Below are 54148 nucleotides of genomic sequence, written 5' to 3'. Positions count from 1 at the left end.
AAGGCTCCATGGTCAAGTGGTTAAGACACCGCCCTTTCACGGCGGTAACAGGGGTTCAAATCCCCTTGGAGTCATTTTTTTATTAATAAAGCATATATTATAATGATAAGGCGCCATAGCCAAGTGGTAAGGCAAAGGTCTGCAACACCTCTATCACCAGTTCGAATCTGGTTGGCGCCTCTTAAAAACCCCTGAAAATTGTAAAAAGTTAATTTGTTTTCTGGAATGAGGTGATAGCCGATGGATATTGTAGTCTCGGAGGAGATTGACCCAGGGTTTATAAAATGCGTGAGGGAGATCCTTCACCATGAGGAATATCAGAAATTAACAGGATATGTACAACATAAAAACTCCACAAGATTTATGCATTGCTTAAATGTTGCATATCTATCCTGGCAAATGGCAAGAAAAATGGGCTGCAATGAAAAAACAGCAGCAAGAGTCGGAATGCTTCATGATTTCTGTCTTTATGATTTCAGCGAAAAAACGGAGGAAGCGCTTGTTTTTCATCACCCAAAGGTAGCGGCAGAAACGAGCCAGGAATATTTTGAAATTTCAGATAAAGAACGACAGGCCATTCTGGCCCATATGTTCCCCCTGGGTCCTCTTCCCACGAGCAGAGAAGCATGGATTGTTTCTTTCGCTGATAAGCTGTGTGCGCTGACAGAACGGTTCCGCATACAAATTGCACTTAACAAAAAGAAACGTGTGTTGGTGGGAATGGCATAGTAAAGACATTTTGGGGCTGATGTACTTTATAGTACATCGCCCCTTTCATTTTATTTTGTAATATCTTAATACGAAAAAACTAAAATGTATAAGCATAAGAAGAGAGAAATAGTGAGAGGAAAATAATGACTGATAAAAAGCGAATAAAATGGACGACAACAAAAATAATTACAGTAGGGTATTTGCTGGTTATTATAACAGGAACACTTTTATTAATGCTGCCTGCAGCCAACAGGGAGCATGCCTGGTTTGCCTGGGATTCTGTAATTAACGCTCTTTTTACAGCTACTTCTGCCACCTGCGTAACCGGTCTGGTTCTACACGATACGTATACGTTCTGGTCAGAATTTGGACAGGGAGTGATTTTAGTTCTGATTCAGATAGGCGGGATCGGTTTTATGACGGTTGCAATTTCCGCCATGGTGTTAGCCGGAAAGAAGATCCACCTCTCTAAGAGACTGCTGATGCAGGAAGCGGTGGCAGCTCCCCAGATAGGCGGAATTGTAAGAATGAGCAAATTTGTAATTCTGGGAACCTTTCTTATTGAAGGGATAGGAGCAGTCTTATTAGCCATTTATTTTGTACCGAGGCTGGGGATTGGGAAAGGGATTTACTTTTCTGTTTTCCATTCTATTTCTGCGTTCTGCAATGCGGGAATTGATTTAATGGGATATTATGAACCCTCCAGTTCTCTGGTAACGGCTTCTTCCAGTGTGATTGTAAGTGTGACCATTATGCTGCTGATTATTATCGGGGGACTCGGCTTTTTCGTATGGGCGGATTTAAAAAAGAATAAATACCATTTCAGGAGCTACCGCCTTCACAGCAAAATTGTTTTAACGATGACGCTGCTTTTAATTGCAGGGGGAGCGGTTCTGATTTTTCTTTTTGAATGGGGCAAACCTTCTATGGAGGGGAAAAGTATTGGGGAACAGATTCTTTGTTCCCTGTTCCAGTCAGTAACCCCCCGGACGGCAGGATTTAATTCCATGGATTTGACCGCCATGACGGACAGCAGCCGAATGCTGATGACGATTTTTATGTTTATCGGCGGGTCCCCCGGGTCTACGGCAGGAGGAGTAAAAACCACCACCATTGCGCTTATGTTTCTGTGCATATGGGCGGAATTCAGAAAAAGAAAAGATATTGAATGTTTTAAGAGAAGGATTGAGGGAGATACCCTGCGTCATGCAAGCTGTGTATTGATGTTATATGCCATATTAATAGGAGCTTCTTCCATGTTTATCTCGGCAATTGAGGAGACAGCAATTTTAGATGTTCTGTTTGAAGTTACTTCTGCCATCGGTACAGTGGGATTGTCCCTGGGGCTTACTCCGCAGCTTGGAACCTTATCCCATATCATACTTATTCTGCTTATGTTTATAGGAAGAGTGGGAGGGATTACCATTTTGATTGCCTTTAGCAACTGGACGGGAACAATTCCATCAAAGCTCCCGATAGAAAAGATTACAATAGGTTAAGGAGAGAAAGAATGAAGTCAGTTTTAATTGTGGGGCTGGGACGCTTCGGCCGCCATATGGGAAAAAAACTTATGGAAGAGGGCAATGAGGTCCTTGCAGTAGATATTAATGAAGAAAGAGTCAATGACGCCATGGATCTGGTTACAGAGGCACAGATTGGAGACGCGACCAACGAACATTTTGTAGCTTCTCTGGGCGTAGGAAATTTTGACCTGTGCGTGGTGGCAATTGGTGATAATTTCCAGAGTTCTCTGGAGACTACGGCCCTTCTGAAAGATTATGGAGCCGGTTTCGTACTGGCAAGGGCCAACCGGGACGTACATGCCAAGTTTCTGCTGAGAAACGGAGCTGACCGGGTGGTTTATCCCGAGAAGGAAATGGCTCAGAGACTTGCGGTTAAATATGGAACAGATAATATTTTTGATTATATTGAGCTGACCCCGGAGTACTCTATCTATGAAATTCCGGTACCGGGGTCCTGGATAGGAAAATCCATTGTGGAAAAAGAAATCCGCAATCGTTATCACATCAGTATTCTGGCAACAAAGGAAGAGGGAGAGATTATTCCCCTGCCTAAGCCCGAGTACGTCTTTAAAGGTACGGAATCTCTGATTATTATGGGACATTACCGGGATGTGCGGAATCTGGCAAAGGTGAAATAAATTTAAAGCTCCTTAAGGGAGGCGATTTCTTCTTCGGTCAGGGCGCGGAAAGCCCCGGGTTTCAGTGAAGGATCCAACTGCAGAGAGCCCATGGAGAGACGCTTCAGATAGAGAACCTCTTTCCCCAGTACGTGCATCATCCGTTTCACCTGATGGAATTTTCCTTCCCGGATGGTTAACTTAATTTCAGAGAACCACTGATTTTCTTCCTGGCTTACAGAGAGAATTTCCAGACGGGCAGGCAAAGTAAGACGTTTCTCGCCGATGTCTACCCCCTGACTGAGAAGCTGAATATCCTCCTGAGTGGCTTTTCCGGAAATGCGGGCGTAATAGGTTTTATCCACATGTTTCCCGGGGGCAAGCAGAAAGTGTGCCAGTGCACCGTCGTTGGTAATCAGCAGAAGGCCTTCCGTATCTTTATCCAGACGGCCGACAGGGAATAAATCGCTGCGGTATCCCCGGAAATAGTCCATGACCGTTTTATGCCGGGAATCGGAAACAGCGGAGACACATCCGGCTGGTTTATGAAAAAGATAATATTCAAATTCCGGCAGAGGAATCAGCGGTGTTCCCCGAAGGAGGACCTGATCCTGAAAAGGGGAAAGTTTGTATTCGGGTGAGGTGATGATTTCCCCGTTTACCTGTACCTGTTTCTGACGGATGTATTTTTTTACCTGGCTTCGGGTGCCGGCTCCGTTTTCTGCTAAAAATTTGTCCAGTCGGATTTGTTTCATGAAGAGAAGCCTCCTTGCAAATCGTTTCTTATGATTATAGCAGGAGGTCTTTTTTATGACAAGTATATCGGCGCCATTCCTAAGGGGTTGAAGAAACAGTAAGGTCATAGTAGAATAGTAGGTAATGCAGAAAAAAGGGAGAGCTTATGGATAATAAATGGATTCTGATGAATTTCAGTCATATATATGAAGAAGAAAATTTCTGGAAAGAGGATACATGGGCAGACAGGTTCTGCGTACTAGACTGTACGGATATAGAAGGAACAAACTGTTATGTCAGTCCCGAAGGGGAGGAGGAAATCCGAAAGAGGATACAGAATCTGCCCGTCAGGGGGATTCATTTTATTGATTCAGGAAACTATCATTACGTTACCCGTCTCTGGCTGGAAAAGATTCAGGAGCCGTTTTGCCTGTTGGTACTGGATCATCATACGGATATGCAGTCCTGCGCCTTTGAAGGACTGACTTCCTGCGGGGACTGGGTGAAACAGGCGTTTCATGACCATCCCTGTCTGGAGGAAGTGGTTCTGCTGGGACCTCCCAAAGAAGCTCTCGAAGCTGTAGAGGAACCATATAGGCAGCGGCTGCGTACAGAAGTTCCCAAAGGAAAGAAGATTTATATCTCTGTGGATAAAGATGTATTTACTGCGAAAGATGCTGTAACAAACTGGGATCAGGGAGACTGGCCTCTGGAAGAGGGAATTTCTCTGCTTCGTACAGCGATGAGAGAGAATACGGTATTGGGAATGGATGTGTGCGGAGAACCTCAGTGGAGAGCTCAGGAGGGAATCTCTCCTGAGGAAAGAAAGATTAACGATCGCTGTAACAGAAGACTTTGTCAGTTGTGGCTGGAAGAAGGAGGAATATCATGAAAGAAGAATTACTGCATATTGGTCCGGTGACGATTTACGGATACGGGCTTATGATTGCCATCGGTGTTGTGGCCTGCTATCTGGTGATGGAATACCGGGCCAGAAAGCTGGGGATGAAAGAGGAGAAAGTTCTGGGACTGGTATTTTCCTGTGTCCTGGGCGGTTTTCTGGGAGCGAAAGTCTTATATTTTATTACGGAATTTTCTGATATAGTGAAAAACCCCAGTCTGCTTTTAAATTTGTCCGATGGCTTTGTTGTCTATGGAGGAATTCTGGGCGGAATTTTCGTGGGGTATCTCTATTGCCGTTTCCAGAAGCTGAAGTTTCTGGAATATTTCGATCTGGCCATGCCGTCTGTGGCTCTGGCTCAGGGGTTTGGAAGAATCGGCTGTTTTCTGGCGGGATGCTGTTATGGAGTGGAGACGGAAGAAGGGTTCGGCATTACGTTTCACAATTCCAGCTTTGCCCCCAACGGAGTTCCTCTCTTTCCTACGCAGCTGGTATCCAGCGCCTTAGACTTTCTTCACTTCGGAATTCTGCTCTGGGTTTCCGGAAAGAAAAAGGCAGACGGACAGGTAGCGGCCTGCTATTTGATTTTCTATAGCCTGGGCCGGTTTATCCTGGAATTTTTCCGGGGAGATTTAATCCGGGGAAGTGTGGGTGCCCTTTCCACTTCTCAGTTTATATCCATTTTTACCTTTCTGGGAGGCTGCCTCCTGGTCTGGATATGTGCCCGGCGTAAAACCAGATAAATACAAAGAAAAGCTCATAAGTTATATCGCCGCCATTTCTGAATATCATAGATTAGAGGGGGAAAAGAATGGGAATCTATATGCAGGAAAATGGCGGGAGGAATCCGGCGCAAAGTGAGGAATATGCAGACTTTATTATTAAATACAATCAGAATGTCTATGGTCCGGTAGAAGAACTGTCAGAACTGGAGTTTCAGATATTAAACGATAATTTTGCAATTGCGCATCTGCCCCTGAGCCTTGTGGGAAACCTGGAGATTAACAGTTATACTTATAATGCCGTGCCGAAATGTTATACGTACATGGATTTGGAGAGTCTCGGCGCTTCGGGAATTACCCGGCTTCAGAACCATCCCTACCTGAACTTAAAGGGGAGGGGAACGGCCATTGCAGTCATTGACTCGGGAATTGACTATACAAATCCTGTTTTTCTGAACGGGAACCGGACAAAGATTATGCGTCTCTGGGATCAGAGTCTGGAAGGAGACGAAGACCAGGCGGTTCCCTTCGGGAGAGAATATACCAACGAGGAGATTGACCTGGCCCTGTCTCAGTCCAGTCCTCTGGAGATTGTTCCGTCTACAGATACCAATGGACATGGCACGTATCTGGCGGCAACGGCAGCAGGATCTCCCAATCTGCCGGAGAATTTTTCGGGAGCCGCCCCTGAGGCGGTTTTAATAATTGTCAAATTAAAGAGGGCTAAGAAATATCTGAGAGATTTCTATCTGCTTCCGGAAGACGCACAGGTATACCAGGAGAATGATATTATGTCCGGGGTGTATTATGCCATGCAGGCAGCTCAGAGGCTGAATATGCCTTTGTCAATCTGCATCGGTCTGGGAAGCAGCCAGGGGGTGCATATGGGGGACGGGCCGCTGAGTCAGTATCTGGACAGCGCTACCAGATTTCCCCATAATACAGTCAATGTGGCAGGGGGCAATGAGGGAAATGCCAGGCACCATCACATGGGAGAAATTGAAGAACAGAAGAAAGAAGAAGTGGAACTGCGTGTGGGAGAGGATGAAACAGGATTCTGTATGGAATTCTGGGGAATTGCTCCCGCATTTTTTTCTCTTTCTCTGCGCTCCCCTACGGGAGAGGAATTGGAAATAAGTACGGCCGGGGGGACAGGGATGCAGGTTCTGTCCTATATTTTTGTGGAGACGAAAATTGAGGTAAGTTACGTGTCCATGGAAAGGCAGTCGGGAAATACTCTGGTTTTCTTCCGGTTTTTAAATCCGGCTTCGGGAATCTGGAAATTTACGGTTGAAACCCGTAATGACCGGCGGGGAGTCTTCCATATGTGGCTGCCGGTGCAGCCGCTGGTTTCCGGTGAAACCTACTTTTTAGAATCTACGCCGTATTACACTATTACCAATCCGGGAGACGCTTCAGATGTAATCACATGGACGGCTTACAATTACCGGGATGAAAGTTTATACCTGCAGGCCAGCAGAGGCTACACTCCTGGGGGAATTGTTAAACCGGATCTGGCCGCGCCGGGGGTGGAGATTCGGATTCCTCTTTTAAACGGGCAGTTTGCCGCGACTTCGGGAACCAGTCTGGCGGCCGCATACGGAGCGGGAGCTACGGCCCTTTTGTTTGAGTGGGCGATTGTAAGAAAAAATGCTCCCTATTTTAACGGAACGGGGGCAAAGGGATTTTTAATCCGGGGTGCGAGGAGGAAAGAGACTCTCACATATCCCAATCCGGAATGGGGATATGGAATTTTAGATTTGTATCACACATTTGAAATCTTAAGCTAAAAAGAAAAAGCCGGGAAACGGAGAACAGCCTGTCCCCATTTTCCGGCTTTGCCATTTAAGAAATTATAAGCATTCAGGAGCTTTTCCTTCACTGCCCAGAACGGTTGTAATCTTATGAGCTACAACGTCTTTTACATACTGACGGCCCACTTTCAGATATTCTCTTGGGTCGAATTTTTCCGGATGATTCCACATAACTTCACGAACACCGGCAGTCAGAGCCAGACGCAGGTCGGAGTCGATGTTGATCTTGCAGACTGCAGAACGTGCGGCCTGACGCAGCATATCTTCCGGAATACCGATAGCATCTGCCAGGTTTCCGCCGTTTGCCTGGATGATCTTCACATATTCCTGAGATACGGAAGATGCTCCGTGCAGAACGATTGGGAAGTTCGGAAGACGTTTGGATACTTCATCCAGAATGTCGAAACGAAGCATTGGTTTCTGGCCTGGTTTGAATTTGAAAGCGCCATGGCTGGTTCCGATAGCGATTGCCAGGGAATCAACGCCTGTACGATCTACGAATTCTTCTACTTCGTCCGGATGTGTATAGCTGGCGTCTTCTGCAGCTACTTTAACGTCGTCTTCCACACCGGCAAGCTGTCCTAATTCGGCTTCTACTACAACGCCTCTTTCATGAGCGTAATCTACAACTTTTCTTGTAATTTCGATGTTTTCATCAAATGCATGATGGGAAGCATCGATCATAACAGAAGTAAATCCTCCGTCGATACAGGATTTGCAAATTTCAAAATCTGCGCCGTGATCCAGATGAAGAGCGATCGGAATGTTGGGGTTTTCCACTAATGCAGCTTCCACTAATTTTGTTAAATAGGTGTGGTTTGCATATTTTCTGGCTCCTGCAGATACCTGCAGAATGATAGGAGAGTTTAATTCTCCGGCTGCTTCGGTGATACCCTGTACGATTTCCATGTTGTTTACATTGAAAGCTCCGATAGCATATCCGCCTTCATAGGCTTTTTTAAACATATTGGTGGTTGTTACTAATGGCATAAGTTATCCCATCCTTTCCTATTAATTGATTTATTATAAGTAGTATCCACTTATCAGAAATTATTTACGGTAAACGAATAAAGGAAGTCCGTCTTCTCCTAAAGGTACATCGACATTTCCCTGTACCAGAGGCCGTGCATAGGTGATGAATTCCTCACCGATGTCTGAACCGTCTTCGGTAATCCAGGAAGCGGGAACTGCTTTCTCTTTGTTGCAGATATCGTTTACATCTTCCAGTCCGCAGGTGAGTTTATAAGGATCGTCACTTTCTCTCACGAAGGAGATCATCTTTCCGGTAACGCCCTTTAATGCAGACTGAACGCCGAATTTACCGGCCATAACAGCTTCCTGCTGGTCAGCAGCAGAAATCATTGTGGAAGAGCAGCGCTGGCAGACGTTTAATTCGATGGAACGTGCCTTAACGCCTAATTTGCTGCGAACCAGGTTCTCCAGATATTTGCCGCATCCGGCCAGCATTTTGTGTCCGAAGCTGTCCGTTCCCACAGAATTGTCGTACTCGCAGATAAACTTGCCTTCTGCATCGTGAATACCTTCGGAAACGCAAACAACAACGTTGCAGTTTTTCTCGAAAGCCTGCTCCACTTTAGCCAGGAATGCGTCCTGATCAAAGGCAGTTTCCGGGAGATAGATTAACAGAGGGTTATCTCCGGTGTATTTGCGGGCTAATACGCTGGATGCCGTCAGCCATCCGGCATGACGTCCCATGATTTCCACAATTGTTACAGATTTTTTCTCATAGACGTTGGCGTCAATAATAATCTCCCGGACAGTTGTAGCCACATATTTGGCTGCGCTTCCGAATCCCGGAGTGTGATCGGTAAGAACCAGATCGTTGTCAATGGTTTTCGGCTCACCCAATACACGAATATCACTGCCTACTTTCTCAGCATAACGGGAAAGTTTGCTTACGGTATCCATGGAATCATTTCCTCCGATGTAGAAGAAATAGCCGATATTCATTTCCTGGAATTTTTCAAACAGTTTCGGATATACCGGATCATCCAGACTTTCCGGCAGTTTATAGCGGCAGGAACCGAGATAGGCTCCTGGTGTAGTCTTTAAATATTCCAGCTTATCACCGGGAAGTGCTTCTGCAAAGTCGAGAGTTGTTCCGTTTAAAAATCCTTCGATACCATTGACCATGCCATAGACATGCTCAATTTCTTCCGGATGTGCCAGACCTTCTGATACCACACCGTAAAGACTGCTGTTAATAACAGCGGTGGGGCCGCCGGACTGGCCTACAATTAAATTCTTTTTCCCCATTTTGTGCCTCCTGCGTTTCTTGTTTTTTATTTTGTCCGTATGGTAAAAATTATACCATACAATTTTATAAAAAGAAATATAAACTTGGGAAAACAAACAAGGCAGAGCCCGGAAAGGAACCTTCCCTTGACAGATTATCCTATTTGTTATATGATGAATATATCAACGCGGGGTGGAGCAGTCTGGAAGCTCGTCGGGCTCATAACCCGAAGGTCACAGGTTCAAATCCTGTTCCCGCTATTTCAGAGAAGCCGGATGGTGAAGCGCACAGACGCGAAGCCATCCGGTTTTCATGTTCAATTAGGAAACTGCGACCAGATGCATGTGGAATTATGACTGCCTGCGGCAGTCTGCATCTGGCGCGCAAAAATCCCGTCGGAGTTGCGGATGCCCGGAGAATGATTTATAATAAGTTTATTAGTAAGGAAGGAGATGAACATGGGAAAGATAAAACAAAAGAAACCGAAGAAAAAGAAAACCGCAGGAGATTATCTCTTACTGGCTGTTCTGGTGATAGCAGTCGGTGTATTTCTGTTTGCAGGAGGAAATCTGCTGCGAATTTATCTGGAATATAAAAAAGGTGTGGATGAGTATAAGGCGATTGAAGAAATGGCTGTGAAGGAGAGAGACCCGGATGAAGAACAGGAGGGAGACGGCGCCGACGGAGAAGTTCAGCCCCCCATTTCTGTGGATTTTCAGGCTTTGAAGAAAGTGAATGAAGACGTCATCGGCTGGATTTATGTGGAGGCTCTTGGTCTTAGCTACCCTGTGGTAAAAGGGGATGACAACAGCTATTATCTGCATCGGACCTACGAAAAAACCTATAATTTTGCAGGGACCATTTTTATCGATTATGAAAACAGTCCGGATTGGAACGACTGCAATACCATTGTCTACGGACACAATATGAAAAACGGAACCATGTTCGGCCAGCTGAAGAAATATGTGCAGGAAGACGCCTATGCCAAAAGCCATTATTTCTGGATTCTGACACCGGAAAAAAATTACCGGTATGAAATTTTTTCTGCCTATACCACGGCAGTAAACAGCAATACCTACACGCTGTTTAAGGGGCCGGGAAAGGAATTCGACGAGTATGTAAAAGATATGAAGAAGAATTCCGAAATCAAGACAGAGGATGTTGAACTGGATATGAGGGATCACATCGTGACCTTATCCACCTGTACAGGGAATGACGCCACCCGGTTTGTAGTTCAGGGGAAACGGCTGGACAGAGAATAAAAAGGTATAAAAGGAGGAAGTCTCATGGAAAAAGAAATCGAAGAACTTCAGAAATTAATTGATAATTATGAGAATCTTGTATTCTTTGGAGGAGCCGGAGTTTCCACAGAAAGCGGGATTCCGGATTTCAGAAGTGTGGACGGTCTGTATCATCAGCAATATGACTATCCTCCGGAAACCATTTTAAGCCATACTTTTTTTATGAAACATCCTGAGGAGTTTTTTCAGTTTTATTCCAAAAAGATGCTGTATGAGGGGGCAGAACCCAACGAAGCCCACAAAAAACTGGCTGCCCTGGAGAGAGCCGGCAAGTTAAAAGCGGTGATTACCCAGAATATAGATAATCTCCATCAAATGGCCGGCAGTAAAAATGTCTATGAGCTGCACGGATCAGTTTACCGGAATTACTGTATGAAATGCGGAAGATTCTATGGGTTTGACACTATGAAGAAAGCACAGGGAGTTCCCCGGTGCCAATGCGGGGGGATCATTAAGCCGGATGTGGTTTTATACGAAGAGGGGCTGGATATGGATACCCTTCAGGGGGCAGTCAGAGCCATTGAGCGGGCGGACGTCCTTATAATAGGAGGAACTTCCCTTTCTGTCTATCCTGCCGCCAGTTTAATTGATTATTACCGGGGAAAGCATCTGGTACTGATAAATAAATCGGCAACTCCCAGGGACAGTTTTGCAGATCTGCTGATTCAGAAGCCCATTGGAGAGGTGTTTGCGAAAATTAAGGTAAAAGGAGAATGAGATATGGGAATTCCCTATGAGGTAGGAGATATAGTGACTCTGAAAAAAGGCCATCCCTGTGGGAGCAGCCAGTGGGAAATTTTAAGAGTAGGAGCTGACTTCCGGCTGAAATGTCTCGGCTGTGGAAGACAGGTGATGATTTCCCGGAAATTAGTGGAGAAAAATACAAGAGGCATAGAAAAAAAATCAGAATAACATTCAGGGCAGGCGCAGCCCGGGAAGAAATCCTTCCCGGGTTGTTTTTTTGACACGATTTTAATAAGAATTTATACAAGATTGATAAAAAGTGGGTCAAAATTGATAATTTCCTTGAACACTTTGACGTGTCATAATAGAATTAACAAATTTTCCACAGGAGGAGGGAGTTTATGCAGGCATTTGTTGATGTAGTAACGAAGATTAACGGATGGGTATGGGCATTACCCCTGGTTATTCTTTGTCTGATAACGGGTGTGTATTTTACCATTCGTTTTAAGGGGGTTCAGTTTCGTTCCATTGGAGATATGTTCCGTCTGCTGCGTAACAACACCAGTGAAGATGGAATATCTCCATTCCAGGCGTTTGCCACAACAGTAGGTTCCCGTGTAGGTATGGGAAATATCTCCGGTGTAGCTACAGCGATTTTCTTCGGCGGCCCGGGAGCTGTTTTCTGGATGTGGATACTGGCTCTGATTGGAGCGGCTTCTGCATATGCGGAAACAGTACTGGCTCAGGCATACAAAGACAGAGAAGGCGGAGAATATATAGGCGGACCTCAGGCCTTTATATCAAAAGGCTTAAAACTGAAACCACTGGCAATCGCCTTTGCTATTGCCGCTGTTTTAGGACCTGGTACGCTGATGCCCGGTCTGCAGGTATATTCTATCTGCAGTACCTTTGAGAATGCCTTTGGTTTAGGACAGCTTTTAGTTGGAAGTATTTGTACCGTTTTAATCTGTGCAGTTGTATGGGGCGGTATCAAACGTATCGGTAAAGTGGCCGAATTACTGGCTCCGGTTATGTGTGTCATTTATCTTATTATGGCAATCATCGTCATGGGAATGCATTTCACCGAACTGCCGGCAGTATTTGCAACCATTATTAAATCTGCATTCGGTGCAGATCAGATGTTTGCAGGTATTCTGGGCGCAACGGTTTCCTGGGGTGTAAAACGTGGCGTTTACTCCAACGAAGCCGGTCAGGGATCCGGAGCGATTGTTGCAGCCGCAGCCGAATGTGATCACCCGGCACAGCAGGGTCTGGTACAGGCGCTTTCCATCTACATTGATACCATTCTTGTGTGCAGCGCATCTGCAATGATTATTCTCCTTACAGGCAACTATAATGTTCAGGGTGCAGACGGTTCTATGATCGTTGAGAATGTAAGTACAGAATATGGTATTTTATGGGCTCAGGACGGAGTTATCCAGGCGTTCGGAAGCTGGGGAGGAAAACTTCTGGCCATCATGATTGTGCTCTTCGTATTCACCAGTCTGATGGGGTACTACTATCAGGCAGAAAGTAATATGAAATTCCTGTTTAAAGGAAAGAAGGCCGGCACCTGGCTGATGAGAATTATTTTCATGGTCGCTGTGTTCTCCGGTGCAGTGGTAAACGGAGAGGTAATCTGGAGCATGGCAGACTTAGGTGTAGGTCTGATGGCATGGTTCAACCTTATCGGCGTTTTATGGCTGTCCAATAAGGCAGTTGCTATCTGCAAAGACTATGACAAGCAGAGAAAAGCAGGTCAGGACCCCCTGTTTGATCCGGCGAAATTCGGAATTGAGGATCCCACAGGCGCATGGAGCAAACAAAAAGCGCTCCTGGAACAAAGAGAAAAAGGAAATAAATAATAGATGCTCTGAAAGTTCTCCCGGTTGTGTGCCGGGAGAACTTTTTATCTCCAAATAAAAAGAATTACTTTACATGGCCGGTGAAGTATGCTAAAATAAGCACTCGTGATATATTTTTAATATCCTTGTTCTCTGCAGAGCAGAGAGCCATAAAGACCATAAGGAGGTAAAACAGAGCATGAACAAGTATGAATTAGCATTAGTTGTGAGTGCCAAAGTAGAGGATGATGTCCGCGAAGCAATCGTTGAGAAAGCGAAAGGATACATTACCCGTTACAATGGTACTGTCACAGAAGTAGAAGAATGGGGTAAGAAAAGATTAGCTTACGAAATTCAGAAAATGCATGAAGGCTTCTACTACTTTATTCAGTTTGAAGCAGATACAACTTGTCCGGCGGAAGTCGAAAGACATGTTCGTATTATGGACAACGTATTAAGATACTTAGTTGTTCGTAAAGAAGCATAAGAATTTCTTATAGTGGATTTAGGGAGCACCATTAATTGACGCCTATTGACAGAAAGTAAGAGGTAGAGATATGAATAAAGTGATTTTAATGGGACGCTTAACGAGAGATCCTGAGGTAAGATATTCCGCAGGAGAAAATTCTCTGGCAATTGCCAGATATACCCTGGCGGTAGACCGGAGATTTAAGAGAGATGGAGAGGCCACTGCAGACTTCATCAGTTGTGTGGTGTTCGGCAGAGGCGCAGAATTTGCAGAAAAATATTTCCATCAGGGAATCCGGATTGTGGTAAGCGGGAGAATTCAGACCGGAAGCTACACAAACCGGGAAGGACAGAAAGTATATACAACAGAAGTTGTTGTGGAAGAGCAGGAGTTTGCAGAAAGTAAGGCGGCAAGCGATCATTATACCGCAAGTATGCCCCAGCAGAATGCAGCCCCGTCTATGCCGTCACCGACTGCGGCGTCTGCAGACGGATTTATGAATATTCCGGACGGAATTGACGAAGAGCTTCCATTTAACTAAAACAGGAAAAAGTTGAATCTGTAAAAACAAGTATAGGAGGTAAAAGCACATGGCATACAATAGAGGCGAAAGGCCGGATTCTCCAATGAAGAGAAGAGGCGGACGCAGAAGAAAAAAAGTTTGCGTATTCTGCGGCAAAGAAAATAACGAAATTGATTACAAAGATGTAGCAAAACTGAAAAGATACGTATCAGAAAGAGGTAAAATTCTTCCAAGAAGAATTACCGGAAACTGTGCGAAACATCAGAGAGCTTTAACAGTGGCTATTAAGAGAGCAAGACATCTTGCAATCATGCCATACGTTCAGGATTAATTTTAAGCAAAAGAAAGGGATTGTCTCGTGAATCTGAGACAATCCCTTTTTTAATGTAATAGGAAATTCCGTCGGATTTCCTATTACATTAAAATCGTTCTGCATGGATTGTTTTATGAAAGGGCGTTCTGCTTTACCTGATTCAGCGCTTTTGAGACAGCGGGGATTGCAAGGATGATGAGGGTAAGCACCGCTTCTGCCAGAAGATAGCTGTAATTATAAACAATAGGGTAGAGACTTTTCAGAGCCTGCGGGAAATTCTCCGGCATGTAGTCCATCCAGTACAGATAACCGCCCAAAGCATGGAAGGCTCCCCGGGCAATCACCGCCGCGATGTACCCCTTAATCAGGCCGTACTTCTGATTGGCGAAAAATCCGGCCACACCCAGAGCGGCAAAAGCCAGGATGTAATCGCAGCATACCTGGAAAAAGGAAAGGACATAAGGTTCCTGAATGAACTGGAGAATGCCGTAGGCAAGCCCTACCAGCATTCCTGTTTTCGGTCCGTACCAGTAAGCGGCCAATACAATAAAGAGCATACTGCACAGAGTAATACTTCCGCCCCAGGGAAGTTCAAAAAGTTTGATGTAAGATGTAATGAAAGCCAAAGCCATGGCCATGGCACAAAATACCAGCTGCTTCACAGACATCTTCTGTCGGGCAGAACTCTTCCCCGCGAACACCAGAGCCAGAACAAATAAAAGAATTCCGGCAGCCACAGAGATTACATATCCCGCGGTGGTAAGTCCTCCCTCGGCATTTACTAAAAACTGAAACATAAAAAAACCTCCTTGTTATTCCGACTGCAAAACAAGGAGAAAAAAGCTGGGCTGCATCCCTGGCTGGCATTACCCAAATCAGGTATCAGGGTCGAAATTATCCAATCTCCTCTCAGCCTGTATACAGGCTCCCCTTGCTTACAATCAATTTTGTACAGGGAAGACTATAGCATTATTGAAATATTCTGTCAAGAAAAGGAAGAGAAACGGGGCGTATAAGCCGGCAGCGTACGGGAAATAATAAGTGCAAAAATGGGAAAAATCTGGTATAATAAAAACGTCGGTGCACACCGGCGAGAAAACGGGAAATACTTGGTGATATTCAGAAGGAAAAGGGAAAGACGAATGGAAGAGAAATTCAAGTTAAGAGGACGTCTGAAACAGTTTATGAGATGGCCTTTCATTTTATCGATACTTTTAATTCTTGTAAATGTGCCGGTATATGCGCTTAATATTCATGCGGGGATTTTACTGAGTTTAATTACTGCCGCCTATATTATTTTATCTCTTGCGCTGTTTACGTATAACCGTCCGGTCATTATGAACGAGCTGCTGGCCTTTGCCAGTCAATACGAACAGATAGAGAAGCAGATGCTGGACAATCTGACCATGCCCTGTGCCCTGATAGACGAAGAGGGAAATATGATCTGGTCCAACAAGAAATTCCTGGAACTGACGAAAGTGGATTCCGGATATAAGAAAAATATCAGTCTTCTGTTTCCGGAAATAAATAAAGAACTGTTGTCCGGGAAAAATGAAAGCCAGGAAAAACAGATCCATTACGGCGACAGGATTTTTAACGCCACTTTCCGGAGAATCTCTCTGGGAAATCTGGCTGAAAGTACCAATATGATCGAGGGACTTGACGATAAGACCTCAGTGGTGGCTGTTTATTTACTTGATAAAACAGAACTGGCGGAGTATATCCAGGAGATTGAAGACAATAAATTAGTAGTTGCCCTGGCCTATCTGGATAATTATGACGAGGCTCTGGAAAGTGTGGAGGAAGTCAGACGTTCTCTGCTGATCGCCCTGATAGACAGGAAGATTACGAAATACTTTTCCAATTATGACGGAATGGTACGAAAACTGGAGAAAGACAAATACTTCCTGATTATGCGTCAGAGTTCTCTGAAGAAATTAAAAGAGCAGAAGTTTCCTATATTAGATGAAGTCAAAACCGTGAATATCGGAAATGAGATGTCGGTAACCCTCAGTATCGGAATCGGAATCAATGCGTCTACCTATATTCAGGACTATGAATACTCCCGGATTGCCATTGAGATGGCTTTGGGACGGGGCGGAGATCAGGTAGTCATCAAAGACGGAGACACGATTACTTATTTCGGCGGGAAATCCCAGCAGATGGAGAAGACGACCCGTGTAAAGGCCCGTGTGAAGGCACAGGCATTAAAAGAGTTTATCAGTACCAGAGACCGGGTTGTGGTTATGGGCCATAAGATTACGGATGTGGACGCCTTCGGCGCGGCCGTGGGTATTTACCGGGCAGCCAAAACCCTGGGAAAGCCGGCTCATATTGTAGTAAACGATCCCACCACTTCCATTCGCCCTCTGATGGCAGGTTTTGTGGAGAGTTCTGATTATGCAGACGATATGTTTCTATCCAGCCAGGAAGCAAAAGAGCTGGTTGATAACCGCTGCGTAGTAGTCGTGGTGGATACCAACAAACCCAGTTATACAGAGTGCGAAGACCTTCTTTATAAGACAAAGACTATTGTGGTACTGGATCACCACCGCAGAGGAAGCGAAGTGATTCAGAATGCAGTTCTGTCTTATGTGGAACCTTATGCCTCTTCCACCTGTGAGATGGTAGCAGAGATTCTGCAGTATTTTTCCGATGGAATACGGATACGGAATATAGAAGCCGATAGTATTTATGCCGGAATTATGATCGATACCAATAACTTTACCACCCGGGCAGGGGTCCGGACCTTTGAAGCGGCGGCATTTCTGCGAAGGTGCGGGGCCGATGTGACCAGAGTCAGGAAGATGCTCAGGGATGATATGGATTCTTACAGGGCCAGAGCTGAGACCATCTGCAATGCCATTGTTTATAAAACCAGCTTTGTAATCGGTGTCTGCCCCAGTGAAGGCCTGAAGAGCCCCACCGTAGTGGGCGCCCAGGCAGCAAATGAACTGCTGAATATTGACGGAGTGAAAGCATCCTTTGTACTGACTAAATATAAGGGAATCATATATATCAGTGCGAGAGCCATTGATGAGGTAAACGTACAGGTAATGATGGAACGTCTGGGCGGAGGCGGCCATATGAATGTGTCCGGCGCCCAGATAAGCGGACGTTCCGTGGAAGATGTGGTACAAATGATTAAAGACATAATTGATGATTTAAACCAGGAGGAAGTTTAGATGAAAATAATTTTACTGGAAGATGTAAAAAGCCTTGGAAAACAGGGCGAGATTGTAAATGTAAGCGACGGATATGCAAGAAATATGATCCTGCCCAAAAAGCTGGGTGTGGAGGCGACATCAAAAAATCTCAATGATTTAAAACTGAAGAAAGCCAATGAAGAAAAAATTGCCCAGGAGATTTATCAGGCAGCCGTAGATTTTGCAAAAGGCCTGGAGGATAAAGAAGTGGTCCTCACCTTAAAAGTGGGAGAAAACGGAAAGACGTTTGGTTCTGTTTCCTCCAAGGAAATTTCAGAAGCTGCAAAAGAACAGCTTGGACTTGATATTGACAAAAAGAAACTGCAGTTGTCCGGAGCCATTCGGGAACTGGGCGTGACCCAGGTACCGGTAAAACTGCATCCCAAAGTGACAGGAACGCTGAAGGTATTTGTAAAAGAAGCTTAGGAGGAATTCATGGAAGAAGCTCTGATTAAACGGATTCTGCCTCACAGCCTGGAGGCGGAACAGTCGGTGATTGGCTCGATGATTCTGGACAGAGACGCCATTTTAGTTGCTTCGGAAATACTGACCAGTGAAGATTTTTATCAGAATCAGTACGGGGTTATTTTCGATGCAATGGTGGAGCTTTGCAATGAAGGAAAACCGGTGGATTTGATTACGTTACAAAACCGCCTGAAAGAAAAGGATTTGCCTCCGGATATCAGCAATCTGGAATATGTCAGGGAACTGGTCAATGCCGTTCCTACTTCGGCAAATGTAAAATACTATGCCAACATTGTCAGCGAGAAGGCTTTGCTGAGAAGGCTGATTAAGGTCAGCGAGGAAATCGCCAATACCTGCTATCTGGATAAGGAGGATGCAGATACGATTCTGGAGGACACGGAAAGGAAAATGTTCCATCTGCTTCAGAAGCGGACAACAGGCGAGTTTGTTCCGATTCAGCAGGTAGTTTTAAATGCCATCAATAAAATCGAGATGGCTTCCAAAACCCAGGGAAATGTCACGGGACTTCCTACGGGATTTATCGATCTGGACTACAAGACTTCGGGACTGCAGCCGTCGGATCTGATTCTGATTGCAGCCCGTCCTTCCATGGGAAAGACGGCGTTTGCGCTGAATATTGCCCAGTACATGGCTTTTAAAAAAGGAATCACAGTGGCCATGTTCAGTCTGGAAATGTCGAAAGAGCAGTTTGTAAACCGACTGTTGGCCATGGAATCCCGGGTGGACTCCCAGGCTCTGCGTACAGGAAATTTAAAGGACGAGGACTGGACAAAGCTGGTAGAGGGAGCGGATATTATCGGAAATTCCAATTTGATTATTGACGATACGCCGGGAATTTCTATTTCCGAACTGCGATCCAAATGCAGAAAGTATAAACTGGAACATGATCTGGGAATTATCTTTATTGACTACCTGCAGCTTATGAGCGGAAGCGGCCGTACCGATTCCCGGCAGCAGGAAATTTCCGAGATTTCAAGAGCGCTAAAGGCTCTGGCAAGGGAACTGAATGTGCCGGTGGTAGCTCTGTCCCAGTTAAGCCGTGCGGTGGAGCAGCGGCCGGATCACCGTCCTATGCTGTCAGATTTGCGTGAGTCGGGCGCCATAGAGCAGGATGCGGACGTGGTGATGTTTCTGTACAGGGATGACTACTATCATAAAGACACGGAGAAACCGGGAATTTCGGAAGTAATTATAGCGAAGCAGAGAAACGGCCCCATTGGTACGGTAGAACTGGTATGGCTGGCTCAGTACACCCAGTTTGTCAATGCGAAAAAAGAGTAAAAAGAAACTGTTATAGAGTCACTTCTATAACAGTTTTTTCTATACTTGGCAAAATGCACAAAATATCCTTCCGCGCGAAGCGCACAAAAACATTCCGATGAGCCTCCGAAACCGGAAATCATGTTCAGCAAAGGCTTCCACGATTCCCTGAGTCTCCTCTCCATTGTGCGCAAAGTCGCGACGTCCGGATGATTTTGTGTATTTTACCGAATCATAATTCCAGAAGGGACTTTTGACACCCTGATTTTAATAGGAAATTACTTGCTTCCGGAAGTTTTCCTGCGGTACTGGCGGGGCGTACAATTCATTTCTTCTTTAAAGATTTTTCCATAGTAACAGGGATTGGAGAATCCCGTCTGCAGAGCAATTTCGGTAATGCTTAATTCCGTATCCTGCAGGAGAGGGAGACTTTGCTCAATGCGGTAGCGGAGGAGATACTGGAAAAGGGAGACTTTCATCTGGGATTTGAAAAACCGGCAGCATTCACTTTTACACAGATGAATCTGTGCAGAGATTTCCTCCAGTGTCAGCTTCTCCTGATAGTGTTCCTGAATATACGATAAAATCTGATGGAGCCGCAGCCGGCTTCGGATCAGAGAGTCTGAATCAGGAGGCGACATATTTACGTGTTCACAGAGCTTTCCCCAGACAGATAAAAGTCGCTGCTGAAGCTGTAGTTCCAGAGTATTAGGGGGATTTCCGGAAAGTTCCCAGATGGATGCCATTTCTTCCAGAATCTGTTTCTGCCAGGGAACCTCCGGAAGAAACAGGATAGAGGACAGATTGGGATTCTCTGTAATGGGAGTGACATATTTACTCTGTATCACGCTGGATTCAAACCCATAGAGAATCCGGGGATGAAAGGTGATGGAAATGTAAATGCAGTTGTCACTGTCTCCTCTTTTTCCGGTGTGAAGCATATTGGAATTACAGAAAATTCCCTGGCCGGCATGTAAATGATAAAGGTGTTCCTGAATCTGGTACTGAATATCTCCTTCCAGAATGAGAGTCAGTTCGATTTCCGGATGCCAGTGCCAGAAAAAGGAAGCATTTTCATAGGCGTTCAGGGTTTCATAGCTTACCATCACCGGAAAAGAATAGGTTCCGTGTTCCTTTACTTCTTTTCTTTGGGAATTGGTTTGTATCTGCATAGAATACCTCAATATCGTTATAGTTTTACCGATGATATTTCTTGTAATTGTTTCCTTTGCTCATTATACTTACAAATAAAAAGAGATGTCAAGAGCGGTAAAAAAAGAAAGGAGTTTGCTATGCTGCAGGAATTAAAACAGAAATTCAAAGAGTACTATGGCGACGGTCAGGTGGAATGTATCTTTTCACCGGGAAGAGTGAATCTGATTGGGGAGCATACCGATTATAACGGCGGTCATGTATTTCCCTGTGCCCTGACTATCGGAACTTACATGCTGGCCAGAAAGAGAGAAGACAGAACTCTTCGTTTTTTCTCTGTGAATTTTGAGAAAGCAGGGGTATTTGTTACCAGTCTGGACGAACTGACCTGGAAAAAGGAAGATCGCTGGACCAATTATCCCAAAGGAGTCATATGGGCGTTTCAGCAGAAAGGATTTGAAATCAATTATGGGATGGATGTTTTAGTATACGGAAATATTCCCAATGGTTCCGGACTGTCCTCTTCTGCTTCCCTGGAAGTGGCAACAGGGCTGATGCTGAAAACCATGTTCGGATTTGACCAGGTAACCATGACGGACATTGCTCTTTGGGGACAGTATGCGGAAAACCGTTACAACGGCGTTAATTGTGGAATTATGGATCAGTTTGCCTGCGCCATGGGAAAAGAAGGCCATGCGATTTTCCTGGATACGGCAGATTTATCCTATCAGTATGTACCGGTGCAGCTTACAGACGCCAAGGTACTGATTGCCTGCAGCAACAAGAAAAGAGGACTGGGAGATTCCAAATATAATGAACGGCGCAGCGAATGTGAAGAGGCGTTAAAAGATATTCAGAAGGTTATGCCCATTAAAAACCTGGGAGAACTGACGGAAGAAACCTTTGAACAGGTAAAAGGAGCTATCAGACGTCCCATCTGCGTGCAAAGAGCAAGACATGCCGTTCTGGAAAATCAGAGAACCCTGCAGGCAGTGGAGGCGCTGAACAAAAATGAAATCGAACTTTTCGGCAGACTGATGAATGAATCCCATGTTTCTCTGCGGGATGACTATGAGGTGACAGGAGTGGAACTGGACACCCTGGTGGAAGAAGCCTGGAAATGTGAAGGCGTTATCGGTTCCCGCATGACCGGAGCCGGATTCGGGGGCTGTACCGTCAGCATTGTGAAAAATGACGCAGTAGATAACTTTATTGCCAGTGTGGGCAAGGCATATGAAGAGAAAATCGGGTACCCGGCAGATTTCTATGTGGTAGACATCGGAGCGGGAGCTTATAGGATTGAGGAGTAAAGGAGGGAGTCAGATGGCAGGAAAAGCAGTCACAAAACTTGTGGAATATGGAATTCGTACAGGTCTGGTAAATGAGGAAGACCGGATCTATGTGACCAACCGGATTCTGGAGGTCCTTCAGGAAGACTCCTATGAAGAGGAAGAAGTTCTGGAGGAGACAGATTCCCTGGAGGAGATTCTGGGAGAGCTTCTGGAACTGGCAGGAGAAAAAGGGCTGATTGATGCCGGAAGTATTACAGCCAGGGATTTATTTGATACCAAATTAATGGGATGTCTGGTGGAGCCGCCCAGTGTGGTAACAGAGAAGTTTTACCGGCTTTACCAGGAAAGCCCGAAAAAAGCCACCGACTATTTTTACAAACTCAGCCAGGATTCCGATTATATCCGCAGATACCGGATTAAAAAAGACGTTCGCTGGCAGGTAGACAGTCCCTATGGGAAAATTGATATTTCCATCAATTTATCCAAACCGGAAAAAGATCCCAAAGACATTGCAGCGGCCAAGAAAATGGCTCAGTCCGGGTATCCCAAATGTCTTTTGTGTAAAGAAAATGTGGGATACGCAGGCAGAATGAACCATCCCGCCCGCCAGAACCACAGAGTCATTCCTCTTACTATCCAGGAAAAGAAATGGGGATTCCAATATTCTCCCTATGTGTATTATAATGAACACTGTATTGTGTTCTGCGGCGAGCATGTACCCATGAAGATTGACAGGAATACCTTTGTTAAACTTCTGGATTTCCTGAAGTTTCTGCCCCATTATTTTATCGGTTCCAATGCGGATCTGCCCATTGTGGGAGGCTCCATTTTAACCCATGATCACTACCAGGGGGGAAACTACACCTTTGCCATGGCTATGGCTCCAATAGAAAAGGAATTTCAGATTCCCGGATTTGAGGATGTAAAGGCGGGGATTTTAAACTGGCCTCTCTCTGTCATAAGAATAGAAAGCAAGGAGGAAGACCGGCTGATTGATCTGGCGGATCATATTCTGAAAACCTGGAGATCCTACTCCGATCCGGATGCCTTCCTGTTTGCCCAGACGGACGGGGAGCCGCACAATACCATTACTCCCATTGCCCGGAAGAAAGGGGAGTATTTCCAGTTGGATCTGGCCCTGAGAAATAATATTACCACAGAAAAATACCCTCTGGGCGTATATCATCCCCATGCCCAGTACCATAATATTAAAAAGGAAAATATCGGTCTGATAGAGGTGATGGGACTGGCAGTCCTTCCGGCCAGACTGAAAGGGGAGATGGAGCTGTTAGCCCAGGCCATACTGGATAAGAAGGATATGAATGAAGACGAGCGGATACAGAAACACGCAGCCTGGGTGGAAACCTTCATTCCCAAGTATCCGGACATAAACAGGGAAAATGTGATGGATATATTGAAAGAAGAAATCGGACAGGTTTTCGTCCATGTACTGGAAGATGCGGGTGTTTATAAATGCACTCCTGAGGGAAGAGAGGCATTTATGCGGTTTATAGAGAAACTGTAAAAGAAGAAAAGGAGGAGTCTTACCATGAGAATTTTAGTTACCGGAGGAGCCGGATATATCGGAAGCCACACCTGTGTGGAACTTTTAAATGCGGGATACGAAGTGGTAATTGTGGATAATCTGTATAACGCAAGCCCCAAAGCTGTGGAAAGAGTTCAGCAGATTACAGGAAAAAGCGTAGTATTTTATGAAGCAGATATTCGTGATAAAGAGGCAATGGGAAACATCTTTGACCAGGAAAAGGTGGACGCGGTTATCCATTTCGCCGGACTGAAGGCAGTGGGCGAATCTGTGGCAAAGCCCATGGAATATTATGAGAATAATCTGGCAGGTACCTTAAATCTCTGCCAGGTGATGAAGGAGCATCAGGTGAAGAATATTATCTTCAGTTCTTCCGCTACTGTTTACGGAGATCCGGCCTTTGTACCCATTACAGAGGACTGTCCCAAGGGAACCTGCACCAATCCTTATGGATGGACAAAATGGATGCTGGAACAGATTCTGACAGATATTCAGAAATCCGATCTCCAGTGGAATGTGATTCTTCTTCGTTACTTTAATCCTATCGGAGCACACAAAAGCGGTCTTCTGGGAGAAGATCCCAAAGGAATTCCCAACAATCTGCTTCCGTACGTGGCACAGGTAGCTATCGGAAAACTGGAATGCGTAGGGGTCTTCGGCGATGATTATGACACTCCCGACGGCACAGGAGTCAGAGACTATATCCATGTGGTTGACCTGGCAAAAGGTCATGTAAAAGCCATTGAAAAACTGAAAGATAAAGAGGGCGTCAGCATTTATAATCTGGGAACCGGTAACGGATACAGTGTACTTCAGGTGATCCATGCCTTCGAAAAGGCCTGCGGCCATCCTCTGAAGTATCAGATTAAGCCAAGAAGAGCCGGAGATATTGCTTCCTGCTACTGCGATCCCACAAAGGCAAAAGAAGAGCTTGGCTGGGAAGCAGAGTATGGAATTGAAGAAATGTGCCAGGATTCCTGGAGATGGCAGAGCAAAAATCCCAATGGATACGGAGAAGCCTGAGGAAATACCGGAAAATATGAGAAAATACTTGAAATAGGTACGGATTTCATTATAAAATAAAAAACATATTTATGAAAATCGTTGTAAAAAAAGAGAAACGAGGAGATAAAGATGAGAAAAGTAGTGAAATTCGGAGGCAGCTCTCTGGCCAGCGCGGAACAGTTTAAGAAAGTGGGAAACATTATCCGCAGCGATGAGAGCAGATGTTATGTGGTACCTTCCGCGCCGGGAAAGAGAAATTCCAGAGATACGAAAGTAACCGATCTCTTATACGGATGCTATGGAAAGGCAGCGGAGGGAAAGGATTTCTCCGGGAACCTGAAAGAGATTAAAGAGCGGTATTACGAGATCATTCAGGGACTGGGACTGAATCTGTCACTGGAAGAAGAATTTCAGGTGATTGAAGAGAAGTTCAAAGAACAGGCAGGCAGGGATTACGCCGCATCCCGGGGAGAATACCTGAACGGAATTATCATGGCGGAATATCTGGGTTATACCTTTATTGATGCAGCAACGGTTATTCGCTTTGACAAAAACGGTGTATTTGATCCGGAGAAGACGGATCGCCTTCTGGGAAAGGCTCTTTCCAAAAATGAAAAAGCAGTCGTTCCCGGATTTTACGGAGCCAAAGAAGACGGAACCATCTGCACATTCTCAAGAGGCGGTTCTGACGTTACCGGCTCCTTAGTGGCAAAAGCCATAAAGGCGGACGTATATGAAAACTGGACAGACGTATCCGGATTCTTAGTGACCGATCCCCACATTGTAGATGATCCGGCTGTTATTGAGACAATTACTTACCGGGAACTTCGGGAATTATCTTATATGGGAGCTACGGTACTTCATGAAGAAGCTATCTTCCCTGTAAGAAAAGAAGGGATCCCCATTAATATCCGCAATACCAACGATCCGGATGCGCCGGGAACCTTTATTGTTGAGAGCACCTGCAAAAAACCAAAATATACAATCACAGGAATTGCAGGAAAGAAAGGTTTCTGCTCAATTAATATTGAAAAATCCATGATGAACAGTGAGATTGGATTCGGCAGAAAGGTTCTTCAGGTATTCGAGGATCAGGGAATCAGCTTCGAACACGTTCCCTCCGGAATTGATACCATGACTGTATACGTTCACCAGGATGAATTTGAAGCCAAGGAGCAGCAGGTAGTGGCAGGAATCCACCGGGCTGTGGCACCGGACTTTATTGAAATGGAATCGGATCTGGCGTTAATTGCCGTAGTAGGACGGGGAATGAAATCCACACGGGGAACTGCAGGCCGTATTTTCTCTGCTCTGGCTCATGCCAACGTAAATGTAAAAATGATTGATCAGGGCTCCAGTGAACTGAACATCATCATCGGTGTGGAAAACAGAGAATTTGAAGCTGCTGTAAAGGCAATTTATGATATTTTCGTATTGACCAGAATTTAATAAATGGGAAAGCAAGGGCGCTTCGGAGCATAAAGCTCCGGGCGTCTTTTGTTATGAAAAAATTGTCAATCAGGCGGATTCATGTTAAGATAATTGGGAAAGAATAGAATAAGGCGCTGAAAATTTCAGAGAAGAGGAGTTTCTTATGGATATTAGCATTTTTGATGTTTTAGGGCCTGTTATGATTGGACCGTCCAGCTCCCATACGGCCGGGGCGGCGAAACTGGCGAGAATTGCAGCCAAAATTGCAGGCGAGGGGTTTGTAAAAGTTCTCTTTGAACTTCACGGTTCTTTTGAGAAAACAGGAAAAGGGCATGGAACGGATAAGGCGCTGCTGGCGGGAGCCATGGGAATCCGGGAAGACGATGAGAGAATCCGGGAGGCGTTTGCCATTGCTAAAAGAGATCAGTTTTGTTATGAGTTTCAGAAAGCGGATCTTTCCGGTTATCATGAGAATACGGTTCGTCTTACCTTTTTCTATGAAGACGGAAAAAAGAGAGTCATTATCGGCAGCAGTATCGGGGGCGGCCGGATTCTGATTCATAAGATTGACGGAATGCAGGCAGGAATCACCGCGGAACGTCCCACTTTGCTTATCCAGCAGAGGGATGTGAAAGGTGTGATTAATGAAATCTCCGGTGTTCTGGTGAAACAGGGACTAAATATCGGTATCATGCAGCTGACCAGGCAGGAAAAGGGCAAGGTGGCCAGCACAGTGATTGAGATGGATCAGGAGATTCCGCCGGAAGTGGAAGAGCAGCTAAAGCGGCAGGCGAATATACTGGCTGTGACGATAATCAATCCGGAACAATAGAGAAAGGAGGAGTCTATGTATACAGATATAGAGCAGTTGTTAAAAGATGCAGAAGAAAGAAATCTGCCTCTTCATAAAATCATACTGGAAAATGAAATGGAGTTAAACGATCAGACAGAAGAAGAAATCTATGATCGTCTGCGGGCACACTGGAGCGTAATGGAAGACAGTTCCGGCCGCGCCCTGGAACAGCCTTTGCAGATGCAGCCTCCTTTAATCCGGGGTCAGAGCAGCAGGCAGTATACATTCAGCAAAAAGGAAGGTTCCCTTCTGGGAGAGGGATTAAATGAAATGATGGCGGCGGCTCTTTCTGCCAGCGAACAGAACGCATCTATGGGAAAAATCTGCGCGGCCCCTACAGCGGGAGCCTGTGGAATTCTTCCGGCAGTTATCGGTTATGCCGCCAGAAAAAAACAGGCAGAGGAGAAAGAAATTCTGGACGCGCTGCTGGTGACAGCGGGTTTCGGAACGATTATTACCAAAAACGCCACCGTCAGCGGGGCAGAAGGCGGATGTCAGGCAGAATGCGGCGTGGCAGCGGCTATCTCGGCGGCAGGATGCGTTTATTTATATGGAGGAACGAAAGAGCAGTGCGCAAGCGCCCTTGCTATAGCGCTGATAAACTGCATGGGCCTGATCTGTGATCCGGTGGCGGGACTGGTACAGGTTCCCTGCTCCTTCCGAAATGCCAGCCAGAGCATGAACGCTCTTTTAAGTGCAGATCTGGCCCTGGCAGGACAGGACAGTATTATCCCGGCCGATCAGGTGATTGAGGCCATGTACCGGGTAGGAAAACGCCTGCCCAGCGATTTCAGGGAGACGGCTATGGGGGGAATCGCAGCGTCCCCCGAAGGACTTGCCATTGCAGCAGAATTTAACCGGTTATAGAATTTCCGGCAAAAAAAGCTTTACAACCTCTTAAAAACGGAATATGATACAAGATAAATATTACAGAAGAAGTGAAATAAGAAAAGGACAGGATGAGTATGAAAGATAAGTTTTACAGATTTATGCAGGGGAGATACGGGACAGATTCTTTCAATAAGTTTCTGTTGGGAGCAGCAATTGTGGTGATTCTTATTTCCATGTTCTGGCGCAGAGACTGGCTGACACTGTTGGCATTTTTACTGCTGGCGTACAGTTATTTCCGGATGTTCTCCAGAAACATATCCAGGAGAGCCGCGGAAAACCAGATCTTTTTAAATAAAACGGCAGGAGTGCGCCGGTGGTTTCAGAAAGAGAAATATATGGCGGAACAAAGGAAAGTGTATCATATTTATAAATGTCCGTCCTGCGGTCAGAAAATCCGCATTCCAAAAGGGAAGGGAAAGATCGAAATCTGCTGTCCCAAATGCCAGGGAACCTTTATAAAGAGGAGTTAAGATGTTCGGATATGTGGTGATTAATAAACCGGAATTAAAATGTCGGGAATTTGAAGAATATCGTGCTTTTTACTGTGGCCTGTGCCAGATTCTGAAAGAAAAATACGGAATCAGCGGTCAGATGGCCCTCAGTTATGATCTTACCTTCCTGACGATTCTGCTCTCAGGGCTTTATGAGCCGGGAACCAGGAAAGGGAAGTGCCGGTGTATCGTCCATCCTCTGCAGAAGCAGACGCTGTATGTAAATGAATGTACGGAATATGCGGCTGATATGACGTTGATTCTTACTTATTATAAATGTCTGGATGACTGGAAAGACGAGAAGAAACTTCTGCGTTACCTGTATGCCAAACTTCTCCTGGGCAGGGATAAAAAGCTTTCTTATAAATACAGGAAGAAAATAAAGACGATTGTTTCTCTGCTGAGGGAGCTTTCTGCGGCAGAGGAGGCAGGAGAAAAGAATATTGATAAAATGGCCGGGTATTTCGGAAAGATTATGGCGGAGATTTTCGCATACCGGGAGGATGTATGGGAAGAAACTCTGCGGAAAACGGGATTCTACCTGGGAAAATTTATTTATTTAATTGACGCTTATGAGGATCTGGAGGAGGACGCCCGCCGGGGAAACTATAATCCTCTGGCCCAACTGCAGAAGCAAGAGGATTTTGATGAAAGAATACGGGAAATTTTAACGATGATGATGGCTGCCTGTTCCAGGGAGTTTGAAATTCTTCCGGTTCTGAAATATGCGGATATAATCAGGAATATTCTGTATTCCGGCGTGTGGTGCCGGTATGTGGAGGTCAGGAAAAGGAAAGAAGGACAGGAGAAGAACCATGATAGATCCATATAGTGTTTTAGGCGTCTCCAGAGATGCCTCGGAAGAGGAAATCAAGAAAGCCTACCGGAAACTCAGCCGTAAGTATCACCCGGACGCCAACATTAATAATCCCAATAAAGAGCAGGCCGAGGAAAAGTTTAAAGAAGTGCAGCAGGCATATGAGCAGATTATGAAGGAAAGAGAGTACGGAGGCGCCGGTGGATATGACTATGGCGGCTTCGGCGGTTTTGGCGGATTTCAGGGAAATTATCAGCAGAGAACCGCTCAGAATTCTGCCGGTGAAGAGGAACTGCATATGCAGGCGGCGGCCAATTACATTCAGCAGGGATACTATCAGGAAGCTATGAATGTTCTTTCCGGGATTTCTCTTCACAACGGCCAGTGGCATTATTTGTGTTCTATGGCCAGTATGGGACTTGGCAACAACCTGGACGCACTGAGTCATATTCAGGAAGCAGTCCGGCTGGAACCTGATAATATGCAGTATCAGATGCTCCTTCAGCGGATGCAGCAGGGGGGCCGGTGGTATGGAGATATGCAGAGAACTTATGGCGGAATGCAGGTAGACGGAGGCGACTGGTGTATGAGGATGTGCTGTGCAAGTGCAGTCTGCAACATCTGCGGCGGAGGAACCGTCTGCTGTATATAGATGATTCGGGGCAGCCTGAATATAGAAGAAAAAAGAAAAATCAGGAGGTATAAGATGAGTATTAGAATTGGTATTCTGGGTTACGGAAATTTAGGAAGAGGTGTGGAATGTGCTGTCAAGCATAATTCTGATATGGAACTGGCAGCCGTATTTACCAGAAGAGATCCGAAAACAGTTTCTATTTTAACGGATACGGCAAAAGTTTATCCGGTCAGCGAAGTACAAAATATGAAAGATCAGATCGATGTGCTGATTATCTGCGGAGGAAGCGCTACTGATTTACCGAAGCAGACACCGGAAATGGCTCAGTATTTCCATGTGATTGACAGCTTCGATACCCATGCGAAGATTCCGGAGCATTTTGAGGCTGTGGATCAGGCATGTAAGGCATCCGGCCATGTGGGAATTATTTCCGTAGGCTGGGATCCGGGAATGTTTTCCTTAAACCGTCTGTATGCGGAGTCCATTCTTCCGGAAGGATCTACCTACACCTTCTGGGGAAAAGGAGTCAGCCAGGGACATTCCGATGCTATCCGCAGGGTAGAAGGCGTTAAGGACGGCAGACAGTATACCATTCCTGTGGAAGAAGCGCTGGAAGAAGTCAGAAGCGGAAAGAATCCGGAACTGACTACAAGACAGAAACACACCAGAGAATGCTTCGTTGTGGCAGAGGAAGGCGCAGATCTTGCCAGAATTGAAGAAGAAATTAAGACCATGCCAAACTATTTTGACGAGTATGATACTACGGTACATTTTATTACAGAAGAAGAGATGAAACGGGATCACAGCAGGATTCCACACGGCGGTTTCGTTATCCGCAGCGGACAGACAGGCTGGGAGAAAGAAAATACCCACGTGGTGGAATACAGCCTGAAACTGGATTCCAATCCGGAATTTACTTCTTCCGTCCTTGTGGCTTATGCAAGAGCCGCTTACCGTATGGCAAAAGAAGGACAGACAGGCTGTAAGACCGTTTTTGATGTGGCTCCCGGATATTTAAGCGAGAAAGACGGAGCATACCTGAGAAAACATATGTTGTAGAAGATAACAAAAAGGGTAAAGTATTTTTGGATACTTTATCCTTTTTTTATATTGACACGAAAATAGATTTGGAGATATAATAAAAACACAAAATCGTAACAAGATTGTAAAAAATGTAAAGAAAAGGATATAAATTTAAAAACATTTTAAAAAATGGGAAAAGGAAGAGTATTTATGGAAAAAGCGTCGAGAAACTGGAAACTGTTGGGGGCTTTGTTTGTGGGAATTGTCTTTGCAGTTTTATTTACGCTTCATTTTACAGCAGTGCCGGTAAAGGCTGCAGGACAGACCGAAGGGTTTAAGAAGGTAGGAAACCAGACCTATTATGTGGAGAAAGACGGATCCTACCATAAAGGATGGCTGACCCTGAATGTGGACGGCAATTCCTATAAATATTATTTTAATAAGACATCAGGTGTGATGTACACCGGATGGGTTTCTGACGGAACCAATTTGCGCTATTTCAGTAAAAGCAGCGCGAAACCTTATATGTATGGTAGAATGGCTACCGGATGGATTACAGCAAACGGACAGAAGCGTTACTTCTTCCCGGATACGGGAGTGATGGCGAAAGGCTGGAATACTTTCGGAATGGGCAAGCGCTATTTTAATAAGAGCACCGGTTATATGTATACGGAATGGGTCGGCGACGGAAACGGAGGCAAGCGATATTTCCACCCCACCACCGGAGTTCTGTATACCGGCTGGAATACCTTTGGCCTGGGAACCAGATACTTTAATAAAACATCGGGACTGATGTACACCGGATGGATTAAAGGCGGAGACGAGTGGAGATACTTCAACAAATCTACCGGAGTCGTATATACCGGCTGGGTAAAAGCCAGCGACGGCAAACGGTACTTTGATCCGGATAATAAAGGAAGTCTTGTTACCGGATGGTTTAAGGATGCCAGCGGAAACCAGTACTATCTGGATCCGGAAAACATGGGAAGAGCCATGACAGGCACTGTTAAGATAGACGATAAGACCTATTATTTTGATTCCAACGGAGTTCTGGTACAGGATGGAAATGAGGCGAATCTGACAGCCCCAAGTTCAGCCAGAACCATAAAGAACTACTTATTAAATGCCCTGATGCCTGTGGGAAATACCATGTACGTCTGGGGCGGCGGCTGGGCGGAACCCACCGGAAACTATAAGGGGCTGTATCCCAAATGGAAACAGTTCTATGATCAATGCGGCAGCGGTTATGAACATGACTATGACTTGTCCACTTCAGGACGTTCCAGAGGACTGGACTGTTCCGGATTTGTGGGATGGGCTACTTATAATGTTATGCATACCCAGTCAGGACTGAACTATCTGTACGCATCCGATGCAAGCAGCCAGGCAAGTACCTTTGCAAGCCGCGGATGGGGCGTACTGAGAACACAAAGTACATTAAAACAGAATAATTATAAGGGACAGTTCTTTGCCGGGGATGTGGGAAGCAAACCGGGACATGCATTCCTGGTTCTGGGACAGTGTGATGACGGAAGTCTTGTAATTGTTCATTCTACCCCGCCCTGTGTGCAGATTGCAGGAACACCGACACCGAGCGGAAGTTATTCCAGTGAAGCCATTGTGCTGGCTAAGAAATATATGAAGAAACTGGCCCCCGGAGCAGTAAGCAAGTTCGGACTGGGAAGCCAGTCCACCGTACAGTACATTAACGGTTCCAACATTATGCACTGGAGCAGCAACGTACTTTCTGACCCGGACGGCTACACAAGTATGACAGCCGATGAAATTCTGGCAGACTTGTTTAACGAAAATTAAAAGAAAAAAACCTCTGTGAAGATTCTGATGAATTGGAACAGAGGTTTTTCTTATGTGGAAAACTATAGCCGTTGTATGAAAAAACTGCTATAATACTTATATTAAACAGATAGGAGGCGTACTATGAAGGCTAAAAGAGTATTTGTAATTGTACTGGACAGTTATGGAATCGGAGAACTGCCGGATGCAAATCTGTTTCACGATGAAGGAAGCAATACCCTTGGAACGATTGTTCAATCAGAAAAATATGATACTCCTAATATGAAGAAACTGGGACTGTTTAATATTGAAGGAGTAGACTGCGCGCCGAAAGAAGAAGCTCCCATTGGTTCTTTTGCCAGAATGAAGGAAACTTCCATGGGAAAGGATACCACCATTGGGCACTGGGAAATTGCAGGTATGATTTCTCCCCAGCCGCTGCCTACTTATCCGGAGGGATTCCCGGAAGAAGTGCTGGAACCGTTTCGTAAGGCCACAGGCAGAGGCGTTTTATGTAATCTTCCCTATTCAGGAACGGAAGTGATTAAAGAGTATGGGCAGGAACATGTAAAAACAGGAGATTTAATTGTCTATACTTCCGCGGACAGTGTTTTCCAGATTGCCGCCCATGAAGAGGTGGTACCCCTGGAAGAGTTATATCAGTACTGCCGGCAGGCAAGGGAGATACTTACCGGAAAACACGGGGTGGGGCGCGTAATTGCAAGACCATTTATAGGAACTTATCCTGATTATACCAGAACCCGTCATCGTCATGACTTTTCTCTGGTTCCTCCAAAGCCGACTATGATGGATTATCTGACGGCTTATGGCTATGATACCATCGGGGTGGGGAAAATCTATGATATTTTTGCAGGAAAGAATATTCAGAAGACAACGCCCATTGAGAATAACCAGGATGGAATGGAAAAAACCATGAAGATTATGGAAGAAGACTTCACCGGACTTTGTTTCGTTAATCTGGTGGATTTCGATATGGTATACGGGCACAGAAACAATGTGGACGGTTATGCCAACGCCGCCACAGAGTTTGATGTTCAGCTGGGACAGTTTATGGAAAAGATGAGAGAAGACGACGTTCTGATTATTACAGCCGATCACGGCTGCGATCCGGGTACGCCAAGCACGGATCATTCCAGAGAATATACCCCGATGCTGATTTACGGAGATCGGATTTCGGCAGGGGTGGATCTGGGCACCCGCCCCACCTTTGCAGATATTGGAGCAACCGTTCTGGATTTGTTTGATATTCCTGAGAAACTGGAAGGAACCAGCTTTTTGCAGGAAGTGTTAAAAGAAAAATAAGAGATAGGATAAAGGAGGAATTTTTATGGGAGTACCAACACCACATAACAATGCGAAAAAAGGAGACATTGCGAAAAAGGTTTTAATGCCGGGAGATCCGCTGCGGGCGAAATATATTGCAGAAACCTATCTGGAAAATCCAGTGTGCTTTAATACGGTAAGAAATATGCTGGGCTATACGGGAACTTACAAGGGAAAAGAAGTTTCCGTTATGGGCGGCGGTATGGGAATGCCTTCCGTGGGAATTTATACTTATGAACTGTATCATTTTTACGATGTGGACGAAATTATCCGAATCGGCTCCGCCGGAGCTCTGCAGGATGATGTCAATGTGATGGATGTCATAATCGCCATGGGAGCCTGCACAGATTCCAATTATGCCAGCCAGTTTCAGCTTCCGGGAACCTTTGCGCCAACTGCCAGCTATGAACTGCTTTCCAGGGCAGTGGCAGCAGCAGACAGACAGGGCACCCCTGTGAGAGTAGGAAATGTGGTTTCTTCCGACGTTTTCTATAGTGACAATCCCAAAGCCAGCGACGGCTGGAGAAAGATGGGAGTTCTCTGCGCGGAAATGGAAGTTGCCGGTCTGTATATGAATGCAGCCAGAGCAGGTAAGAAAGCTCTCGGAATTTTAACAATTTCGGATCATATTTATAGGGAAGAGGCTATTTCTGCAGAAAAACGCCAGACAGGATTCCAGAAAATGATGGAGATCGCCCTGGAAATCTAAAAGTTTCTTATGTGTTTGTTAATAAATCTATATAAATGTTACAAAGTTTTTAAAAAATGAAGAAAAAGGTCTTGCGTCACCCGTAATAATATGTTAATATGTAGGAGAAATGAAGAAAGTATTTCATAAATGTTACATATAGGAAAGAAAGTTATGAAGGGTGATAAGAGATGAAGAAAAGACTTGTGTGTGTTACATTGGCACTTCTGATAAGCGCTTCGCAGGTTTTAACTGTCAGTGCATCAAGGGAAGACGAATTGAGAGAAGAACAGGCTTATACAAATGACGCGCTGAACGAGACATATGCCACATTAGATTCTCTCCAGTCTCAGAAAGACGCCTTAGAGGCAGAAATCAGTACCCTGGATCAGAATTTAGTAAATGTATGCGTTAATATTGAAGCGTTAAAACAGGATATTGCCAATAAAACAAGCGATATTGAACAGACACAGAAAGATTTAACAAAAGCAGAAAACGCAAGGGATCAGCAGTATGATTCCATGAAACTCAGAATTCAGTATTTATATGAAAAGGGCGGAGATGATGCCTGGCTTCAGATGATGCTGAACGGAGAAAGTTTATCCCAGCTTCTGGAAAGAGCGGAATATACACAGAAGATGTATGATTACGACCGTCAGAATCTGGATAAATACGTAGAAACTGTGGAGAATGTAACAAATCTGAAAACACAGTATGAAAATGAAAAATCTGAAATGGTGGAGATGGAAGGAGAATACGAACAGCAGCAGGCAAATCTCCAGGCTCAGATTGAAGAAAAACAGGCAGTATCAGCCAATTACAGCGAAGAAATCGCTTATGCACAGCAGCAGGCAGAAGAGTATGTGGCTCTGATTCAGCAGCAGCAGGCAGAAATCGAACAGTTAGAAGCAGAGAGAATTGCCGCTGAAGAAGAAGCAAGACGTCAGGCAGAAGCTGAGGCCGCTGCAGCAGCAGCCGCCGCAGAAGCGGAAGCAGCCGCTCAGGAAGAAGCAGAAGAATCTGAATCTTCAGAGGAAACTACGGATGAGACAACGGAGGAAGAAACATCCGATAATCCGTATGATCATGAATATATACAGTACGATGAAAACGGAAACATCATTACCAACGAAAACGGCGAAGCCATTGACGCAGACGGTGATGTTATCTATGATGAAAACGGACAGCCGATTATTCCGGGAGGAAGCAGCAGTTCTCAGGATGATACAGAAGATTCCTATGAGGACTCCGAAGAATCAGAAGATACTTCCGAAGACAGCAGCGAAGACGTACAGTATGATGAGTATGGAAATGTAATTGATTCAGAGAATACCGTTACAGATACAGAGGACAGCAGCTCAGACAGCACTCCTTCTTATTCAGGAACCGGATCTTCTGTTGCAGACTATGCAACACAGTTCGTAGGTAATCCCTATGTATACGGTGGAACCAGCCTGACAAACGGAGCAGACTGCTCTGGTTTCGTACAGAGTGTTTACGCAAACTTTGGTGTGAGTCTGCCGAGAACTTCTGAAGAGCAGATGTACGCAGGAACCGAAGTATCTTATGCAGACGCCCAGCCAGGAGACTTAATCTGCTACGGAAGCCACATTGCTATCTATCTTGGAAACGGACAGATTGTACATGCTTCCAACAGCGCTCCATATCCGCAGGGTGGAATTAAGATAAGTGATAATGCCGCTTATCGTACCATTCTTTCTGTAAGAAGAGTTATCTAAGGATAGGTATAAGGAAATGCAAAGCCTCATCCCAATCGCTGAGACAGCGAAGGGATGGGGCTTTTTTATGTAATAGGAAATTCTATCGGATTTCCTATTACATAAAAATCGCTCCGCTGTGTTCTAGTAAAGTGCTACCTTGAGAAAGAAAAATGCACATAAAAAAGTAAAAAATAGAAGAGAAAACATACATAATAAACAAAAACAGAACTGGAATTTACTGAATGTTTACACGATATAAATTAGCTAAAGTTGATTGACATATAAAATCGAAAAGAATACAATAAAGTTATCATAATTTGAACTTTAGGAAATTATATTTATTTATTAAGTTTATTTTGAGGATTATGAGAATTATGTGAAAAGAACGAAGAGATTAGCAAAAGGAGGGATGCCATGGTGATACATAATTTCAGGGAACTGAAGGAAAAGGTGGGCGTAAGTAAAAAAACGACAGTAGCTGTTGTGGCCGCACATGACGCCCATACCCTTGAAGCCATTTTTCAGGCCCATAAAGAAGGAATTCTGGATTACATACTTCTGGGAAAGGCTGCAGAAATTCAGGAGATTTCCAAAGGGCTCGGGCATGAGGTAAAAGACAGCCATATCATTGACTGCCAGGAAGAAGAACAGGCAGTACGGAAATCTATGGAGCTGATTCGCTCTGAAGAAGCAGATTTTATTCAAAAGGGACTTTTACAGACATCGGCGCTTTTAAAAGGTGTTTTAAACAAAGAATACGGAATCGGGACAGGAAATCTGATTTCTCATGTTGCCCTGCTGGACATGGAAAGTTATCCGAGACTGGCAGGAGTAACTGACGGGGGAATGATCCTGTATCCGAACCTGGAGCAGAAAAAAGGAATTGTAAAAAATGCAGTTCAGATGTTTACCCGGATGGGATATGAAGAGCCCAAAGTTTCTGCTCTTTGTGCAGTAGAGGTATTGAATCCGAAAATGCAGGAAACTGTGGACGCTTTGGAAATTAAAAAGGCGGCGCAGGCAGGGGAGCTGGGACGATGTATTGCAGAAGGCCCTATTTCTATGGACCTGGCTGTGAATAAAGAGTCTGCAGCAATTAAAAAGTATGACAGTCCCGTCTGCGGAGAGACCGATATTTTTCTGGTTCCTGATATTGCAGCAGGAAATATTATGGTGAAGTCTCTGGTGGAATTCGCCCATGCGAAAATGGCAGGGTGCGTAGTGGGAGCCCAGTGTCCCATTGCCTTAAATTCCAGGAGCGCTTCTTTTGAGGAGAAGTATTATTCTCTGATGGCATGTGCGCAGATGGTGAATCAGAAAAAGGAATAAACAAAAACGAAACGGGGTAAAAAAGGAGGAATGACAAATGAAATGTTTGATGACAGGCGATGAAGCCGTTGCCAGAGGGGCATATGAGGCAGGCGTACGCCATGCTTCCGCATATCCGGGAACTCCCAGCACAGAAATTCTGGAGAATCTGGCAACTTATGATGAAATTTATGCAGAGTGGGCGCCCAACGAAAAGGTGGCTATGGAATCCGCAATCGGGGCAGCTATTGCAGGAGTCCGCAGTATTGTATCCATGAAACATGTGGGAATGAATGTGGCTGCCGATCCCATGTTTACCTGGGCCTATATGGGAGTAAACGGAGGAAATGTTATAGTAACGGCAGACGAGCCGGGGATGTTTTCTTCACAGAATGAGCAGGATAACAGAAACTATGCGAAAGCAGCCAAGCTGGCCATGTTTGAGCCTTCAGACAGCCAGGAATGTATCGATATGCTGAAAGCTGCTTATCAGTTAAGCGAGGAATACGATACGCCGGTGATTTTCCGAATGACCACCCGTGTCTGTCACTCCAAATCCATTGTGGAGACAAAAGAAAGGGTAGAACCGGAGGTAAAACCCTGGGCAAAAAATCCTGCTAAATATGTGTGCCTCCCGGCTATGGCCAGAAACATGAGAGTGAAACTGGAAGAGCGTCTGCAAAAGCTGGAACAGTACAGCGAAACCTCTCCCTATAACCGTGTGGAAATGGGAAATACCTCCATTGGCGTAATCGCCTCCGGAATCTGCTATTATTATGCCAAGGAAGTATTCGGAGAAAGCGCCTCTTATCTGAAACTGGGATTTACCAATCCTATGCCGGCAAAAATGATTCAGGAATTCTGCAGCAAAGTGGATAAAGTATACATACTGGAAGAGAACGATCCGTATATTGAGGATTTCGTAAAAATGCAGGGAATCTCCTGTATCGGAAAAGATCTGTTCCCCTCCTATGGAGAGCTGACTCCCGATGTAATCCGTGCCTGCGTGGAAGGAAAGAAGGCAGACACCATTGAATTTGACAGAAGCAAGCTAATCGGAAGAGCGCCGGCTTTCTGTGCAGGCTGTCCTCACAGAGGTCTGTTCTACCGTCTGGGTAAGAGAAAGAACATTATGATCAGCGGAGACATCGGATGTTATACACTGGCGGCGGGAAAACCCTACACGGCGATGGATTCCACCGTTTGTATGGGAGCTTCCTTCAGCATCGGACACGGCGCCCAGAGAACCTTTAAGGAAACGGGAAGCGACAGAAGAGTGGTTACAGTACTGGGAGATTCCACTTTCTTCCATACAGGCATCAATTCTCTGATCAATACGGTCTATAATAAGAGCAATACGGTAAATATTATTCTGGATAACCGGATTACGGGAATGACCGGACATCAGGAAAATCCGGGCACCGGTTTTACCGCCAAAGGCGAAGAAACAACGCTGATTAAGATTGAAGATCTGGTTCGCGCCATTGGGGTGAAACATGTGTATGTGGTAAATCCCAACCACTTAAAAGAAGTGGATGAGGTACTGGATAAGTGTCTGGCTCTGGATGAACCTTCTGTGATTATTACCAGATGGCCCTGCGCTCTTAAGAAATTCTCCCAGGCGGACAAAGATGAGTTTGAGAAGCTGTTCGCTACAAAGAATAAAATTGTAGAAGAGAAGTGTATCGGCTGCAAAGCATGTCTGAAAGTGGGCTGTCCGGCTCTGTCCTTTGATAAAAAGGAGAAAAAAGCTTTGATTCATGGGGCACAGTGCGTAGGCTGCGACGTATGTATGCAGGTATGCCGTCAGGATGCCATTGTAAAGGAGGAGTAAAGTCATGACAAAAAGCATTTTATTAGTTGGCGTGGGCGGACAGGGAACCATCCTGGCCAGCAAAATCTTAACCACCGGATTAATGGAAGCGGGATATGATGTGAAGATGAGCGAAATTCACGGAATGTCCCAGAGGGGAGGCAGTGTTTCCTCCCAGGTAAGATATGGAGAAAAAGTATATTCTCCGGTTATTGAAAAAGGCAAAGCAGATATTATCGTGGCATTTGAGAAAATGGAAGCCCTTCGGAGCCTGGACTATCTGAAGGAAGACGGACGCCTGGTAGTAAACGACGAAGAGATTCCGTCTATGTCCGTAATCGTCGGGGATGAAGAATATCCGGACGATGTAATGGAAGAAATCCAGTCTCATGTAAAGGCAAAAGTAGTGGGAGCCACCAAACTGGCTGCAGAGCTGGGCAATGAGAAAGCGGCCAATATCATCTTGCTGGGAACGATTATAAAATCTATGGGATTAGAACAGATTGACTGGAACCGGATTCTGGAAGCAAATATTAAACCGAAGTTTCTGGAATTAAATAAAAAAGCGCTGCAGGTGGGCATGGATGCTGTCGCCTGAACGTAACAAAAACAGTCACAGAGGGGAAGGAAGGTGACAAATATGAATAACGAACGGGAAAAATTTGGAACAAGACTTGGATTTATACTGGTATCTGCAGGCTGTGCAGTGGGACTTGGAAATGTATGGAAGTTTCCTTATATGACGGGGCAGTATGGAGGAGCCGCTTTTATTCTGATTTATCTGGTATTCCTGGTAATTCTGGGATGGCCCATTATGACCTGCGAATTTTCCGTGGGACGGGGAAGCCAGAAAAGTGTGGCGACTTCATTTAAAGTTCTGGAGCCGAAAGGGACGAAATGGCATAATTTCGGATACTTCGGTATGATTGGTAATTATCTTCTGATGATGTTTTATACCATGGTGGCCGGATGGATGCTGTACTATATGGTACGGTGTGCAAGGGGCGATTTCGCCGGCGCGGGTATGAACGAAGAAGAAATTGTGAACAAATTTAATGAGATGCTGGCATCTCCGGGAACAATGACGTTATGGATGGTTATTATTGTCCTGCTCTCTTTCGGGATTTGTGCCCTCGGGGTGCAAAAAGGCGTGGAGAAGATTACAAAAGTTATGATGCTTCTTCTTCTGGCGCTGATTGTGGTACTGGCAGTACATTCCGTAATCCTGCCGGGAGCTTCCGAAGGGGTGAAGTTTTACCTGGTGCCTGATTTCGGAAAGATGGTAGAGAACGGAGTGGGAAATGTGGTCTTCGGAGCCATGTCCCAGGCATTCTTTACTTTGAGTATTGGTATGGGATCTATGGCGATTTTCGGAAGCTATCTGGAAAAGAAGCGGTCCATCGGCGGAGAAGCGCTGATGATTGGCGTACTGGATACCTTTGTTGCGCTGATGGCCGGTATGATTATTATTCCCGCCTGCTTTTCCTATGGAATTCAGCCGGATTCCGGACCGCCCTTAATCTTCATTACACTGCCCAAAATCTTTAACGAAATGGCAGGAGGAAGAATCTGGGGAACCCTGTTCTTCCTGTTTATGACCTTTGCGGCCATGTCTACGGTTATTGCCGTATTTGAAAACATTGTCTCCTTTGGTATCGACCTCTGGGGAATGCCCCGAAAGAAAGTGGTTCTGATTAATATTGTTCTGGTAATTATTCTGTCTATGCCGGCAGTATTAGGATACAATGTATTATCCGGCCTGGCGCCTCTGGGTGAGGGAACTACTCTTATGGATCTGGAAGATTTCCTGGTATCCAGCAACATTCTGCCCCTGGGCTCCATGGTATACCTGATGTTCTGTACCAGCCGCTATGGATGGGGATGGAAGAACTTCATGAAAGAAGTAAACACGGGAGAAGGGCTGAAATTCCCGGCGAAACTGAAAGGATATATGACCTATATCATGCCGTTTATCGTAGTCATCATTTATCTGAAGGGCTACTGGGATACGTTCAGCAAGAAGGGAAGTACGCCGGTGCTGGTGGGCTGGATGCTGGTTGCATTTGCATTCCTGGCGCTGATGGCCTGGTTTATATTCGGCGGCCGCAGGAAAGCGACTCCCAGAGAAGAATAAAGGATTGAACTGAGAAGGGAAGTGGAATTCAATGATTTCGGAAAAAATGAGACCATATGTGGAAAATAATTCGGCCATTCGCGCCATGTTTGAAGAGGGAAATCAACTGAGAGCAAAATACGGGGCAGACAAGGTATTTGATTTCAGTCTTGGAAATCCCAATGTGCCTGCGCCGGAATGTGTAAAAGAAGCGATAATTGATTTAGTAACCAAGGAAGATCCGGTGGTTCTCCACGGATATATGAGTAATGCCGGTTTTGAAGATGTGCGGGACACCATTGCAGAGTCTCTGAACCGCAGATTTGAAACGAAATTTGAAGGGAAAAACCTGATTATGACTGTGGGGGCTGCCAGCGGCCTGAACGTAATCTTAAAGACGGTGCTGAATCCGGGAGAAGAAGTGATTGTATTCGCACCCTATTTCCTGGAGTATGGGGCTTATGTGAGAAATTATGACGGAGTTTTAGTAGAAGTTTCTCCGGATACGGCCACTTTCCAGCCGAACCTGGAAGAGTTTGCCCAGAAGATTACAGAGAAGACCAGAGCGGTTATCATTAATAATCCCCATAATCCCACAGGAGTTGTCTATTCGGAAGAAACCATTCAGGAAGTTGCCAGAATCATGGAAGAGAAACAAAAAGAGTTTAACCGGGTGATTTATCTGATTTCCGATGAACCTTACCGGGAGCTGGTTTATGACGGAGCAGTGGTTCCTTACCTGACGAAATATTATAAAAACACGGTTGTGGGATATTCTTACAGCAAATCCCTGTCACTTCCGGGAGAACGAATCGGCTATCTGGTCATCCCCGATGAAGTAGAGGACAGTGAAGAGGTAATCAGCGCGGCCACCATTGCAAACCGTATTCTGGGAAGTGTCAACGCACCTTCGCTGATTCAGAAAGTAATCGGAAAATGTGTGGATGCGGAAGTGGATATTGCCTACTATGACAGAAACCGGACGGCTCTTTATGAGGGACTGAAGGAGTGCGGATTTGAGTGTATTAAGCCCCAGGGAGCTTTCTATCTGTTTGTGAAGTCTCCGGTTCCCAATGAAAAAGAATTCTGTAATGCGGCGAAGAAATATAATATTCTGATGGTGCCGGGAAGCTCCTTTGCCTGCCCGGGCTATGTAAGGCTGGCTTACTGCGTATCCTATGAGACCATCCAGAATTCACTGCCCGCATTTAAGAAACTGGCAGAGGAATATTTTTAATTTCAGATTTCCCGGCTGTGCAGGAAGGTGGGCTGTGTATGGGATATAAACTGTTAATCATTAATCCTGGTTCAACCAGCACGAAACTTGCCATTTATGAGGACGAAAAACGAGTCTTCCAGGAGAATTATGAACATTCCCAGGAAGAAATCAAAAGATTTGAAAGGATACCGGATCAGATTCCTTTCCGCATGGAGGTCATTCACAGATTTTTAAAGCAGGCGCAGGTTCATCCCACGGAATTTTCCGCAGTGGTGGGCCGTGGAGGACTGGTCTTCGGGCTGCAGACCGGCGGTTATCTGGTGAATGAAGATCTGTTTTATGCATTGGAGCACGATCATTTAAGCTCTCCCCACGCTTCTAATTTAGGGGGGATGCTGGGAAAATTATTTGTGGATTCCCTGGGGATTCCGGCTTATATCTATGATGCGGTTACCTCCAGCGAGCTGCAGCCGGTTGCCAAGGTGACGGGCTTCCCCAAAATTATCCGCCAAAGCTTCTGTCATGTTTTGAACAGCAGGGCCATGGCCATAAAATACGCCCGGGAGAAAGGGGTTCCCTACGAATCTCTGAAACTTCTGGTGGTTCATCTGGGAGGAGGAGTTTCCGCCAGCGTCCACTGTGAGGGAAAGATTATTGATTCTCTGGGAGACGACGACGGACAGTTTTCCCCGGAACGGTCGGGGAGCGTGCCGTCTCTGCAGTTGGTACAGCTCTGTTATTCGGGAGATTACACCCGGGAAGATATGAAGAAAATGGTTCGCGGAAAAGGCGGGATGTATGCCCATCTGGGAACCAGCGACTGCAGAGTGATTGAAGAGAGAATCCGAAACGGAGATGAAACGGCCAGGCTGGTCTTTCATGCCCAGGCATACCAGATCGCAAAAGCAGTTGGTCTTCTTTCCATTGTGCTGAAGGGAGAGACCGATGCGATTATTCTCACAGGAGGAGTGGCCTATTCGAAGATGCTTACGGATATGGTGAAGGAATACGTAAGCTTTATTGCCCCGGTGGTTATTATGCCCGGGGAAAATGAAATGGATGCTTTGGCCTTCGGCGGTCTGAGAATCTTAAGAGGAAAGGAAGAAGCCAAGATTTACCGGGTGCCTACGGTCCAGAAGAAACAAAAGTACGGTTTCTGGCGGCCGGCAGACTGGGACATTTAAAAGAAAATATGTAAGATTCAGGATGCTGCAGGGATGCGGCATCCTGATCTGATCCAGGAGGAAAAATGAAAAATTTATTTACCATCGGGGAGATGGCGAAACTTTTCCAGATGAACATTCGGACGCTGCGTTACTATGATGAGATCGGCCTGGTTCATCCGGAGGAAACAGATGAAAGAACCGGCTACCGGTTTTATTCTACAAGACAGTTTGAGAGACTGAATACCATTAAATACCTGCGTACGCTGGGAATGCCCCTGAAGAAAATCAGCCTGTTCTTCCAGAACCGGGATGTGCAGATATTAGAGGGGCTGCTGCGGGAACAGCAGGAAGAAATACAAAAGCAGATTGAAGTTTTATGTCAGATGGAGCGGAAACTGCAGTACCGGCTTCAGGATTTGAAAGACGCCACAGAAACCGTGGATGAGGGAATTCAGGAAGTCTGTTACGGGAAACGCCAGATCGCTTTTCTGCGAAAGGAAATTCCTCTGGGGGAGGATCTGGAATATTCTATCCGGGAGCTGGAATGCGGCTATGACCTGAATCCGGTTATGTTTCTGGGAAAAGTGGGAGTCTCAATTTCCAAAGAAAACATGATGAACCGGCAGTTTGAAAACTTCTCCGGCATCTTTGTGTTATTGGAAGAAGAGGATCATTACACAGGAGCGGAGCAGTATCTGGAAGAAGGGATTTACCTTACCCGGCGTTTTACGGGAACTCACAGCCAGGCCCGGGAGCATTATCTGAAACTGCTGGACTATATGAAAGAAAAAGGATACCGCTGCCAGGGAGCTTCCGTGGAAATTACGCTGATAGATTCGGGATTTACCAATGATATCAGTCAATACGTAACAGAGATTCAGATTCCCATAAAAAAACCTTGACCCTCCAGTAACTGGAGGGTTTAATATTATGTCACAAATTCAAGACATGAAAAAGAAAGAAGGCAACAAAAGATGAATGAGAATCATTTGCTTACAGAAGGAAATGTATTTCGTGTATTATTAAAGTTTTCCATCCCTTTTTTAATTGCCAATGTTATCCAGGCTTTATATGGGGCAGTGGATTTAATGGTGATTGGATGGTACTGCAGCCCCGAAAGCGTGGCGGCAGTCTCCACAGGGACTCAGGTCACCCAGATTATTACCAGCATGGTCTCCGGCCTGACTTTAGGAGGAACAATACTGGTGGGAAAATATGTGGGAAGACAGGAAGAGGAGAAAACCCGGCAGATGATTGGAACGACTCTTACCATCTTTGCTGTGATTGCCGTTCTCTTAACCTTTGTGATGCTGATTTTTACAGATGAAATTCTGCAGGTTCTGCAGACGCCGCGGGAATCTGTGAAACTGGCCGGAGAATATGTGACTATCTGTTTCTGGGGAATCTTTTTTATCTGCGGTTATAATGCAATCAGCGCAGTTCTCAGAGGATACGGAGATTCCACAAGGCCCATGTACTTTGTGGGGCTTTCCTGTATTCTGAATATTATCGGAGACGTTGTATTTGTAAAATACTGCGGTCTGGGAGTATCCGGCACCGCTCTTGCCACGGTTTTATCCCAGGGAGTCAGTATGATCTGTTCCATCCTCTATCTTAACAAAAAGAATTTTATTTTTACTTTCAGACTGAAAAATTTCCGGATTGACAAAGGGCAGGCCAGGGAACTGGCCATGGTGGGGATTCCCATTTCTTTTCAGGAGTGTATGGTGCGGCTGTCCTTTCTCTATCTGACTTCTGTTACCAACCGTCTGGGTGTGGACGCGGCGGCAGCAGTGGGAATCGCCAGCAAATACGACGTTTTTGCCATGCTTCCGGCAACCTCTGTTGCAAGCGCCCTGGCGGCGATTACGGCTCAGAATTACGGAGCGGGAAAACTGACAAGGGCGAAGCAGTCCCTGGGTGCAGGGATAGCCTTTGCGGTGGTGGCTTCTGGAGTGTTCTTTCTCTGGGCTCAGATTTCACCGGAAAGTATGATTGGGGTATTTAACAGTGACCCGGATATTATTGCAGAGGGGATCCCCTTCTTTCGGACCTGCAGTTTCGACTACCTGGCAGTTTCCTTTGTCTTTTGTCTGAACGGGTATCTCAATGGCAGATCCAAGACGGTATTTACTATGATTAGCTGCTGTTTCGGAGCGCTGGCTCTGCGTATGCCGCTGCTCTGGGTGGCTGATACCTATTTTCCCGACAATCTGGCGGTAATCGGTACAATTGCTCCTTCTGTTTCGGGATTTATGGCTGTTTACACCATCTTTTTTGTACTGCGTCAGTTCCGGAAGGATCAGAAAGTCTATTCCTGCACGGACTGAGAGGGGAAACAGGATTGACAGTGTTTTTGAAATATGTTATAAATAGTTCATAAGAAAAACCAGTGAAGAAGAGTAAGTACTCTTTGTTTCTATGACACAGAGAGCCATGGGTGCTGGAACATGGCACACAGAGCAGAGAGGAATGGACTTCTGAGGGCGAGCGGAACAGAGTATGCAAGCCGGAGAGGAAACTCCGTTATCAAATACAGCATATCAATGGTATGCGAAGAGTGGATGGGAGAATTCCCGTCAAGCCGGGTGGCACCGCAGGAGTTTATCGCTCTTGTCCCTGCATGAAAATGCAGGGGCAAGGGCGTTTTTATTGAGAAAGTCCCGGACTGCGGCTGTGCGGATGGCAAGCTTGCTTGCACAGACGCACGGACATAGGACGGGCTGGACAGTACGAGTACGAGGGATGCCGTCAGGCAGACCGGAAAGTGCGAGTACTGTCAGCAGATGGCGGGAGTGCGAAGCAAGGAGCCATCTGACTTTCGTATAATAAAATCCCCTCGGGCAAAATGTACACGCTGCAATAATGCAATTTTACCGCTTCGTGGCTGTGCGGACTGCGGGAGTGCGAAGCAAGGAGCCATCTGACTTTCGTATAATAAAAAGCCCTTCGGGCAAAATGCGCGCGCTTCAGGAAAGTGGTTTTACAAAATAGAAGAAAAGAGAAAAGAAAGGAGATATAAGTATGAGTGAGATTCCCTACAAAATTTATCTGGAAGAAAGTGAGATGCCGAAACAGTGGTATAATCTTCGGGCGGATATGAAGAATAAACCAGCCCCGCTGTTAAATCCCGGAACCTTAAAACCCATGACAGCAGAAGAACTGGGACAGGTTTTCTGTGAGGAACTGGTAAAGCAGGAATTAGACGATACCACTCCCTATATTGATATACCGGATGAAATTCGCGATTTTTATAAAATGTACCGTCCCTCTCCTCTGGTTCGCGCCTACTGTCTGGAAAAGAAATTAGACACACCGGCTAAGATTTATTACAAATTTGAGGGAAATAATACCAGCGGCAGCCATAAACTGAATTCCGCCATTGCCCAGGCTTATTATGCCAAGAAACAGGGGTTAAAAGGCGTGACCACAGAAACAGGAGCCGGACAGTGGGGAACTGCCCTTTCCATGGCCTGTGCTTATCTGGATCTGGACTGCCAGGTTTACATGGTAAAATGCTCATACGAGCAGAAACCGTTCCGCCGGGAAGTCATGAGAACCTACGGCGCCCAGGTAACCCCGTCTCCTTCAGATACCACCGAGGTGGGAAGAAAAATTTTAAAAGAGCATCCGGGAACCACAGGAAGCCTTGGCTGCGCCATCTCAGAAGCAGTAGAGCGGGCCACATCCATGGAAGGATACCGCTATGTACTGGGAAGTGTGCTGAATCAGGTTTTATTACATCAGACAGTTATCGGATTGGAGACGAAAACCGCGTTAGATAAATACGGTGTAACGGCGGATATGATTATCGGGTGCGCCGGAGGCGGATCTAACCTGGGAGGACTGATTTCTCCGTTCATGGGAGAAAAACTCCGGGGAGAAAGAGATTACCAGATTATCGCTGTGGAGCCGGCTTCCTGCCCGAGCTTTACCAGAGGAAAGTTTGTCTATGATTTCTGTGACACAGGAATGGTTACGCCGCTTCAGAAAATGTATACTTTAGGAAACAACTTTATCCCATCTGCAAACCATGCAGGCGGTCTCCGTTACCATGGAATGAGTGCAGTTCTTTCCCAGCTTTATCATGACGGACTGATGGAGGCAAGAGCCGTAGAACAGACCTCTGTTTTCCAGGCGGCTGAGGAATTTGCAAGAGTGGAAGGTATCCTTCCGGCTCCGGAAAGCGCCCATGCAATCCGGGTAGCTATGGATGAAGCTTTAAAATGCAAGGAAACCGGAGAAGAAAAAACAATCGTATTCGGCCTGACAGGTACCGGCTACTTTGATATGTATGCATATGAGAACTTTAATAACGGAACCATGAGCGACTACATTCCGACGGATGAAGACTTAGAGGCCGGTTTTGCGGGAATTCCCAGATTTCCGGGAAATATGACAGACTAACAGACCTTTGGCATATGCCGGGAGAGCAGGGAACATGGAAATACGTCAGATAGAATATTTCAAAACTTTATGCGAGACAAAGAATTATACCCGGGCAGCCCGGCAGCTTCATATCTCTCAGCCATCTTTAAGCGTGGCGATTCAGAGACTGGAGGAAGAACTTTCGGTAAAACTGCTGGTAAGGGATAATAAACGGGTGATGCTTACCAGAGAAGGCGCGGTTTTGCTCCGTGAAAGTGATGTGCTGTTAAAACAGGTAAATCATATCAGAGAAGTTATGGAAGATTTAAAGAAGACGGAAAAGAGAACCTTAAAACTGGCATTTCCTGTTACGGTAGGCGCCTGGCTCTGGCCCATACTGATGGAAGAGTTTCACGCCAGGTATCCGGAAATTGAACTTCTGATCGAAGAGGGAAGCACTTATGAGATTCTTGACGGAATCCGCAGGGACGAGCTGGAGATTGGCTATGGAGTCGTAAACATTAACGAAGATCCGGAAATTACCAGTAAATCTCTGGTAAAAGATGAGCTGAAACTGCTGCTGAATGTGGAAGATGAGCTGGCCGGGAAAGAAAAGGTTGACATCCATGAACTGGAAAACCGTATGGTTATCATGTACCGTAAAGGAACTTCCTTTTCTGAAAAGCTGTTTTTAAACGAGCTGGAGAGAAAGAACGTTCATGTAAAAATACAACATGTAAAAGAGCAGGCTACTGTGTTTAATATGGTGGCTCAGGGACTGGGAATCGCCGTACTTCTGGATGAAACGGAACTGATTCGCAATAATTCCAGTCTGTGCGCCAGAGAATTTCTGGAACCTGTTCTGTATGAATCAGGATTTTTCTGGAAGAAAGACCGCTATCTTTCTTCCAGTGCCAAAAAACTGATTGATTTTTTTCATTAAATCATTTTGGAAGGGACAATATAACTGTCGTATTGTTCTTCAGTGAGAATGCCCAGAGAAACGGCCGATTCTTTTAAAGAAAGGTTGTTTTTATGGGCATTTTCTGCGATTCTGGCTGCCTGATCGTATCCGATATAAGGATTTAATCCCGTTACCAGCATAAGAGATTTGTTCAGGTTTTCTTCCATTTTTTCTGTATTGGGCCGGATGCCGCACAGACATTTTTTCAGGAAGAAAGAAAATCCTCCGCTTAAAAGGCGGACGGACTGCAAAAAGTTATAAATAATCAAAGGCATAAATACGTTTAACTGAAAATTTCCCTGGGAGGCGGCGACAGATACCGCTGTGTCATTCCCCATCACCTGTACGGCAATCATAGTCAGCGCTTCGCACTGAGTGGGATTGACTTTTCCGGGCATAATAGAACTTCCGGGTTCATTTTCCGGAATCGTAATTTCCCCCAGACCGCATCGGGGACCGCTGGAAAGCCAGCGGACATCATTGGCTATTTTCATCAAATCGGCGGCAAGGGCTTTCAGAGCCCCATGCACATGAACGAAAGAGCCTTTGCTGGAGAGGGCGTGGAATTTATTGGGGCTGGTGAAAAAGGGAATCCCGGTTAACTCTGCGATTTCTGACGCTGCATAGGCGGGGAAGTTTTCAGGTGTGTTTAATCCCGTCCCTACGGCAGTGCCGCCCAGAGCCAGACGGTACAGTTTTTTTACGGCTTCTTCTATCATTTCTTTATCCTGTATCAGCATTTCTTTCCAGCCGGAGATCTCCTGGCCGAAGGAGATAGGGGTAGCATCCTGCAGATGCGTCCGTCCGGTTTTCAGAATGTGCCGGTTTTCTTCTTCCAGAGCATTCGTAATGCGGATTCCCTCCTCCAGAGCGGGAAACAGATGGCGTTTAATCTCCAGTACGGCGCTGATATGCATAGCGGTGGGAAAAGCGTCGTTGGAGCTCTGGGACATATTTACGTGATCGTTGGGATGCAGCAGTTTTTCCCCGGCAATTTCATTTCCCCGATGAGCAATCACTTCATTTACATTCATGTTCGTCTGCGTACCGCTTCCTGTCTGCCATACCACCAGAGGAAAATGAAAGTCCAGTTTCCCCTCCAGAATTTCGTCACAGACGGTGACGATGAGATCTTTTCTTTTTTTATCTAATTTGCCCGTCTTACAATTGGTCAGAGCAGCGGCTTTCTTAACAACAGCTAATCCATAAATCATTTCCATCGGCATTTTTTCGAGGGTTGGGAAAAAGTTCCCGCAGCTTCTTTGAGTCTGTGCGCCCCAGTAACGGTCGTAAGGAACGGAAATTTCTCCCATAGAATCTTTTTCGATACGGTATCTCATAGTTTGACACTCCTCCTGTTCCTGGATTTTATAACTTAATTATAGAAAAAGAGAGTGTGAAAAGTAAAATATTTATCATTAATCCTGCTATAGTTTCAGACTATAATACAAAAGATAAGAAATATTGTACAAAAAATATTGGGATTGCTATAGTTGATTTAACAGAATAACAGGGAAAGAAAAAGAAAAGGAGAAAATAAGTATGGCATCATTTGTAATTGATTCAAAAATGTTTTGCAACCAGTATGGAACGCCGGAGATGAGAGCGGTATTCTCAGATGAGCAGCTTGTACAGAATTGGGTGGATTGCTGGGCTGCATTAGCGGAAGCGGAAGAGAGTCTGGGAATTGTCCCAGAGGAGGCTGCAAAGCACATTCGGGAATGTGCAAAATGGGAAAATATGGACATGGACAGTATCCGTGAGGGATTTGTGACCACTTCCCATCCGCTTATGCCTCAGATCAGAGAATTTGAACGTGTCTGCGGAAAGAAGGCCGGAGGCTGGATTCACTGGGGAGCCACCACCCAGGATATTATGGATACGGCTGTAGTCATGCAAATCCGGGACGCCCATAAGATTATTACCGATCAGGTGAAAGCTCTGCTAAGAATCTGTCTTGAAAGAGCAAAAGAAAACAAAAACGTAGCCATGGCAGGCAGAACCCATGGACAGCACGCAGTGCCCATTACACTGGGATATAAAATTGCCATTTGGGCAGATGAATTGGGAAGACATTTAGAGAGACTGGAAGAGGGCGAGAGCCGGTATCTGACAGGACAGCTTGCAGGAGCGGCAGGAACTTTAGCGTCTCTGGGTGAACAGGGGCTGGAAGTTCAGGACAGAATGTGCAGGATTCTGGGTCTGCATACGCCTGTGTCAACCTGGCATGTGGCACGGGACGGATTTGCAGAGTTTGCATCTACAGTAGCTATTATCGCAGGAACGGTAGGAAAGATCGCCAATGAATTTATTAATCTGGAGAGAACGGAAATCTGTGAGCTGGAAGAGAGTTTTTCTATGGGGAAGGTAGGATCCAGTACGATGCCCCATAAAAGGAATCCTATGGTCTGCGAAAATATTCTGGCAACCTGCCGGATTGTACAGGCCAATGCAGTTTTAAGTTATGGAGCCATGATTCAGGAACATGAGAGAGATATGTCTTTCTGGCAGACGGAATGGAGTTATATTCCTCAGATTTGCATTATGCTGGATGGCGCCATGAGTATGATGAAAGAAATTCTGAACAGCATGATTGTCAGAAAGGAACAGATTCATAAAAATCTTTATATGACCAGAGGGCTGATTGTGTCTGAGCGGGTTATGCTGACGCTGGGCCAGTATCTTGGAAGGCAGGATGCCCATGATGTGATTTATGAGGCCACTATGAAAGCCTTCGAGGAAGATCGGATGCTGAAAGAGGTATTAAAAGAGGATGAAAGAGTAACATCTAAGATAAGCGAGGAGGTCCTGGACGAGGTACTGGAGCCTATGAATTACACGGGATGCTGTCATAAAATGGTAGACCGGGTTGTGGCAAAATGGGAAAGTATCTGACTAAGGAGGAAAAGAAGACGGCCGGCAGATGCTGTTTTTGACAGAAAGATGGGGTGTTAAAATGAATCTTGGCATTATTGCGTTAGTTATATTATTTGTAGTAATCGGCGTGGGGTTTTTTAAAAAGATGAATGTAGGTATGCTGGCTATGATGTCGGCGGTGATTCTGGGGTATATGACGAACCAGTACAGCAAAGAGGAAATCCTTTCCGGGTACAGCGTTTCTTTATTTATTACCTTATTAGGTCTGAATCTGCTGTTTGGGGTTATCAGTACCAACGGTGTTTTGGATTTGCTGATGAAGAAACTGATAAATCTGTTTGGAAAACAGATATGGCTGGCGCCTGTGCTTTTATTTCTCTCCGGGTGGGCAGTATCTGCTCTCGCAGGAGGATTTGCGGGACTTGCTTTTGTGGTGGGAGTAACAATTCCTGTGGTTCATGCCACAGGATATGATCCCATTATGATGATGATTATTGCAAATGCAGGAGCCCAGGCAGGCCGGTATACACAGATTTCCCCTGACGGAAATATTGTTTTAAATCTGTTGGCAGAACAGGGAATCGAAAAAGGCCTGTTTGTACTGACTGTGAATATGACCATTTCCATGGCTGTAATTTCCATTCTGGCTTTTATCTGGTTTAAAGGATATAAAGTAAAGGGCAAAGGAGAAATTAAGCTGGAAACAGGTAAGCTGACAGTAAAGCACTGGATTACACTGGCCGGGTTTCTGGTGATGGTTGTCTCCATAATGGCCTTTGGAAAGGATTCGGGACTCATCGGTCTGATGGTTTCTGTATTTTTAATTCTGATTGGTGTGGTAGATGAAAAAACAGCTTTTAAAACCCTTCCCTGGAATACTATTATGATGGTTACAGGTGTGGGAATGCTGATGAATATTGTTATCGGATCCGGAGGAATTGATATTCTGACCAACCTGATTGCAGGATTAACGACTCCGGCTACAGTAGGAGGCGTATCTGCCATGACCGCCAGTATCATGTCCTGGTTTTCCTCTACTCTGGGCGTAGTTGTGCCGACTCTGACGCCTACTGTGGGCGATCTTGCCAGAGAGGTGGGCGGAAATGTGACGGCTGTGGGACTTCTGAGCTGTATGCTGATAGGATCTTCCAGCGCCTGTTTCAGCCCGGCGTCCAGTGTGGGAGGCATGATTCTGTCATCGGTCACCGGAGATGAGAAACTGAAGAATACCATAGATGAAAATAAAACTTTTGTATTGTTGTTTGTGTGGTCCATTGCCATGGCCATTGTTTCGGCAGTCCTGGCTCTGGTGGGGGTCTTCAGTATAGTAGAATAAAAAAGGAACAGGCGGCTTCTGTTAAAAGCCGCCTGTTCAAATGTGATTAAAATTTTTCTGGAAAATTGACATCTTTCAGAAAAAGTGTTATTATATTTCCAGTATAATTCCATATTGAACATATAAAGTGTTCTTATTGATTTGTGGCAGTAAGATGAGAGGGAATCAGGTGAGAAGCCTGAGCGATCCGGTCACTGTATATGGAGAGCGACGTTCGGGATACCATTGCATCCTAGATGTGAGAAGGTGAACCAAGCATTGACCCATGAGCCAGGAAACCTGCTTTATATGGCGAGGTAAAGCTTCCGGTGAAAGTGTTTTAACCAATCAGGATCTGTAGTCGATCCTGACGTTGTCTGCTTTGGCTGAGCAGACATTTTTTTATGGAATGCGCCTGTTCATATGAATTATACATGATTAAATGGCAGGCGATCTACTTCGGAGTCCGTTCCCTCCGCGCACTCATGAACGGTTTGAGTCAATGTCCGAAGTAGGATCGCTACCTCTTTTTATGGAGGCGAAAATGGACTGGAAGAAGAAAGAGTATTCGTTTTTTAGTCATAAGAAATGTGAATATTTTCCCTGTCATAAGACAGATGATCCGGACAATTTTAATTGTCTTTTTTGTTATTGTCCCTTATATGCACTTGGGAAAAAATGCGGAGGTAATTACCGTTATACAGAAAGCGGAATTAAAGACTGCAGTAATTGTCTGATTCCCCATAAGAGAGAGAATTACGAATATATTACCGGAAAATATCAGGAAATTGTTAAGATGATGAAGCTTCAGAAAGAAGAAAAATAGATAAGAAAAAGAAATGTGAAAGACTGCTGCAGAGAGAACCGCGGCGGTCTTTTCCTAGTGCGCCTGGCGGCGCACGTTTCTTAAGGGTGCAAGTCCCAAATCCGCCCGGTAGTGGGAAGGACATAGCCGAA

Annotated in this window: 49 protein-coding genes, 3 tRNA genes, 2 riboswitches and 1 other annotated feature; of the genes, 46 read left to right on the top strand and 6 right to left on the bottom strand. The window is 45.4% G+C overall.

Annotated elements, in window-relative coordinates:
• Positions 1–2: 2 nt before the first annotated feature.
• The 5 genes from B5F53_RS16780 to B5F53_RS16760 all read left to right on the top strand — a co-directional run bounded on the left by B5F53_RS16780 (position 3) and on the right by B5F53_RS16760 (position 2872).
• A tRNA-Glu gene (locus B5F53_RS16780) sits at positions 3–74 on the top strand.
• A gap of 35 nt (positions 75–109) precedes the next feature.
• Positions 110–180: transfer RNA gene (locus B5F53_RS16775), tRNA-Cys, on the top strand.
• Positions 181–240: 60 nt separating this feature from the next.
• Positions 241–729 carry an HD domain-containing protein gene (locus tag B5F53_RS16770; protein WP_087225836.1) on the top strand — a complete coding sequence of 163 codons (489 nt, stop codon included), beginning with the start codon at positions 241–243 and terminating at the stop codon, positions 727–729.
• A 125-nt stretch (positions 730–854) separates the two neighbouring features.
• A complete protein-coding gene (locus tag B5F53_RS16765; protein WP_087225833.1) occupies positions 855–2210 on the top strand; it encodes a TrkH family potassium uptake protein in 1356 nt (451 codons plus the stop codon).
• An 11-nt stretch (positions 2211–2221) separates the two neighbouring features.
• The gene (locus tag B5F53_RS16760; protein WP_087225830.1) at positions 2222–2872 is read left to right on the top strand and encodes a potassium channel family protein; all 651 of its coding nucleotides are present in this window, start codon (positions 2222–2224) and stop codon (positions 2870–2872) included.
• A 2-nt stretch (positions 2873–2874) separates the two neighbouring features.
• Here the strand turns inward: B5F53_RS16760 and B5F53_RS16755 are convergent, their stop codons facing one another.
• The gene (locus tag B5F53_RS16755) at positions 2875–3606 is read right to left on the bottom strand and encodes a pseudouridine synthase (protein WP_204246953.1); all 732 of its coding nucleotides are present in this window, start codon (positions 3604–3606) and stop codon (positions 2875–2877) included.
• A gap of 146 nt (positions 3607–3752) precedes the next feature.
• Here B5F53_RS16755 and B5F53_RS16750 point away from each other — a divergent pair, with 146 nt between their 5' ends.
• From B5F53_RS16750 to B5F53_RS16740, 3 genes are all read left to right on the top strand, one after another.
• A complete protein-coding gene (locus tag B5F53_RS16750) occupies positions 3753–4478 on the top strand; it encodes a hypothetical protein (protein ID WP_087225827.1) in 726 nt (241 codons plus the stop codon).
• Positions 4475–5230, top strand: coding sequence for a prolipoprotein diacylglyceryl transferase (locus B5F53_RS16745; protein ID WP_087225824.1), 756 nt, complete (start codon positions 4475–4477; stop codon positions 5228–5230). Before B5F53_RS16750 ends, B5F53_RS16745 begins: the two co-directional genes overlap by 4 nt.
• A gap of 68 nt (positions 5231–5298) precedes the next feature.
• The gene (locus B5F53_RS16740) at positions 5299–6999 is read left to right on the top strand and encodes a S8 family peptidase (protein ID WP_242970357.1); all 1701 of its coding nucleotides are present in this window, start codon (positions 5299–5301) and stop codon (positions 6997–6999) included.
• 63 nt (positions 7000–7062) lie between these two features.
• Here the strand turns inward: B5F53_RS16740 and fba are convergent, their stop codons facing one another.
• Together fba and B5F53_RS16730 are read right to left on the bottom strand one after the other, a co-directional pair.
• On the bottom strand, positions 7063–8013 hold the full coding sequence (gene fba / locus B5F53_RS16735) for a class II fructose-1,6-bisphosphate aldolase (protein ID WP_087225821.1): 951 nt from the start codon (positions 8011–8013) through the stop codon (positions 7063–7065).
• 60 nt (positions 8014–8073) lie between these two features.
• Complete coding sequence (locus B5F53_RS16730) at positions 8074–9300, bottom strand: 6-phosphofructokinase (protein ID WP_087225818.1); 1227 nt, start codon at positions 9298–9300, stop codon at positions 8074–8076.
• A 166-nt stretch (positions 9301–9466) separates the two neighbouring features.
• On the opposite strand from B5F53_RS16730, the gene B5F53_RS16725 reads away from it, so the two are divergent.
• From B5F53_RS16725 to rpsR, 8 genes are all read left to right on the top strand, one after another.
• Positions 9467–9540 (top strand) — tRNA-Met (locus tag B5F53_RS16725).
• Between the two features lie 198 nt (positions 9541–9738).
• Positions 9739–10542, top strand: a complete 804-nt coding sequence (srtB, locus tag B5F53_RS16720; protein WP_087225815.1) for a class B sortase — start codon at positions 9739–9741, stop codon at positions 10540–10542.
• 24 nt (positions 10543–10566) lie between these two features.
• Positions 10567–11298, top strand: a complete 732-nt coding sequence (locus B5F53_RS16715; protein WP_087225812.1) for an NAD-dependent protein deacylase — start codon at positions 10567–10569, stop codon at positions 11296–11298.
• Between the two features lie 3 nt (positions 11299–11301).
• Positions 11302–11493 carry a DUF951 domain-containing protein gene (locus B5F53_RS16710; RefSeq protein ID WP_087225809.1) on the top strand — a complete coding sequence of 64 codons (192 nt, stop codon included), beginning with the start codon at positions 11302–11304 and terminating at the stop codon, positions 11491–11493.
• A 173-nt stretch (positions 11494–11666) separates the two neighbouring features.
• A complete protein-coding gene (locus B5F53_RS16705) occupies positions 11667–13130 on the top strand; it encodes an alanine/glycine:cation symporter family protein (RefSeq protein ID WP_087225806.1) in 1464 nt (487 codons plus the stop codon).
• Between the two features lie 178 nt (positions 13131–13308).
• Positions 13309–13596 carry a 30S ribosomal protein S6 gene (gene rpsF / locus B5F53_RS16700; protein WP_087225804.1) on the top strand — a complete coding sequence of 96 codons (288 nt, stop codon included), beginning with the start codon at positions 13309–13311 and terminating at the stop codon, positions 13594–13596.
• 70 nt (positions 13597–13666) lie between these two features.
• Positions 13667–14119 (top strand): single-stranded DNA-binding protein, encoded by a 453-nt coding sequence (locus B5F53_RS16695; RefSeq protein ID WP_087225801.1) that lies wholly within the window; start codon positions 13667–13669, stop codon positions 14117–14119.
• A 49-nt stretch (positions 14120–14168) separates the two neighbouring features.
• Positions 14169–14432, top strand: a complete 264-nt coding sequence (gene rpsR, locus B5F53_RS16690) for a 30S ribosomal protein S18 (protein ID WP_087225798.1) — start codon at positions 14169–14171, stop codon at positions 14430–14432.
• Between the two features lie 113 nt (positions 14433–14545).
• Here the strand turns inward: rpsR and B5F53_RS16685 are convergent, their stop codons facing one another.
• The gene (locus B5F53_RS16685; RefSeq protein ID WP_087225795.1) at positions 14546–15211 is read right to left on the bottom strand and encodes an energy-coupled thiamine transporter ThiT; all 666 of its coding nucleotides are present in this window, start codon (positions 15209–15211) and stop codon (positions 14546–14548) included.
• 39 nt (positions 15212–15250) lie between these two features.
• Positions 15251–15356: riboswitch (TPP riboswitch) on the bottom strand.
• Positions 15357–15556: 200 nt separating this feature from the next.
• Between B5F53_RS16685 and B5F53_RS16680 the strand changes: the two genes are divergently transcribed.
• Genes B5F53_RS16680 through dnaB form a run of 3 tightly spaced genes read left to right on the top strand, consistent with a single transcriptional unit; the run spans position 15557 to position 19387 of the window.
• Positions 15557–17599 carry a DHH family phosphoesterase gene (locus B5F53_RS16680; protein ID WP_087225848.1) on the top strand — a complete coding sequence of 681 codons (2043 nt, stop codon included), beginning with the start codon at positions 15557–15559 and terminating at the stop codon, positions 17597–17599.
• A complete protein-coding gene (rplI, locus tag B5F53_RS16675; RefSeq protein ID WP_087225792.1) occupies positions 17600–18046 on the top strand; it encodes a 50S ribosomal protein L9 in 447 nt (148 codons plus the stop codon).
• A gap of 9 nt (positions 18047–18055) precedes the next feature.
• The gene (gene dnaB / locus B5F53_RS16670) at positions 18056–19387 is read left to right on the top strand and encodes a replicative DNA helicase (RefSeq protein ID WP_087225789.1); all 1332 of its coding nucleotides are present in this window, start codon (positions 18056–18058) and stop codon (positions 19385–19387) included.
• A 257-nt stretch (positions 19388–19644) separates the two neighbouring features.
• On the opposite strand, the gene B5F53_RS16665 is transcribed toward dnaB, so the two are convergent.
• Positions 19645–20538, bottom strand: coding sequence for a helix-turn-helix transcriptional regulator (locus tag B5F53_RS16665; protein WP_087225785.1), 894 nt, complete (start codon positions 20536–20538; stop codon positions 19645–19647).
• Positions 20539–20658: 120 nt separating this feature from the next.
• On the opposite strand from B5F53_RS16665, the gene B5F53_RS16660 reads away from it, so the two are divergent.
• The 24 genes from B5F53_RS16660 (at position 20659) to B5F53_RS16545 (ending at position 48978) form a co-directional block, all read left to right on the top strand.
• Complete coding sequence (locus B5F53_RS16660) at positions 20659–21828, top strand: galactokinase (RefSeq protein ID WP_087225782.1); 1170 nt, start codon at positions 20659–20661, stop codon at positions 21826–21828.
• 13 nt (positions 21829–21841) lie between these two features.
• The gene (galT, locus tag B5F53_RS16655) at positions 21842–23335 is read left to right on the top strand and encodes a UDP-glucose--hexose-1-phosphate uridylyltransferase (RefSeq protein ID WP_087225779.1); all 1494 of its coding nucleotides are present in this window, start codon (positions 21842–21844) and stop codon (positions 23333–23335) included.
• A 24-nt stretch (positions 23336–23359) separates the two neighbouring features.
• Positions 23360–24379 carry a UDP-glucose 4-epimerase GalE gene (gene galE / locus B5F53_RS16650; RefSeq protein ID WP_087225776.1) on the top strand — a complete coding sequence of 340 codons (1020 nt, stop codon included), beginning with the start codon at positions 23360–23362 and terminating at the stop codon, positions 24377–24379.
• Between the two features lie 111 nt (positions 24380–24490).
• Positions 24491–25810: an aspartate kinase gene (locus B5F53_RS16645; protein ID WP_087225773.1), complete on the top strand. Its 1320-nt coding sequence runs from the start codon at positions 24491–24493 to the stop codon at positions 25808–25810.
• Between the two features lie 145 nt (positions 25811–25955).
• Entirely contained in the window at positions 25956–26624 is a 669-nt protein-coding gene (sdaAB, locus tag B5F53_RS16640; RefSeq protein WP_087225770.1) for an L-serine ammonia-lyase, iron-sulfur-dependent subunit beta, read from the top strand.
• A gap of 15 nt (positions 26625–26639) precedes the next feature.
• Complete coding sequence (gene sdaAA, locus B5F53_RS16635) at positions 26640–27512, top strand: L-serine ammonia-lyase, iron-sulfur-dependent, subunit alpha (RefSeq protein ID WP_087225767.1); 873 nt, start codon at positions 26640–26642, stop codon at positions 27510–27512.
• Between the two features lie 98 nt (positions 27513–27610).
• The gene (locus B5F53_RS16630; RefSeq protein WP_087225845.1) at positions 27611–28006 is read left to right on the top strand and encodes a hypothetical protein; all 396 of its coding nucleotides are present in this window, start codon (positions 27611–27613) and stop codon (positions 28004–28006) included.
• Between the two features lies 1 nt (position 28007).
• Positions 28008–28859, top strand: coding sequence for a DUF5685 family protein (locus tag B5F53_RS16625; protein WP_087225763.1), 852 nt, complete (start codon positions 28008–28010; stop codon positions 28857–28859).
• Entirely contained in the window at positions 28843–29496 is a 654-nt protein-coding gene (locus B5F53_RS16620) for a J domain-containing protein (protein WP_087225760.1), read from the top strand. Before B5F53_RS16625 ends, B5F53_RS16620 begins: the two co-directional genes overlap by 17 nt.
• A 54-nt stretch (positions 29497–29550) precedes the next feature.
• The gene (locus B5F53_RS16615; protein ID WP_087225842.1) at positions 29551–30537 is read left to right on the top strand and encodes a diaminopimelate dehydrogenase; all 987 of its coding nucleotides are present in this window, start codon (positions 29551–29553) and stop codon (positions 30535–30537) included.
• A 174-nt stretch (positions 30538–30711) separates the two neighbouring features.
• Entirely contained in the window at positions 30712–32316 is a 1605-nt protein-coding gene (locus tag B5F53_RS16610) for an N-acetylmuramoyl-L-alanine amidase family protein (protein ID WP_087225757.1), read from the top strand.
• Between the two features lie 123 nt (positions 32317–32439).
• Positions 32440–33618, top strand: coding sequence for a phosphopentomutase (locus B5F53_RS16605; RefSeq protein ID WP_087225754.1), 1179 nt, complete (start codon positions 32440–32442; stop codon positions 33616–33618).
• Between the two features lie 25 nt (positions 33619–33643).
• Positions 33644–34348 carry a purine-nucleoside phosphorylase gene (gene deoD, locus B5F53_RS16600; RefSeq protein WP_087225751.1) on the top strand — a complete coding sequence of 235 codons (705 nt, stop codon included), beginning with the start codon at positions 33644–33646 and terminating at the stop codon, positions 34346–34348.
• A 170-nt stretch (positions 34349–34518) separates the two neighbouring features.
• On the top strand, positions 34519–36066 hold the full coding sequence (locus B5F53_RS16595; RefSeq protein WP_087225748.1) for a C40 family peptidase: 1548 nt from the start codon (positions 34519–34521) through the stop codon (positions 36064–36066).
• Positions 36067–36462: 396 nt separating this feature from the next.
• Positions 36463–37377 carry a phosphate acyltransferase gene (locus B5F53_RS16590; protein ID WP_087225745.1) on the top strand — a complete coding sequence of 305 codons (915 nt, stop codon included), beginning with the start codon at positions 36463–36465 and terminating at the stop codon, positions 37375–37377.
• 37 nt (positions 37378–37414) lie between these two features.
• Positions 37415–39190 (top strand): indolepyruvate ferredoxin oxidoreductase subunit alpha, encoded by a 1776-nt coding sequence (iorA, locus tag B5F53_RS16585; RefSeq protein WP_087225742.1) that lies wholly within the window; start codon positions 37415–37417, stop codon positions 39188–39190.
• Positions 39191–39194: 4 nt separating this feature from the next.
• Positions 39195–39767 carry an indolepyruvate oxidoreductase subunit beta gene (locus tag B5F53_RS16580; RefSeq protein WP_087225739.1) on the top strand — a complete coding sequence of 191 codons (573 nt, stop codon included), beginning with the start codon at positions 39195–39197 and terminating at the stop codon, positions 39765–39767.
• A 42-nt stretch (positions 39768–39809) separates the two neighbouring features.
• The gene (locus tag B5F53_RS16575; RefSeq protein WP_087225736.1) at positions 39810–41303 is read left to right on the top strand and encodes a sodium-dependent transporter; all 1494 of its coding nucleotides are present in this window, start codon (positions 39810–39812) and stop codon (positions 41301–41303) included.
• A 31-nt stretch (positions 41304–41334) separates the two neighbouring features.
• Positions 41335–42519 carry a pyridoxal phosphate-dependent aminotransferase gene (locus B5F53_RS16570; RefSeq protein WP_087225733.1) on the top strand — a complete coding sequence of 395 codons (1185 nt, stop codon included), beginning with the start codon at positions 41335–41337 and terminating at the stop codon, positions 42517–42519.
• A gap of 38 nt (positions 42520–42557) precedes the next feature.
• A complete protein-coding gene (buk, locus tag B5F53_RS16565) occupies positions 42558–43685 on the top strand; it encodes a butyrate kinase (protein WP_087225731.1) in 1128 nt (375 codons plus the stop codon).
• A gap of 65 nt (positions 43686–43750) precedes the next feature.
• Positions 43751–44569, top strand: a complete 819-nt coding sequence (locus B5F53_RS16560; RefSeq protein WP_087225728.1) for a MerR family transcriptional regulator — start codon at positions 43751–43753, stop codon at positions 44567–44569.
• Between the two features lie 72 nt (positions 44570–44641).
• On the top strand, positions 44642–45997 hold the full coding sequence (locus B5F53_RS16555) for an MATE family efflux transporter (RefSeq protein ID WP_087225725.1): 1356 nt from the start codon (positions 44642–44644) through the stop codon (positions 45995–45997).
• A 53-nt stretch (positions 45998–46050) separates the two neighbouring features.
• Positions 46051–46291: a binding site (T-box leader), on the top strand.
• Positions 46292–46685: 394 nt separating this feature from the next.
• The gene (locus B5F53_RS16550; protein WP_087225721.1) at positions 46686–48074 is read left to right on the top strand and encodes a TrpB-like pyridoxal phosphate-dependent enzyme; all 1389 of its coding nucleotides are present in this window, start codon (positions 46686–46688) and stop codon (positions 48072–48074) included.
• A gap of 34 nt (positions 48075–48108) precedes the next feature.
• Positions 48109–48978 (top strand): LysR family transcriptional regulator, encoded by an 870-nt coding sequence (locus B5F53_RS16545; RefSeq protein WP_087225718.1) that lies wholly within the window; start codon positions 48109–48111, stop codon positions 48976–48978.
• Here the strand turns inward: B5F53_RS16545 and fumC are convergent.
• Complete coding sequence (gene fumC, locus B5F53_RS16540) at positions 48975–50339, bottom strand: class II fumarate hydratase (RefSeq protein ID WP_087225716.1); 1365 nt, start codon at positions 50337–50339, stop codon at positions 48975–48977. The genes B5F53_RS16545 and fumC overlap by 4 nt on opposite strands.
• Before the next feature lie 202 nt (positions 50340–50541).
• Here fumC and purB point away from each other — a divergent pair, with 202 nt between their 5' ends.
• The 3 genes from purB (at position 50542) to B5F53_RS16525 (ending at position 54017) form a co-directional block, all read left to right on the top strand.
• Positions 50542–51894, top strand: a complete 1353-nt coding sequence (gene purB / locus B5F53_RS16535; RefSeq protein ID WP_087225713.1) for an adenylosuccinate lyase — start codon at positions 50542–50544, stop codon at positions 51892–51894.
• 37 nt (positions 51895–51931) lie between these two features.
• On the top strand, positions 51932–53212 hold the full coding sequence (locus B5F53_RS16530) for an SLC13 family permease (protein WP_242970356.1): 1281 nt from the start codon (positions 51932–51934) through the stop codon (positions 53210–53212).
• A gap of 108 nt (positions 53213–53320) precedes the next feature.
• Positions 53321–53513: riboswitch (cobalamin riboswitch) on the top strand.
• A gap of 222 nt (positions 53514–53735) precedes the next feature.
• A complete protein-coding gene (locus B5F53_RS16525) occupies positions 53736–54017 on the top strand; it encodes a cysteine-rich small domain-containing protein (RefSeq protein WP_330396232.1) in 282 nt (93 codons plus the stop codon).
• Positions 54018–54148 lie beyond the last annotated feature (131 nt).

Origin of the sequence: Blautia sp. An249 (genome assembly GCF_002159835.1) — a bacterium.
Lineage (GTDB): Bacteria > Bacillota > Clostridia > Lachnospirales > Lachnospiraceae > Blautia_A > Blautia_A avistercoris.
The sequence above is the reverse complement of the archived record's forward strand: the minus strand, read 5'-3'. Positions and strand labels throughout refer to the sequence as shown.

Bases quoted from the DNA above. Each gene is read 5' to 3' on its own strand.
- B5F53_RS16770 (WP_087225836.1), top strand. From the start codon at position 241: ATGGATATTGTAGTCTCGGAGGAGATTGACCCAGGGTTTATAAAATGC.
- B5F53_RS16765 (WP_087225833.1), top strand. From the start codon at position 855: ATGACTGATAAAAAGCGAATAAAATGGACGACAACAAAAATAATTACA.
- B5F53_RS16760 (WP_087225830.1), top strand. From the start codon at position 2,222: ATGAAGTCAGTTTTAATTGTGGGGCTGGGACGCTTCGGCCGCCATATG.
- B5F53_RS16755 (WP_204246953.1), bottom strand. From the start codon at position 3,606: ATGAAACAAATCCGACTGGACAAATTTTTAGCAGAAAACGGAGCCGGC.
- B5F53_RS16750 (WP_087225827.1), top strand. From the start codon at position 3,753: ATGGATAATAAATGGATTCTGATGAATTTCAGTCATATATATGAAGAA.
- B5F53_RS16745 (WP_087225824.1), top strand. From the start codon at position 4,475: ATGAAAGAAGAATTACTGCATATTGGTCCGGTGACGATTTACGGATAC.
- B5F53_RS16740 (WP_242970357.1), top strand. From the start codon at position 5,299: ATGGGAATCTATATGCAGGAAAATGGCGGGAGGAATCCGGCGCAAAGT.
- fba (WP_087225821.1), bottom strand. From the start codon at position 8,013: ATGCCATTAGTAACAACCACCAATATGTTTAAAAAAGCCTATGAAGGC.
- B5F53_RS16730 (WP_087225818.1), bottom strand. From the start codon at position 9,300: ATGGGGAAAAAGAATTTAATTGTAGGCCAGTCCGGCGGCCCCACCGCT.
- srtB (WP_087225815.1), top strand. From the start codon at position 9,739: ATGGGAAAGATAAAACAAAAGAAACCGAAGAAAAAGAAAACCGCAGGA.
- B5F53_RS16715 (WP_087225812.1), top strand. From the start codon at position 10,567: ATGGAAAAAGAAATCGAAGAACTTCAGAAATTAATTGATAATTATGAG.
- B5F53_RS16710 (WP_087225809.1), top strand. From the start codon at position 11,302: ATGGGAATTCCCTATGAGGTAGGAGATATAGTGACTCTGAAAAAAGGC.
- B5F53_RS16705 (WP_087225806.1), top strand. From the start codon at position 11,667: ATGCAGGCATTTGTTGATGTAGTAACGAAGATTAACGGATGGGTATGG.
- rpsF (WP_087225804.1), top strand. From the start codon at position 13,309: ATGAACAAGTATGAATTAGCATTAGTTGTGAGTGCCAAAGTAGAGGAT.
- B5F53_RS16695 (WP_087225801.1), top strand. From the start codon at position 13,667: ATGAATAAAGTGATTTTAATGGGACGCTTAACGAGAGATCCTGAGGTA.
- rpsR (WP_087225798.1), top strand. From the start codon at position 14,169: ATGGCATACAATAGAGGCGAAAGGCCGGATTCTCCAATGAAGAGAAGA.
- B5F53_RS16685 (WP_087225795.1), bottom strand. From the start codon at position 15,211: ATGTTTCAGTTTTTAGTAAATGCCGAGGGAGGACTTACCACCGCGGGA.
- B5F53_RS16680 (WP_087225848.1), top strand. From the start codon at position 15,557: ATGGAAGAGAAATTCAAGTTAAGAGGACGTCTGAAACAGTTTATGAGA.
- rplI (WP_087225792.1), top strand. From the start codon at position 17,600: ATGAAAATAATTTTACTGGAAGATGTAAAAAGCCTTGGAAAACAGGGC.
- dnaB (WP_087225789.1), top strand. From the start codon at position 18,056: ATGGAAGAAGCTCTGATTAAACGGATTCTGCCTCACAGCCTGGAGGCG.
- B5F53_RS16665 (WP_087225785.1), bottom strand. From the start codon at position 20,538: ATGCAGATACAAACCAATTCCCAAAGAAAAGAAGTAAAGGAACACGGA.
- B5F53_RS16660 (WP_087225782.1), top strand. From the start codon at position 20,659: ATGCTGCAGGAATTAAAACAGAAATTCAAAGAGTACTATGGCGACGGT.
- galT (WP_087225779.1), top strand. From the start codon at position 21,842: ATGGCAGGAAAAGCAGTCACAAAACTTGTGGAATATGGAATTCGTACA.
- galE (WP_087225776.1), top strand. From the start codon at position 23,360: ATGAGAATTTTAGTTACCGGAGGAGCCGGATATATCGGAAGCCACACC.
- B5F53_RS16645 (WP_087225773.1), top strand. From the start codon at position 24,491: ATGAGAAAAGTAGTGAAATTCGGAGGCAGCTCTCTGGCCAGCGCGGAA.
- sdaAB (WP_087225770.1), top strand. From the start codon at position 25,956: ATGGATATTAGCATTTTTGATGTTTTAGGGCCTGTTATGATTGGACCG.
- sdaAA (WP_087225767.1), top strand. From the start codon at position 26,640: ATGTATACAGATATAGAGCAGTTGTTAAAAGATGCAGAAGAAAGAAAT.
- B5F53_RS16630 (WP_087225845.1), top strand. From the start codon at position 27,611: ATGAAAGATAAGTTTTACAGATTTATGCAGGGGAGATACGGGACAGAT.
- B5F53_RS16625 (WP_087225763.1), top strand. From the start codon at position 28,008: ATGTTCGGATATGTGGTGATTAATAAACCGGAATTAAAATGTCGGGAA.
- B5F53_RS16620 (WP_087225760.1), top strand. From the start codon at position 28,843: ATGATAGATCCATATAGTGTTTTAGGCGTCTCCAGAGATGCCTCGGAA.
- B5F53_RS16615 (WP_087225842.1), top strand. From the start codon at position 29,551: ATGAGTATTAGAATTGGTATTCTGGGTTACGGAAATTTAGGAAGAGGT.
- B5F53_RS16610 (WP_087225757.1), top strand. From the start codon at position 30,712: ATGGAAAAAGCGTCGAGAAACTGGAAACTGTTGGGGGCTTTGTTTGTG.
- B5F53_RS16605 (WP_087225754.1), top strand. From the start codon at position 32,440: ATGAAGGCTAAAAGAGTATTTGTAATTGTACTGGACAGTTATGGAATC.
- deoD (WP_087225751.1), top strand. From the start codon at position 33,644: ATGGGAGTACCAACACCACATAACAATGCGAAAAAAGGAGACATTGCG.
- B5F53_RS16595 (WP_087225748.1), top strand. From the start codon at position 34,519: ATGAAGAAAAGACTTGTGTGTGTTACATTGGCACTTCTGATAAGCGCT.
- B5F53_RS16590 (WP_087225745.1), top strand. From the start codon at position 36,463: ATGGTGATACATAATTTCAGGGAACTGAAGGAAAAGGTGGGCGTAAGT.
- iorA (WP_087225742.1), top strand. From the start codon at position 37,415: ATGAAATGTTTGATGACAGGCGATGAAGCCGTTGCCAGAGGGGCATAT.
- B5F53_RS16580 (WP_087225739.1), top strand. From the start codon at position 39,195: ATGACAAAAAGCATTTTATTAGTTGGCGTGGGCGGACAGGGAACCATC.
- B5F53_RS16575 (WP_087225736.1), top strand. From the start codon at position 39,810: ATGAATAACGAACGGGAAAAATTTGGAACAAGACTTGGATTTATACTG.
- B5F53_RS16570 (WP_087225733.1), top strand. From the start codon at position 41,335: ATGATTTCGGAAAAAATGAGACCATATGTGGAAAATAATTCGGCCATT.
- buk (WP_087225731.1), top strand. From the start codon at position 42,558: ATGGGATATAAACTGTTAATCATTAATCCTGGTTCAACCAGCACGAAA.
- B5F53_RS16560 (WP_087225728.1), top strand. From the start codon at position 43,751: ATGAAAAATTTATTTACCATCGGGGAGATGGCGAAACTTTTCCAGATG.
- B5F53_RS16555 (WP_087225725.1), top strand. From the start codon at position 44,642: ATGAATGAGAATCATTTGCTTACAGAAGGAAATGTATTTCGTGTATTA.
- B5F53_RS16545 (WP_087225718.1), top strand. From the start codon at position 48,109: ATGGAAATACGTCAGATAGAATATTTCAAAACTTTATGCGAGACAAAG.
- fumC (WP_087225716.1), bottom strand. From the start codon at position 50,339: ATGAGATACCGTATCGAAAAAGATTCTATGGGAGAAATTTCCGTTCCT.
- purB (WP_087225713.1), top strand. From the start codon at position 50,542: ATGGCATCATTTGTAATTGATTCAAAAATGTTTTGCAACCAGTATGGA.
- B5F53_RS16525 (WP_330396232.1), top strand. From the start codon at position 53,736: ATGGACTGGAAGAAGAAAGAGTATTCGTTTTTTAGTCATAAGAAATGT.